The sequence below is a fragment of the Veillonella magna genome, from assembly GCF_959600285.1.
Classification (GTDB): Bacteria; Bacillota; Negativicutes; order Veillonellales; family Veillonellaceae; genus Veillonella_A; species Veillonella_A magna.
Genome location: NZ_CAUGKU010000001.1, coordinates 173,014 through 230,684, shown reverse-complemented (window position 1 = coordinate 230,684; position 57,671 = coordinate 173,014). Strand labels below are relative to the sequence as shown.

The window sequence follows — 57,671 nt, the reverse complement described above, 5'->3', positions numbered from 1 at the left end:
CCGATGTGAAGGCAAACGGTGATGCAGCGGTGTTGGCGTACAATAAAAAATTTGACGGTTGTAATTGTAAAGACCTGCGCATCAGTGAAGCCGAGATAGAAGAGGCACTGCAGGAAGTAGGACCGGAGATGGTGGCGATTCTTCAAGAGGCAGCCGATAATATTCGCGTGTATCATGAAGAACAAATTATGAAAAGCTGGATCAAGGAATTTCGTCCCGGTGTACGCCTAGGTACACATATTACACCGATTCGCCGCGTAGGTTTATATGTACCCGGCGGCCGAGCTGCGTATCCGTCTACGGTATTGATGGATGCAGTGCCGGCAAAGGTAGCCGGTGTTCCCTCGTTAGTTATGATTAGCCCTCCGAATAAGGACGGGCGCATTAATCCATATATTTTAGCGGCTGCTCATGTAGCCGGTGTAGATGAAATGTATCGCGTTGGCGGTGCGCAGGGGATTGCTGCCTTGGCATACGGTACGGAAACGATTCGTCCGGTGTATAAAATTGTAGGGCCCGGTAATATGTATGTAGCGACGGCAAAGAAACAGGTGTTTGGCACGGTTGGCATTGATATGATTGCCGGGCCCAGTGAGGTAGGCGTTATCGCCGACAGCTCGGCTAATCCTACTTGGGTAGCGGCCGACTTGCTTGCACAAGCAGAGCATGATCCGATGGCAGCCGTCTATTTAGCAACACCGGATAAAGCAATGGCAGAGCAGGTAGTGGCGGAAGTAGAGCGACAAATGACAGGCGCGCCGCGAGAAGAAATTATGCGGTCTTCCGTGGAACGTTGGATGCGTGTCTTCGTTACCCCGGATATCGAAACAGCAGTGGCAGTTATGAATGGTATTGCACCGGAGCATTTGGAGCTTGCCTTGGATAATCCGGAGATATGGCTTCCTAAAGTAGAAAACGCCGGTGCGATTTTTATGGGGCACTATACGCCGGAACCGGTGGGGGATTATTTTGCAGGTCCCAATCACACATTGCCTACTTCGGGAACGGCTGCCTTTTCATCGCCTTTAGGCGTATATGACTACAGTAAACGAAGTAGTATTTTGTCTTATGATAAACAAGCCTTAACAGCTATTGCACATAAGGTGGAAGCATTGGCTAAGGCCGAAGGTCTTTACGGTCATGCTGCATCGGTGGCGGTGCGTCACAGTGAGGAGGTAACGAATGAAAACTGAAACAGAACATTTAGCGTGGCTCCGTCCGGAGCTGAGAGAATTGATACCCTATGCGGTTAGCCCCATCACTGTACCGGTAGCGGTCAATGCCAATGAAAGTGCGCAGTCTCTTTGGGACTTGCCTGAAATACGTCAGGCGCTGCTGGAGGAATTACAAAACACGGCACCTCAGCATTATCCAAAACCTTATGCCGATGAACTGCGCAGCTTAGTTGCCGACTACGTAGGCCGCACACAGGACGAGGTGCTCTTGGCTAATGGCGGTGACGATATTTTGGGTCTCATGGCACAGGCGTTCATTGCCCCCGGCGATACGGCATTGATCCACACGCCTACCTTTGAAATGTATCAGCTGGGTGTTACCGGTATGGGGGGACGTGTGGTGGCCGTACCGGATACGGGATTCTATGAACATGATGTAGAAGGTATGTTGGTAGCGATTGCCAAAGAGCAACCTAAGATTGTATATCTTTGCAATCCGAATAATCCTACGGGACGACCGTGGCAGCGTGAAGAGTTAGAACGACTTATCGAAGCAGCACCGGGCATTGTGCTCCTCGATGAAGCGTACATGGAGTTTGCCGCTCCTGAAGTGTCCCTTATTCCGGCGATTGATACCTATGATAATCTTTTTGTGCTTCGTACCTTGTCAAAAGCCTTCGGCCTTGCCGGCGCACGATTGGGGTATATTGTCAGTCAAAAGGAAAATATAAATTTATTGAGTCGCGTAAAGCCACCGTATAATTTGAATGCCTTTAGCCAAGCCTTGGGGCGTGTAGCTTTGCGGTACAAGGATGCGGTGTTAGCCGGAGTAAGCACAGTATGTAGCGAACGAGATCGCATGATAGCGGACATTGAGGCGTTGCCGGATATTGCCGTGGTGCCTAGCAAGACGAATTTTTTATTTGTTACTTCGCCGAAAGCAACAGCTATTTATGAAGCTTTGTTGGAAGAAGGAATCCTGGTGAAGTATTACGGTGCCGGTCATCCACTACACGGAGGTCTACGCATTACAGTAACAACCGAGTCTATTAATACGCGTATTTTAAAAACCTTGGCAAAGGTAGTGAAGCCATAGCGTTAATGACAAGAAGTCAATAGATAATGCATACTATTGGCACGGTAACAGAGATGGCAAAGCAGAGTAACAACATGGTTATGAAGAAAGAAGGGAGACCTATGGAAGATACAGCCGTACGGCAAGCATCGCTGCGGCGAACAACAAAAGAAACAGATATTGCGCTGACGCTGATACTAGATGGCGACGGAAGCTTTACAGGAACGACGGGCATTGGCTTTTTTGATCATATGCTGACCTTGTTTGCCGTACATGGCGGTTTCACCTTACAGATAGAGGCAACCGGGGACCTGGATGTTGACACGCACCATACGGTAGAGGATATCGGTATCGTGCTGGGCGAAGCATTCAAAGAAGCATTGGGCGATAAAAAAGGAATCGCACGGTACGGTCACTTCTATTGCCCTATGGACGAAACTTTGGTGCGCACGGTTATTGATTTTAGCGGGCGACCCTATACGGTGTTCGATGTGGAATTTAGCGCACCGTATTTGGGAACGATGGAAGCCGAGATGGTTCGCGAATTCGTCTATGCATTTGCCGTGCACAGCGCTTGTAATCTTCACATCAGTTGCCTTTATGGAACTAATAACCATCATAAGGCGGAAGCGGTGTTTAAAAGCTGGGCGCATGCAGTGCGCCAAGCAGTAACACGGCTTAACTCGACAGCGGTGTTATCGTCGAAAGGAGTACTGTAAGATGAAGGTAGCCATTGTAGATTATGGTGTCGGCAATGTAGCTAATGTAGGCTATGCATTGACGCGGGCCGGCTATGAACCGGTACTCACTAAGGAGGCGGCCGAAATTAAGCAAGCACCTATCGTAGTATTGCCCGGCGTCGGAGCGGCGGCACCGGCTATGGCTGCGTTGGAAGCTACCGGTCTAGTGCCGGTACTGCGTGAACGGGTAGAAGCGAAGAAGCTATTGGTCGGTATCTGTCTGGGAATGCAACTGTTATATGATATTTCCTATGAGGATGGTGCGGTTCCGTGCTTAGGCTTCTTGCCGGGACGGATTGAAAAACTAACTAATGTGCCAAAGATTCCTCATATGGGTTGGAATGAGTTGGTGTTTCGTGACGAACATCCACTGGCCGGGGATTTGCCATCGTCACCATATGTGTACTTTGTTCATTCCTATGGTAAAATACCACCGCTGTCCGATGATGTCCTGGCGTATGCGGATTATAACGGTCAGCCCATACCGGGGATTGTGACGGGCGAAGGACTCATTGGCATGCAATTTCATCCGGAAAAAAGCGGTGCCGTTGGTCATCAGCTATTGGTAAATTTGCGGCAGTGTCTATAGCCGTGATTGCGAAGCAAAGGTAGTTACCATGGTGAATCGAGAAAGAGTAGAAATGCATGTAGAGCTAGACCTGTACATGAATCCAGAAAGGCAGATAAATAATGAAGCGCATATAGATATTGGATGTAGATGTGCGCAGATAGATGTATGTGTATGAAGCGCGTAGAAAGGAAGAGCACCTATGATTGTATTTCCGGCCATAGATATACAGGGCGGACGATGTGTACGACTTAAACAAGGAGAAAAGAACAAGGCCACTGTATATGGCGATGACCCGGTGGCGATGGCACAGAAGTTAGCTGACGAAGGTGCCGCTTGGCTCCATATCGTTGATCTAGACGGAGCCTTTGCGGGGACCAGAACCAGTCGTGATTGTATAGCTCGCATTGCGAAGACCGTAACGATTCCCATTGAGGTAGGTGGCGGCATTCGCAGTGAGGAAGCAGTGGCGGATTATTTAGAAAGCGGTGTGCGTCGTGTGATTATCGGCTCTAAAGCCGTAGCCGATCCGGATTGGGTTGAAACGATAGTGCAGCGCTACGGCAGCGAAGCTATTGCCGTATCTGTAGATGCCCGTGATGGTTTTGTAGCCACACACGGTTGGGTAGCTACCAGCAAGCAACGGGCATTGGACGTTATTGGTGCTATGAAGCATCGTGGTGTAACGACCTTTATTTATACAGACATTAGTCGTGACGGTATGATGACGGGCCCTAATATACCGGCGCTTACGGCAGCACATGCATTGGGTGGTATAAACATTATCGCTTCCGGCGGTATCAGCCGTGTAGCCGATTTGGAGCAGTGTCGTGACGTAGGCCTTTACGGTGCCATTACGGGGCGGGCTCTTTACGAAGGCGCCGTAACAATGGCAGACATTCGGCAGCTACAGAATGAAAAGTAATGATTACAAAGGAGGAAGCGTATGCTGGCAAAGCGTATCGTACCTTGTCTTGATATACGCAATGGGCGCGTAGTAAAGGGACAGCAATTTAAGAATATAAAGGATGTAGCCGATCCGGTAGAACTGGGGAAACGTTACAGCGACGAAGGTGCAGATGAACTCGTTTTCTATGATATTACCGCCTCCTACGAGGGACGAAGTATTTTTCTGGATGTAGTCAGAGCGGTAGCGGAGACAATTACCATCCCCTTTACCGTCGGTGGCGGTGTAGGGTCGTTGGAAGATTTTGATGCCCTTTTAAAAGCCGGTGCCGATAAAGTATCTGTTAATTCCGCAGCCGTACGAAGACCGGCATTGATTCGTGAAGCGGCTGAAGTATATGGCAGCCAATGTGTGGTACTATCCATTGATGCGAAGCGTTATGGCGACAGCTGGCATGTATATGTGAAGGGCGGCCGAGAAGATACGGGCCTCGATGCCATTGCCTGGGCCAAGCAAGGCGAAGCATTGGGGGCCGGAGAGATATGCATTAATGCCATGGACCAGGATGGTGAAACGGAGGGCTTTGCCATTGAGCTGTGCAGGCGACTTACGAAGGAATTGCATATACCCGTTATTGCCTCCGGAGGGGCCGGTAAAGCAGAAGATTTTGTAGACGTATTTACACAGGCACAGGTTGACGCTGCCTTGGCTGCGTCGATTTTTCATTTTAGACGCGTTGCCATCAGTGATATTAAACGATTGTTGAAGAGTAAGGGTATACCGGTACGGCTATAAATTGATGACAGTGTCTCGGACATAGACGGGCATAGATTTTCGAAGAGAGAAGAGGGCGATAGATATGACAAGTGAGGAGATAACGGCAATTGTACGGCGATTGACTTATAACGAACAAGGATTGATTCCGACAGTCGTACAAGAGGAGCGCACCGATAAGGTGCTTATGGTGGCATACATGAATGAAGAGTCCTTGCGTCGAACCTTAACGGATGGTGAAACGTGGTTCTATAGTCGCAGTCGTCAAGAACTGTGGCATAAGGGCGGTACGTCGGGACATACGCAGCAGGTTGTATCCATTGCCACTGATTGTGATGCGGATACACTGTTGGTGCGAGTGAAAGCGGCCGGACCGGCATGTCATACCGGAGCGGAATCGTGCTTTTACGATACATTGCTTCCCGCAGACGGCGAAGCGGAAGGGCCTCATGTTTTAGCCGACCTGGCGCGGCGTATTGAAGCGATCAGGCATACACATAGTGAAACATCATATACGGAATATTTATTGCGTACCGGCATCGATAAAATAGGAAAAAAGATTGGCGAAGAAAGTGCAGAGGTAATTATTGCGGCAAAAAATGGCAATAAACAAGAAATCATTGCAGAATCTGCAGATTTGTTGTACCATTTGGCTGTATTATGGGAAGACCGTGGCATTACGTTACAAGCTGTGATGGCGGAATTAAGCCGACGCAGCCACAAACAAGGTAATAAGAAAGAAGTGGGTCACCTCGATAAAACTTTTTGATACAACAGGAGGCAATAAGATATATATGAACTATGCGTTGTTTGATGTGGATGGTGTACTGCTCAGTGAGGAGCGTTGCTTTGACGTATCGGCGTTAACCGTATGGGAATGGTATAAAAGTCCGGCCTATTTAGGTCGTCTTAATGAATCCATTGATATGAATCCGCCGGAGGAAACGGTGCGGCACTTGCGAACGTATTACTGGGACAATGATCGTCTGTTGGCATGGCTTAAACAATTCGGAATTAATTCGAATTGGGATATGAATCACGCACACATTGTAGCTACCATGGCGATGATGACCGAGGAAAAGCGAAAAGCTATGCCGGAAGCTGCACTTCCCTGTGACGGCGTACGTGTCATTACCGATGCGGTAGTATGCCGTTGGCGGGACTATTTTGCTACCAGTCGGCGACCGGAGCCACAGGAAGTCTTGCAATGGTTACAGTCACACATCCCTGCTGATACGGATAAGGATGGCGTATTTACCTCCTTGGCGCAGTTGGCGGAAGAACGCATGGGTGGCCAAGGCTGGGCCGATTTGGGCGGAGCCTTATGGGATATGCATGTTCGCCTGTTTCAGAATTGGTATCTCGGAGATGAAGCGACGGGGAAGCCGGGTTTTTTACATCGAGAAACACCCTTAGCCGATGTACCTACGCTGCGAGCAGCCTTAGAAGAATTGAAGCAGGCAGGTGTCGTTATCGGGATTGGTACGGGGCGGACGCTGCATGAAGCAAAAACGCCGCTTACGGATCTTGGCCTGTGGACACTCTTTGCAAAAAATCACGTAGGAACTAAGGATGATGCCACAATGGTAGAAACACAATTGGGCTATGGCCGGTGGGACAAGCCAAATCCTTTTACCTATCAAGCAGCTTGGTGGGGCAATGCGCCGGCAAACTATGTATCCTACGCGACGGAACCGGAGCGGTGGTACCGTAAAGAGGACACCGTGTATATTATCGGTGACAGTGTAGCTGATATATTGGCGGCCAAAGAAATAGATGCCATCAGCGTGGCTACTTTGACCGGTCTTACCGGTGAAGCGGCACGGGATGAGCTTAAAGTCGCCGGTGCTGATTATATTGTGGCGGATGTATTGGAAGCCATTGCCAAGGTACGTGAACTTATAGGATGAATAGGTGGCTGACTATACACTCCGATGCGGAATTACATGGACAGTTAAATGTAAAGTAAGATAGTAGTTATGATGACGGCAGTCATTGTGATGACAGGGACGATGATGAAAAGTGTTCCTGTCATCACAAGGCTGCCGTTTCTTACTTTACAGCTATGCTATAATAAGGATAGAAATATATTGTACACAATGGAGGTTATCATAGATGAAAATTATTGATGCCCATCTTCATTTTGAGCAAGGGGGCTATTGGGATGTGATTGCCGAAGAGGCAGGTCATGTAAATACAGCGGCACATTTGGCCGATACCTATAAAGAACATAATGTAGTACACGGGATTGTAATGGGGAATAAGCCGATTACGGAGACGAACTGTGAGTATCCACAGCACTTGAGCTACTGTGTAGGCATTGGCCATCAAACCTTTGATTTTAATCGTATTGAAGAGCAGATGCCGCTATTGGAAGAACACCTTAGACGTGATACCTGTGTGGGAATTAAATTTTATCCCGGCTACAGCTATTTTTATATTTATGAGTCCCGATTTGATCCGATTTATGAATTGGCAGAGAAGTATAATAAACCTGTAGCAGTCCATACCGGTCTTACGGCAACGGATACGGCACTATTAAAATACAGTCACCCCATGGTATTGGATGATGCGGCGGTACGTCATCCTCATGTACAATTTGTCATGTGCCACATGGGTGAGCCGTGGTTTATGGATGCTGTAGCAGTTATGATGAAAAATCAAAACGTAGCTGCCGACTTATCCGGAATTTTGGCCGGTAAGCTTCCCGATGAGGAAGCATTCTATCGTAAGAATGCGTATTTTGTAGAGCAACTGAAAGGTCAGCTGACAATTTTGCAAGATTATTCGCGTTTTATGTTCGGGACGGATTGGCCGCTGGCAAATTATGGGGATTACATTAACTTTACAAAGCATATTGTGCCGGAAGAAGCGTGGGAGGCTGTATTCTATGAAAATGCAAAGCGAATCTATCGACCAAAGGAGCTTTTGTAAATTAAAAAATCTATATGTTATTGGCTGTGATAGAACACGCAAGACCGTTCACCACTGGTTTCGTTCAGATGAAGAGCGCATTACCTGTAGATATTATGTAGACCTGTATACTCAGGAGGCTATGACAGTTTGGTTGCGTATGATTTACGATACCTTGGCGAGAGCGCTCTTGGAAACGTATGGTGAAAGTATATTGCCGATTGTTATTGAAAGCGGTACCGTGTGCATGACGGGAAAGACCTATGACAAAGATATGTTGGATGAGTATGTAAATAAGTATGCAGCTTGGAAGAGTCATGATTGCTCACATAGCGGGGCTACTCTGGATGATCTTCATCTGTGGCGCCTCAAGGACTATTGCGGATGGCCTTTTGCGGTAGCGTCGAAGGTACAAGCCGCTTATGCACCGGAGGGGTTATGTCCGGGGGATTGGCCGGAGGATATGCGCTATTACGAGCAAGATACCTCATCGTATCGGGTGCCACCGAAGGAAGCACCTATTGATACGCAGGAAGACTATATGAATGAGTATGAAGATACACTGAGAAATTATAAAAAGTGATTGCCCTATATCTTAGCGGTCAGGTCTTACGAATGACGCGCTTGCAATATAGGGCAATCACTTTTTATAACAGTATTTATTTTTCTAGCGTATCCAAGAATACTTTAATTCGCCGCAATGCTTCTTTTACATTTTCCAACGAGTTAGCATAGGCGATACGAACAAAGCCTTCACCGCAATCGCCGAAGGCATTGCCCGGTATTACGGCGACGTGTTGTGAATACAATAATTTTTCACAGAACTCTTCCGAGGTTAGACCGGTACTGCGAATGTCAGGGAACACATAGAAGGCCCCTTCCGGTTCGAAGCAGGTTAATCCCAGTTGATTCAGTGTGTCTACTAAAAGGCGACGACGCAAATCATATTGATCGCGCATGTAGACGATATCCTTGTCGCCGTTGCGCAAAGCTTCGACGGCAGCATATTGTGCCATGGTAGGTGCGCTCATAATAGCGTACTGATGAACCTTGGTCATGTGTGTAATAATTGGTTCCGGTCCTACGGCAAAACCAAGGCGCCAACCCGTCATGGCATAGGCTTTGGAGAAACCGTTAATGACGATGGTGCGTTCCTTCATGCCCGGCAAAGAAGCGATGGTGGTATGCGGTTCATCACCATAGGTGAGCTCACTGTATAGTTCATCGGAAAGAACCATGAGATTATGCTCTTTAACAACGGCAGCAATTTCTTCTAAATGTTCGCGGCGCATAACGGCACCGGTAGGATTGTTCGGAAAGGGAAACACCAGTACCTTGCTTTTCGGCGTAATGTGACGGCGAAGATTTTCGGCAGTGAGTCGGAAATTATCTTCTGCCGTGGTTTGTACCGGCACGGGGATGCCCATAGCCAGTTCGGTCATAGGTATGTAGCATACAAAGCTGGGGACGACAATGAGTACTTCATCGCCGGGATTGACTAAGGTGCGCAGACATAAATCAATAGCTTCCGATCCGCCGACGGATACGAGTACTTCCGTAGACGGGTCGTAGTCTACCTGATATTTGCGAGAGAACCAGTGACTGATTTCATTGCGCAGTTCCATAAAGCCGCGGTTAGGGGAGTACCAAGTTTTCCCTTGCTCTAACGCATCGATACCGGCTTCACGGATATGGTATGGTGTAGAAAAATCAGGTTCTCCGATGCTAAGAGAAATCACATCGTCCATTTCGCTGGCAATATCAAAGAAACGGCGAATGCCGGAAGGCTTGATAGCAGCCACTTCTTTATTTAAAAAGTCGGAATAATTAATCATCGAATACATAGCTCCTTGTTTCGCGAACAGCCTCATCATGATAGATTACATTTCTATCTTTATAGCGGCTCAAAATAAAGTGGGTCATTGTAGCGCGGACGCCATCGAGAGTGGATAGGCGACGAGCTACGAAAAGGGCGATGTCACGCATGCTTTCACCTTGCACGACAACGGTTAAGTCGTAGCCGCCTGACATGAGGTATACCCCTTCTACTTGGTCGAGCTGCATGATGCGGTGTGCTAATTTATCGAAGCCTTGTTCCGGTTCGGGCACTACCTGTAATTGAATGAGTGCCATGGATTTATTAGCATCGACGCGTTCCCAGTCTACAATCGCCTGATAGCCACGGATGATACCGTCCGCTTCAAATTCGGCAATGCGTGCCGCGACGGCTTCCTCCGTAGTATTGAGCATGGCCGCCAGTTGTGCGGCAGTAAGTTTGGCGTCATCCGCCAAAAGGTCGAGAAGCTTTCTGTCTGAAGCTGTTACATTGGACGTAGTCATTGTGTCAAATCTCCTTTCTTGTAGATCCGGAAACGATATTCCGAATACATAGCAATGGAATAAGTACCTGTAAATAGGTACTCTTTATTGTATCACGTTATTCTCGTTAGAAAAGACATGAGTTATATAAATTTGTCATGCATCCCTAATGAAGTAAAGTGGATGGTGAAAAAATTCAATAAAAAAAGAGGCTACCTTATTGAAAAGTAGCCTCTTTTATGGTGTCACGCATTACCGGTACAGGTTTGTAGTCGCCTGTAATGTGTGTAAGGTGAACGATTTATATTTTTTTGTTTGCCAATCAGTCAAAAGAAAATTCTTTGTAACCAGCCGAGAGAAAACTCTTAGAGGCTGAATGTTTTAATTTCCGTAGCGTTAATGGAGGCAACGATGTCGTCAGCTAATTTTTCAAACAGCGGACGCTGTGACGGATGAAGAGCACCGCGGATGTCGAGCGGTGTACCGACAATTTCCATATCCTTGAATTCGTTGGTGAAGTAATCTACCATGCGCTTCATGGCTGCGGAGGCCCAAGAGTGATTACCGACGATGGATACCTTATGATTGTGGAAGTTCAATGCCTTCAATTCATAAAGAAGGTTTTCCATGGTCAAGTACAGAGCGAGGTTATAGGTCGGTGCCATACAAACGAGATGACTGTATTTCCAAGCATCGGCAATGATGTAGGATGCGTTGGTTTTGGATACGTCATAAATTTTAATGTCCGTAATGCCGCGTAAGGATAATAGCTTGGCAAGCTGCTGTGCCATTTCGGCGGTGTTGCCGTACATGGAACCAAAAGCGATAACAACGCCTTTCTTTTCGGCGGAGTACGTGCTCCAGTGCATGTATTTTTGAATCATGTAGTTGATGCTTTCCGGTGTACGCCAAATCGGGCCGTGAAGCGGAGCAATCATTTTAATGCCCAACGGCAACGCTTTTTTTATCGCGTTTTGTACCTGAACACCGTATTTACCTACGATATTGGTGTAGTAGCGACGTGCTTCGTCTTCGTATACGCGTTCAAAATCAAGCTGATCCGCAAAGATGTTGCCGTTAATCGTACCGAAAGTACCGAAGGCATCGGCGGAGAAAAGAATACCTGTAGTGGATTCAAAGGTACAGGTTACTTCCGGCCAATGTACCATCGGCATTGTGTAGGAATGCAAGGTGTGTTTGCCGAGCTCGATGGTGGAGCCTTCTTTTACTTCATAGTAGTTATCCGGGCACGGACGACCGTAGAACTGTTCAAACAGGCGGAAGGTAGTACGGTTACCTACCATTTTTACGTTCGGGTAGCGGTCGATGAGTTCCACCAAGGTGGAGCAATGGTCCGGTTCCATGTGGTTTACGATAAGGTAGTCCAACTGACGACCGTTCAGTAAATGTTCTACATTGTCAAAGAATTCTTGACGAATGCTGTCGTCAACGGAATCGACGATACAAGTTTTTTCATCGTCGATAAAATAGGAGTTATAGCTAACGCCTAAGGGAATGGGAAATAAATTTTCAAAACGTTCGGTGTCCCAATCGTTACTGCCGATCCAATAGATATTATCTGTCAATTTTTGTGCGCAATGCATGGTATACATCCTTTCATGAGAATAAGAAGAGCTTGTTATGCCCCTAAAATTATTCGCTATCCACTATGATACCCGTATTTTTCGGGATAATCAATATTTACGGCAACAAATCTCATAATTTTCTTATTAAGTAGTATATAAATTATGCGTAACCTTCATGCATTAGAGGCAATCAGAAGAAAACACGGTTACCGATAGGGAAACCGTGTTTTGCATCGCTGTGGTTGTGCTGCATAGAGAGCATATAGGTGTCTACACACATGCTTATATGCAGAGCGTTAACTTCAGAAGTAATTAACTTTTGAAGTATTTAGCCTTTGAAGTAATTAGGCTTTGAAGTAATTGACGCCGGAGGTAAAGATAGGCATTACCTTTTCACCGGGGATATTTTTAGCTACGCCGTAGCCAACGCGTTCTACATGAGCCATTTTGCCGAAGACACGACCATCGGGACTGAAAAGACCTTCGATGGCAGCCACGGATTGATTAGGATTAAAGCGTGCATCATAAGAAGCAATACCTTCCATGTCTACGTACTGCGTAGCAATTTGACCGGTGCGATTAAACTCTACTACCTGTGCCGGTGAAGCAATAAATCGACCTTCACCGTGAGAAATCGGCACGGTGTAAATATCGCCGGCTTTGGCTTCACACATCCATGGGGAATGCGTGGAGATAACCTTAGTGCGAACCATACCGGATAGATGGCGGCCGATAGTGTTATAGGTTAGCGTAGGACTGTCGGCGGTAAGTGGAGCTACATGGCCGTATGGCAAAAGGCCGAGCTTAATGAGTGCTTGGAAGCCGTTGCAAATGCCGAGAGCCAAACCGTCACGTTTATATAATAAATTTTCCAATGCTTCCGTCAGATATGGATTGCGGAAAAGGGTAGCCATGAATTTACCGGAACCGTCCGGTTCATCGCCGGCACTGAAGCCACCCGGGAAGAAGAGAATTTGGGCGTTGTCGATTTTTTCCTTCATTACTTGAATGGAGTCGGCTAACTGTTGTGCGGTACGATTGCGAATGACTACAATATCGGCAATCCCACCGGCTCGTTCAAAGGCACGAGCGGAGTCAAATTCGCAGTTTGTACCAGGGAAGACCGGTATTACAATGCGTGGTGAGGCACCGAGAGCGGTGCTGCGCGGCTGCGGTCGACGATCATAAATATAGGCAACGGCTTCACCCTGACCGGACGGCGCATGTTGCGGGAAAATAGGATCTAAAGTAGCGTCATAGGCGCGTTCCAGTTCGTCAAGCGAGACGGTTTCGTTGCCCAGGGTCATAGCAGCGGCATAGGTAACGGTACCGATGCGAATGGTGTGAGCGTCTTCTGTTAGTTCATCGGCAGTAGGCACATTGACTTCAAGCAGCCAAGAACCGTAGTGCGGTGCGAAGAGATCGCTTGGGCTAAGGGACGGATCAAAAGATACACCGCGGCGATTACCGAAGGCCATTTTGGCTGTGGCAGCAGCGATACCGCCATCTTCGATGACATAGGCAGCGCTGATGCGGCGGTCGGCGTTGAGGCGAGCAATCGTATCACAATGGGCTTTAAATACATCCCAGTCCGGGGTTTCATCGGCTTGGCGGGGTACTCGCAGCATAACAAGAGCATGACCGGCCTCTTTTAAATCAGGTGTGAGAATATCGTCTACGTGAGCCGTCGTTACCGCAAAGGATACTAAGGTAGGCGGTACGGTTAAGTCCATAAAGGTACCGGACATGGAGTCCTTGCCGCCGATGGCGCCAATACCTAATTCCTTTTGAGCTTGGTAGGCACCGAGTAACGCCGCTGTTGGTTTGCCCCATGCGGTTTTGTCAGCACCAAGGCGTTCAAAATATTCTTGTAAGGTAAGGTAAGCCGTTTCACGTTTGCCACCTAAGGCAACGAGTTTGGCCACAGATAAGAGAATGGCGTACTGCGCTCCGTGGAAAGGACTCCAGGCGGACAGGTACGGTTGGAAGCCGTGAGTCATAAGGCTGGCCGTCGTAGTTTCTCCGTTTAGTACCGGTAACTTGGCAGCCATACCCTGTACCGGTGTCTTTTGATAAAGACCGCTGAATGGCATAAGCACTGTGCCGGCGCCGATGGTGCTATCGAAGCATTCGCTCAATCCTTGTTGCGAGGCGATGGAAAGGTCGGCCATGGTTGTTTTCCAGGCAGTGCCTAATTCATCGACATTGCCATGCACACCGGTAGGGTCAGCAAAGAAGGAACCGGAAGGAGCTGTAATGTGAGCCGATTGCTTTTGGCTGGCACCATTGGTATTTAAAAAGTCGCGGCTAATATCTACGATGGTATCCCCTTGCCATGTCATGGTGAGGCGATTGTGATCGGTTACATCGGCAACGATAGTAGCGTCAACGTTTTCTTCGTCGCAGTAGGACTTAAAGGTGCTCCATGAAGCGGCTTCAATGACGCAAGCCATGCGTTCTTGCGATTCGGAGATGGCAAGCTCCGTGCCGTCCAAGCCTTCATATTTTTTAGGTACGGCATCAAGATTGATGCGAAGACCGTCAGTGAGTTCGCCGATGGCTACGGATACACCGCCGGCACCGAAGTCGTTGCAACGTTTGATGAGGGTCGTTACTTCCGGTCGACGGAATAAGCGTTGAGTCTTGCGCTCCGTTAAGGGGTTACCTTTTTGAACTTCCGCTCCGCACGTGCTGAGGGAGGTTGCGTCATGGGCTTTGGAGGAGCCGGTAGCACCACCGCAGCCGTCACGCCCGGTTTGACCGCCTAAGAGAACGACGATATCACCGGGCTGCGGTGCTTCGCGGCGCACGGCATGACGAGGAGCGGCACCGACAACGGCACCGATTTCCATGCGCTTGGCTACATAACCGGGATGATAGTATTCACGCACTTCACCGGTAGCGAGACCGATTTGGTTGCCGTAAGAGCTATAGCCTTTGGCAGCGCCGGTGGTAATTTTATACTGTGGTAATTTGCCGGCCGGCGTAGCCGCAAGCGGTGTGCGCGGATCGCCGGAGCCGGTAACGCGCATCGCTTGGTATACATAGGCACGACCGCTCAAAGGATCGCGAATACAACCGCCGAGACAGGTAGCGGCACCGCCATACGGTTCGATTTCCGTCGGATGATTGTGGGTTTCGTTTTTAAAGAGCAACAGCCATTCCTCTTCGTGATCGTCAACAGTGACCGGTACGATAATAGTGCAGGCATTGATTTCGTCGGATGCATCAAGATTGGTAAGACCGCCTTGGGCGCGAAGTTCTTTGACGGCAAGAGTTGCCATATCCATTAGCGTTCGTGCTTTGTGGCGCGATTGGTATATGGCGGTACGACCGTCGGTGTATTCGGCAAGGGCCGCTTTAATGGGATCTGTCAGCGGAGCGTCTTCAATGGTGATATCCGTCAGTTCCGTCATAAAAGTGGTATGACGGCAGTGATCGGACCAATAGGTATCCAATACGCGGATTTCCGTTAAGCTTGGTTCGCGATGCTCTTCGTTGGCAAAGTAGCTTTGAATCAACTGCAAGTCGGCCAAGGTCATAGCAAGTCCTAAGTCATCAATGTAGCTTTGCAGTCCGGCGGTATCAGCGGCACAAAAACCGGTAAGACGGGCTACCGGTTTTGCCGGTTCTATGGCCAGTTGTAAGGATGGCGGTAATTCTTTAGTACCTTCGCGAGAATCCACCGGATTTATATAATATGATTTAATAGCATCAAAATCAGCATCGCTGATAGTGCCTTGAATAGCATAGACACGTGCTACGCGAACAGTGGCACCGGCTTCGAGTGTCAACATGGCCAGACATTGTTCGGCAGAATCGGCACGCTGATCGTATTGACCGGGCACATACTCGGTGATGAGCAAATGTGTGGATGCTTCTTCCGGAAGCTCGGTGAAGACTTCATCTACCGGTGGTTCGGAGAAAATAAGGCGCTGTGCATTAGCCAGTGCGTCCGGCGAAATGCCTTCGATATCATAGCGTTCATAAATTGTAACAGCCGTAGCCGGAACGGCTAGCTCGGTTTGAATGGTACGAAGCACACGAGCCGCTTCCTGGGCAAAGGCGGAACGTTTACGGACATAAAGACGGTAAATTGACATGATGACCTCCTCGTATGAGAGCAACACAAGAATAAACCTATTAGCATTTTAAATAAAATTTAAGTAGGTGTATTGACAATATTAGTATATACGGTTTAGACTTATAAGTAAAGATAATCTTAAAATATAATAATTAAGGAATGGTAATCAAAATGAGCATATCTACAGATTTATACCGCACATTTTTTGGAGTGGGTCTCCACTTGTCATTTTCTAAGGCCGCTAAGGACATCGGCGTATCGCAGTCGGCGATCAGTCAGAGCATTAAGCAGCTGGAAAAGGAATTAAAAATTACATTATTTGAGCGTACCACCAAGTCGGTTGCTTTTACACCGGAAGGGAAGGAATTATTTGATACTGTAGCAAAAGCGTTTTCTATTTTAGACAATGGTGTCACACAGCTACAGGAACGGGTTACGCATGAACAGGAAAGCCTGAAGCTGGCTGCTACGGATACATTATGCCGTCACTTCTTGTTGCCGTATTTCAAAGAATGGCAGGAGCAAGAAAAGGAAACGGGGTTGCAGATTACAAATCGTCCGTCGCCGCAGTGCGTGCAAATGGTGTTGGATCGCGAAGCACAATTAGCAGTAGTTAATAACTATGACGAATTGATGGCGGATCCGCAGTTAGAGGTTATTGAGCTGGCACCGATGCGCGATGTCTTTGTAGGCGGTCCGGCGTATGCCAATGCGGGCGAATTTGACGAAGAACGTTTATTACAGGAACCACTGCTTCTTTTATCGCAGGGCGCAGCCAGTCGCACCTTCTTCGATGAAATTACGAATCATCGTTGTAAAAAGCCGGCCTTCGAATTGGGAAGCCTTGATGTATTGCTGGATTTGGTGGAAATCAACATGGGAATTTCTTTAGTACCGGATATGCTTCTCAAGAATCGCTTGAAGGAAGGCAAGGTCGTAGAAATTAAAACAAATATTGTAGTACCGGAGAGAAAGACCGTCTTGGTTCGTTCGCGTTTGACTCCGATTTCACGGGCAGCGTCGAAATTTATTGACCTCTTGGTAAAATAGTGATACATTAATAAGACAAGCATAGGGAGGTTATAAGCAACATGGATATATTAAAGCAGCGAATCAACGAAGAAGGGATTGTACTCAACAATCGCGTATTGAAAGTAGATAGCTTTTTAAATCATCAAATTGATCCTAAGCTGTTTGTTGCTATCGGTAAGGAAATTGCCGCTCGTTTTAAGGATGCCGGCATAGAACGCATTGTAACTATCGAAGCATCAGGGATTGCCATTGCCTTGCAGGCAGCTATTGAAATGGATGTGCCCCTTGTATTTGCTCGCAAGAAAAAATCAATTCTTATGACGGATGATGTGTATCATTCCGTAGTATATTCCTATACAAAGGAAGAAAATTATGATGTGACCATTTCCAAACGGTTCTTGCCGGCCGGCGAAAAAGTCTTAATTATCGACGATTTCTTGGCCAGTGGTGAAGCAGCGATGGGATTGGCTAAACTGGTAGAAAGTGCCGGCGATACGGTAGAAGGGATTGCTATCGTTATTGAAAAATCTTTCCAGCCCGGTCGTGAACGGTTGGAACGCGCCGGTTATAACGTACAGTCCTTAGTGCGCATTAAGGCATTCGAAGATAACCATTGCGTATTTATGGAAGACTAGTACTTGCACTACGTTGTGCATGTGTAATAGGGTAGATATGACAATGCCGTGTGGTGTGTTATATCTGTAGCCGACAATGTCGGTGGAGAGGTAAGGTGTGTATAATGAACGAGAAAGCAAAAAAATTTGATGCCTTTTTGGAAGAACGTAATTTACAGTGGTTCACTAAAGAGGAAATGACGGATGAATTTAATTCCGTTGTGTATCGAGGTTTCCTGGAAGCAGCTTCGCAGCGTTTCCCTCTCTTTATCGTATTGGACGATACGGTATTCACCATGGCACGGATGATTGCTGTGTCCGCTGCCGTACCGGCTGAACGCCGCGGTCAAGTTGCTGAATATCTTAGCGAGTTGAATGGCAAATTTAAAATCTTTAAATATTATATTGCCGAAGACGGTGGCGTATACATGGATATCAGTATCCCGTCCTTGGTGGAAGAGTTCAATCCGGAATTGGTATTGTACTTAATCGGCCAGATTTTGTTGCCGCATGTGGAAGAATATTATCCTCAGTTGATGGAAAAAGTATGGGGCCGCAAGGAAGAAGAAGGTACTGTTAATTAAGTAGCACATAGCGATACTGAGATTGCATTATTATATAATGTGCGATTCTATCGTAATATAGCGTGTGGTTGTACCGTGATACAATGAATCATAAATAGTAGTGAAGCATAGTTACTAATCGAACTATGGCTAGGAGTATAGCTTCATCAGCGGCTATAGCTCCCAATAATAAAAAAGATAGGTCATGAAAATAATTTCGTGACCTATCTTTTTTATTATAATTTGATTCATTGGATAGTTAGTTCACATGTAGTACATGCTGACATACAAAAGCTAGATACATATGATGTAGATGCACAGTAGTCTGTGTGATTCAAATATAATTTATCAAGTAGTATGCGTAGATTTTTTAGATATGTTTTGTCGGCGGTGGTGCTAAAGGAAGGGTGAAGCCTTGTCCCACTACTTCCGACGCATCGCTGATTGTCATAAAGGCCTGAGGATCTACACGGTTGATGATTGCCTTTACCTTGGCTACTTCGGTTAACTTAATTACGCTGTAGATGACTTGCTTTTCCTGACTGGTATATGCGCCTTCGCCGTGAAAGAAGGTAACGCCGCGTCCGACATAGTGAATGAGGAGCTGTGCAATTTTTTCCGGCTTACTGGAAATGATAATGATAGCTTTACGTTGTTTCATACCTAAGACTACTTTATTGGTAATGACAGCAGTAATATAAATGGACACAAAGGTAAGAATGGCTTTTTCCAGGGAGAATAAATAGGCTGCCCAGAAAAGGATAACCGTGTTGATAATCATGACGGCCGTTCCCATTTCTAAGGAATAGAATTTTTTGACAATAGCCCCTACCACGTCGAGACCGCCGCTGTTGCCATCGTACTTGTAAATAATTCCAAAGCCAATACCGGAAAGTAAACCGCCGGTAATACAGGAAGTCATGGCATCATGGATGAGATGCCACTCGGATAAAAAGGCGGTGGCATCAACGAGTACGGATAAGATGCCGGTGCCGACGATACTTACGATGGTATAGCTACGTCCCATAAATTTGTAGCAAGCAATCATGATTGGGATATTGAGAAGAAAGATAGCCATGCCGATAGGCATATTGAAAATATAATAAATGATAATAGCTACCCCACTGATGCCACTGCTTAAGAGTTGGAATGGAACAAAAAAGGCGTTTACTGCAATAGCAACCAGTAAACAACCGACAAAAGTGGCCACATAAGGAATCAGAAAATCCTTCACTGTGGTGCGAGTTAACGTATTCATGATATACATCCTTTCTAACAATGGTTACGCTTACGTACTATCATATCACGGATGGATAACAAAAGATATATGAAGAGCGTATTTATATTTTGTCAGCGTAGATACACTTTTTTGCGTAATCGGTAAGGTTGTGTGATTTATAGGAAAGTATAATAAATGCTAAGCTCTTATTTGAATTTCAAAATTGTGATTACTTGGAGTATCGGTTATTATGATAATACAAGCTAATAAACAATTAAGCATAGGTAGGAGGAGATAGGATGCATTTATTATCGGGATTGTTGTTTGGTGTATTGTTCGGATACTTCTTAAAACGCAGTCGATTTTGTGCTACAGGAATTACACGCGATATTGTGATGGAAGGACGGACGTATAATTTTATCTATATTCCGGCTATCATTTTTACAGAAGCGTTTTTGTATTTCTTACTAGTAGGCAATGAAGCAGTACCGGTACCGGCATTGGCACCATTTTCGCTATTTCGAATTGCTTTGGGGAGTCTGATGTTTGGTATCGGTGCGGTGCTTTGCAATGGTTGTATCGCTTCCTCACTGATAAAGTGCGGCGATGGCCGATTGATTGGCTGGTTGTCGGTAGCAGTGTTTACCGTTAGCGCTTATATTGTTAAAGTGGGAGCACTTAAATCAATTACGGGACAGCTTAACACGATTGCTGTTGTACCGGATACCGTAGTTACACAGTTACCTATTTCTCCAATACTCTTAGCTGCGGTGGCAATGTTTCTGCTTTATATTGGTTTGCACAGAGTGTACCGGCACACTCGACTTCGCTTTACTATTCCCGGTCGGTATACGGGGTTGCGACATATACTCTTTGAAAAGGTATGGCCTAAGGAGATTACCGTTGTTTTAATCGGAATTATTATGGCATTAGGTTTTTATTTTTCTAATTTGGCCGGTCGTAACGGTGGTTTCGGTATTACAACACCGCTTATCAGCTGGTTGCAGTTTGTGGGATTTGGTAAAAGTATCGGATGGGCATCGACCTTTGTAGTGGGCATTATTTTAGGATCCTTTGCTACAACGATACTAGGTGGTGAATTTGCTATTGTGCGTCCCAAAGCAAAGCCTGTACTATTAACCGTTATCGGTAGTATATTGATGGGCATAGGTGCTGTATGGGCATCGGGCTGTTTTGTGGGGAATGTTATGGTTGGTACATCGCAATTTTCAATGAAAGCTTGGTACTCGTTGATATTCATATATCTTGGTGTTTGGACGGCTACAAGGTTGTATTTGATGCGTAATCGTGACAAGGTTTAGTGATTTGACAGCGGTGATGTTACATGTAAGCATATGCAGTAAATAAAAATTTGAGATAACAAGCAATACAAACAACTGACACAAATAAGTAATGAAATAGGTGTATAACAAGGAGGTTATAACAATGGCTCAAGTGATTACAATTGATACAAAAGGCTTGGATTGTCCCATTCCGTTAATGAAAATGAAAGAGGCATTGGAACCGCTACAGGCGGGAGATATTGTAGAAGTAGAATTCACTTGTCCCGAAGCTACGGTGAATTTACCAAACTATTGTCAGGAGCACGGGCATGATGTAGTCAGTTTTGAAAAGCTGAAGACAGGATGGAAAATTGTTGTGAAAAAATAAAAGCATGTGTAGATAAAACAGCGCGTAAATATTTTGGTACATAGTTATAAAAAGATAGCCTATCAACTGAGAGATCGTGGTTTTGTGAAGAGTATTCCTCAGATTGATAGGCTACTGTTTTTTGTGATTTTAATATATGCGCAGCGCTTTTAGGAGCAGGGATGCTATTTTTCTTTATAGAAAAAATAGAAAAGTGGGAAAAATTAAGTACTAAAGTGTAGAACATATAGATACAACAAAAGACCTCGAGCGTGGAGGCCCGAGGTCTTTTGTTTGTAAAGAAGATGGAGTATGTATAGAGTGGTAGTCTATACGATATATAAAAATGCACAACAACGCGTGTGGTTATAACGTTGCGGCAATTTTACCGAAGTGAAACGGAGCCGTTGTCTACTGTGACATAGAGCATACGCAAGCCCGACTCTTCCAAATGGAGATAGGCCGGAGAACTTTGCCGCGTGAAATGATATAGTGTGTCACCTTGTAGTCGTTCGTGCTCCAAATACGATCCCCGCAGAGGGGAAGGCTGAAGGCTTGGCACATAGATAAAGCTATGTGCTGCAGGTTTGAGATAGGTAGATGTTGTGAGGACATCTGCCGCTGCCTTCAAGCCTTTGCGGACCATCACATTAAAGTCGGTGGCCCGTCCCACGCAATGCGTATGGTGAGCCCCATCAAAGAAAGCCAAATCCAATGGCTGTAGGTGATAGGTGTCCGCTGTCTCTTGAAAGGAAAGGTACAATTGATTGGTTAGCGGAGTAATTATGCGATCATATCCGGAAAGTACGGTAAATTCTGATTCATTAAGGTCTACTGTAGCCGAGCTTATCCGTATGTCAAAGTCTCTTTTTTGATAAGAGCTTTGGTGAGGAGAGATAAAGAACTCGGTGGTAGTGCCACCGGACCAAGTTGAGGAAAACGCCCGTTGACGGGGAATGACAGTAATTTCCATGAAGCCCTCCCGAATATAATTATCAGCAAACTTATCTCGCTGACTACACTATAAAACCCGTACGTCTGAAATGGGTCAAAAAATTAAATCAATATTCAAAATTGTGATAGACGTTTTTTAGTCGATATTTGATGTAACATTAGACGTAACAAAGAACATACGGTATGATATACGGTATGAAGAATCATTTGAACCTGTATAAAAGACTGGAGGATGTAGTATTATGGCAAAGCTAGTTGAATTTGTCCCGAATTTCAGTGAAGGCCGCGACAAGGCTAAGGTGGAAAAAATCGTTGACGAAGCACGCAAAATTAAAAATCTTCGTATTTTGGATTATTCCAGCGATGCTGACCATAACCGTTCGGTAGTGACTATTATTGGTTCGCCGGAAGCTGTTACGGAAGCAGCTATTAACATGGCCAAGGTAGCTATTGAACTCATCGACATGCGCACTCATGAAGGGGCCCATCCGCGTTTTGGTGCCGTTGACGTTGTACCGTTTACACCGGTATCCGAAGTGACCATGGAAGAATGTGTGGCTATTGCCAATACGGTAGGTAAAGCGTATGGTGATATGGGCATTCCCGTATACTTGTATGAAGATGCTTGCACGAAAGAAGCTCGCCGTAACTTAGCTTCCGTACGTAAAGGCCAGTATGAAGGCTTCTTTGAAAAAATTAAGGATCCCGAATGGGTACCGGACTATGGACCGGCAGAAATGAATGAAAAATCCGGCTGCTCCGCTGTGGGGGCGCGCGCTGCATTGGTTGCATTTAATGTAAATCTTAACACCAGCGACCTATCGATTGCCGATGCCATTGCTAAGAAGGTGCGTCACATCGGCGGCGGCTTGCGCTATGTGAAAGCCATGGGAGTTATGCTGGAAGAACGCAACCAAGTACAGGTATCAATGAACCTTGTTAATTATGAAAAATCCGCTGTATACCAAGCCTTTGAAATGATTAAGATGGAAGCTCGTCGTTATGGCGTCAGCGTAGTGGGCAGTGAAATTATCGGCACCGTACCGATGAAATCCCTATTGATGGCAGCTGAGTATTACCTACAGATTGAAAACTTTGATATTAATCAGATTTTAGAAAAACAGCTACTTGATTAATCGTGTTAATTAGTAATACAATGTTGTATATGTGACAGTAAATACTCAGATTGAGAAGATTATGGGAGGTGCTCGCATGTTAAGCGATATTGAAATTGCGCAACAGAACGTAATGGAGCCGATAACAACCATTGCCGACAACTGCGGAATTAAACCGGAAGAGCTGGAACAGTACGGTCATTATAAGGCAAAAGTATCCTTGGATATTTTTAATCGTCTTAAGGATCGACCGGATGGTAAATTGGTGTTGGTAACGGCTATTACGCCTACACCGGCCGGCGAAGGTAAATCGACGACTAGCATTGGTCTCGGTCAGGCGCTGAATAAAATAGGTAAGAACGCAATTATCGCTTTACGCGAACCATCGCTGGGACCGGTGTTCGGTATTAAAGGAGGCGCTGCCGGCGGTGGCTATGCTCAAGTAGTACCAATGGAAGATATTAACCTTCATTTTACCGGTGATATGCATGCAATTACAGCGGCTAATAATTTATTGGCAGCCATGATAGATAATCATGTACACCAGGGTAATGAATTGCGTATCGATGTGCGTCAAGTTTCTTGGCGTCGTGTAATGGATATGAATGATCGGGCGCTTCGTCATGTAACGGTGGGATTAGGCGGTAAGGTATGTGGTTTCCCCAGAGAAGACGGTTTTATGATTACCGTTGCCTCGGAAATTATGGCTATCCTTTGCTTGGCGACGAGCTTGGAAGATTTGAAGCGCCGCTTCGGTAACATTGTTATTGGTTGCAATCTTGATGGTGATCCTGTCTATGTACATCAACTGGGTTGTGAAGGGGCGATGGCAATGCTCATGAAGGATGCTATCAAACCTAATTTGGTGCAGACCTTGGAACATACGCCGGCCATCGTCCATGGTGGTCCGTTTGCCAATATTGCTCATGGTTGTAACTCTATTTTGGCGACTAAATTAGCCTTGAAGTTAGGCGATATTGTTATTACGGAAGCCGGCTTCGGTGCGGATTTAGGGGCTGAAAAATTCCTGGATATTAAATGTCATTACGGTGATATTTATCCGGATGCGGTCGTTTTGGTTGCTACGATTCGGGCATTGAAGATGCATGGTGGCGTAGCAAAGAAGGACCTCGGTATTGAAAATCCGAAAGCTGTTGGCGAAGGCTTTGTAAACTTAGCAAAACAGGTAGAAAATATGCGTGCTTTTGGGTTACCGGTTTTGGTAGCTATCAATAAATTTGCTACGGATACACCGGCAGAAATCGATATGCTACTTCAAAAATGTGACAGCTATGGCGTAGACGTTACCCTCAACGAATGCTGGGAAAAAGGCGGTGCCGGCGGTATCGACATGGCTAAACAGGTGGCAGCTATGGTAGAGGGTACGGATATTAAACCGGTTATGATGTACGATGTTAATGAGCCCATTCCGACAAAAATCGAAAAAGTAGTACAACGTATTTACGGTGGTAATGGTGTTGAATTTACGCCAAATGCAAAGAAGCAAATTCAACAGTTGGAAACATGGGGCTTAGATAAACTGCCTGTTTGTATGGCTAAAACACAGTATTCCTTAAGCGATGATCCTACTTTATTGGGGGCACCAAAGGATTTTACCATTACCGTACAGGATGTGCGCGTAGCTAATGGGGCAGGTTTTATCGTTTGCCAAACCAGTAATATTATGGTTATGCCGGGGTTACCAAAGAAGCCGGCGGCTTTGGCTATGGATGTAACTGAAGATGGCAAGATTACCGGACTTTTCTAATATATAAACAATGGGAGAATATTCATGGAATTAAAAGGATTATCCGTAGAAGCATTTATTAACGAAACCGGTTCCAGTTCACCGGCTCCGGGCGGCGGTAGTATTGCGGCACTTAATGCGGCATCGGCAGCAGCATTAGTAGAAATGGTAGCATCTCTTACTATCGGGAAAGAAAAGTATGCTGCGGTGGAAGCCGATATGAAAGCTGTACAGGCAGAGGCAAGCGAATTAAAAACAAAGTTCGTTAATTTTATTGACGAAGACAGTAATGCTTTTAATAAGATTATGGCAGCTTTTAAATTGCCGAAGGGAACGGATGAAGAAAAGGCGGTTCGTTCCGAAGCTATTCAAACGGCAACCAAGGAAGCGGCACTTGTGCCGTTCCATGTAGGTGAGGCGGCAAATGAATTGTTTGCCTTAGCAGAGGAAGTCATTACTAAAGGCAATCAAAATGCGGTAACCGATGGTGCCGTGGCTGCAATGAATGCGCGGGTCGCCGTAAAAGGTGCGTTCCTTAATGTAAAAATTAATTTGGGATCCATTAAGGATGAAGCCTTTGTAGCTGAGCTTAATGCTAAGATGGAAGCCATCGAAAGCGAAGTGAATGCAAAGGAAACGACCTTGCTTTCAAAAGTCGTATTGTAAAATATATAAAGCCGGCTATCCATGTCTCAGCAGTCAGGTCTTACGAATGACATGCTTACGACATAGATAGCCGGCTTTTTTTGCATACGACGTTTTTAAGCCCGGTCGTCAGAAGGAAAGAGAAAGGCTATCAAGGGAGGTCTTTTTATATCCTCGACTTTGAGAAGTCAGGTCATTAAAGAGGGAGTGACATAGATAGCCGGCTTTTTTTGCATACGACGTTTTTAAGCCCGGTCGTCAGAAGGAAAGAGAAAGGCTATCAAGGGAGGTCTTTTTATATCCTCGACTTTTGCTAGTCAGGTCATTAAAGAGGGAGTGACATAGATAGTCGGCTTTTTTGCATACGACGTTTTTAAGCCCAGTCGTTAGGACAAAAGCCCATATATCGAAGCAGGTTATTTTACTAATCGGTCTGCTAAGATATATGGGCTTTATTATACATAGGATTTATTTTTACTGTATTAGCGCTTGATGTCGATTATGTCACCAATAATTTGATAATGTGGTTGCCAACCACCGTTGAAGTCTGGGTAAGTTTGGGGTGCAGCTGCATAGTAGTCTTGGATATCCTTGGCTAAGTCTTCACGACTGAATTGATGCATGTACAGCTTGCGACATAGGAAAGTGACCTTTGCTTCTTCGTAAGTAACACCGTTACCAAAAGCGATAGGAGTTAACCCGGCTCCTTTAGTTTTATCTTCGTTGCGACCGGAATGAGATCCCATGTAAGCAAGTGCTTTTTTATACTCCGGAGCATAGAAGCTCAACGTAAAGAACTCGTTGTTTTTCAAAAACTCACTGGTATAACGGGCCGGATGCACATAAATTGTAGCAGCCGGATGGGCTTGACCGGGACCGTTCCAAATGGAGCCTAAAGCACCCCAACTTAACGTGCAACTATTATAGTTATCCATGGAACCGGCGGTAACCAAAGCCCAGCCGTTATCGAATAGCTGGAAAATTTTATAATCCTCTTCTTTGAAATCTACCATGATAAACCGTCCTCTCTTTACGTCAAACAAACTCTTTTTTTCAATACGAGATACCATATAAGAAAAGTAACTCACTTTTATATTGTATAGTTACATTTATAATAAATCAATACATTAGATTTAAATAGTTATATTTTCCCTGAGACGTAGAAAGGGACATCCACTCAAGATTGCGTAAGTCATAACAGAAAAAAGAGGGATACCTCCATTGTGGGCACGTCATTCGCAAGACCTGACAGCTTGTCCTAACCCGCAGAAAGGGACATCCAGTCAAGATTGCGTAAGTCATAACAGAAAAAGAGGGATACCTCCATTGTAGGCACGTCATTCGTAAGACCTGACAGCTTGTCCTAACCCGCAGAAAGGGACATCCACTCAAAATTGCGAATGACGTTAGCGATCAGAAAAAGAATATTATGGTTATGAATGCAAAAAGACCAACCGTGATAGCTATGAAGAATGCCCTTCGTAAGACCGGGCTTCAAAGAGCTATCACGGTTGGTCTTACTTTATAAAAAATATTTTTCTAATCACTAATGCCTACGCTTCGTTGAGTGGTGGAGTTTCAAGGAACGTTATGTCCGGATTACGTTCCACAACCCAACCCATTTGCCATTCGTTACTGATAAGGATAACAGTTCGGCCGCGGTTATCGGTAACGGCCATAGCGCTGTCGAGACCTTTCAGCTTACTGATTTCCACATCGCCTTTCACCCAACGGGCAACGCTGTACGGCAAGTTGTTCATTACTAAATCAACACCGTACTCATTTTTGAGACGATACTGCAATACTTCAAACTGAAGCATACCAACAGCTCCGACGATGAAGGAGTCCATTGCGTGAGGCTGTTCAAAAATCTGTACGGCCCCTTCTTGGGCGAGCTGCGTCATGCCCTTTAAGAACTGTTTGCGCTTCATGGTGTCCTTTGGAGTAACGCGAGCAAAGAATTCCGGCGGGAATACAGGAAAGTCGCCAAAGGTTACTTTGTGATTGGACGCACAAAGCGTATCGCCTACACCCATCGTACCGGGATCAAAGACGCCGATGATATCCCCCGGATAGGCTTCATCGATAATGGTACGTTCCGTAGCGAGAAATTGCTGCGGCTGTGACAGGCGTACGGTTTTATCGGACTGACGATGAAGAACAGACATGCCTTTTTCAAACTTGCCGGAACAAATGCGCATGAACACGATGCGGTCATGGTGATTCGGATTCATGTTAGCCTGGATTTTAAAGACGAATGCAGAAAAATCTTCAGAGGATGCGGACACGGTTTCCTCCAAGGCTTTACGGTCTGCCGGAGCCGGAGCCAATTCTAGGAATTTTTCGAGGAACGGCTTAACGCCGAAGTTAGTCATAGCAGAGCCGAAGAACATTGGCGTTAATTCACCGGCGCGGACACGATCAAAGTCGAAGGCATCGCCGGCAATATCGAGAAGCTCAATATCATCGATAAGAGATTGATGCACCTCTTCTCCTAACAACTCGCGGAAGGCAGGATCGTCTACAGATTCTTTCGTGGAAGCCAATTTTTTTTGACCATGCGTTTCATCTTTGGCGAATAGGTCAACCGTGTGAGTTGCGCGGTCATAAATACCTTGGTATTCACCGTTAATGCCTACCGGCCAATTCATCGGTACCGCCCGAATGCCTAAGGAATTTTCGATATCCTCCATCAAGTCAAACGGATTACGTCCGTAGTGGTCGATTTTGTTGACAAAGGTAAAGATAGGAATGCCTCGTTCTTTACAAACAGCAAAGAGTTTTTTCGTTTGTGCTTCTACGCCTTTAGCTACGTCGATGAGCATGACAGCACTGTCGGCAGCCATAAGGGTACGGTAGGTATCTTCGGAGAAATCCTGATGACCCGGCGTATCAAGAATATTGACGCGGCAGCCGTCATAATCAAATTGCAGAACGGAACTGGTTACGGAAATGCCGCGTTGCTTTTCGATTTCCATCCAGTCGGACACAGCATATTTTTGTGTCTTACGGGATTTAACGGAACCGGCTAAGTGGATGGCACCGCCGTATAGGAGCAGTTTTTCCGTCAACGTCGTTTTACCGGCGTCAGGGTGCGAGATAATGGCGAAGGTACGACGACGCTTCACTTCTTCTAAAAATGTCATTGTGTGTCACCTCATGAAAGTTGTCTATGAAATAGAAATGAGCGGTTACTCGGTAACGACGCATCATTCCTTGTAATTAAACTAGCATTACGATTATATACTACCCATGCGGTATTTGTCATCTTTATATACAAAATGAGAACATATGGTGTAGAATATAAAAGATAAATATATAGGTAAAAGGAGAGGTCATGCGACTGTTTATAGCGGAAAAACCGAGTGTAGGGAGAGAAATCAGTAAATATTTAGGGGGAACGCCAAAGCGTGGCGACGGCTTTATCGATCACGGCAATGATGTGGTGACGTGGGCCTTCGGTCATGTGTTGGAACAAGCTGAGCCGGGGGATTATGATGAACGGTATCAACGGTGGCGTGCCGAAGATTTGCCAATCGTGCCGACGGCGTGGAAGCTTTTGGTTACTAAAAGCAGTGCCAAACAGTTTCGGATAATTACGGGGCTGATGAAAAAGGCCGATGTCATTGTCAACGCCGGTGACCCGGACAGGGAAGGGCAACTATTGATTGACGAAATTTTAGAATACACCGGTAATACGAAGCCGGTGCAGCGCATCTTACTCAATGCCTTGGATGAAAAGTCGGTGCGTGCGGCATTAAGTGATTTACGAGATAACAAGGACTTTTTCAATTTGAAGCAATCCGCCTTGGCGCGGTCGCGGGCAGACTGGCTTATCGGTATGAATTTATCCAGAGCGTATACTTTGGCGCAGCGACGTAAGGGGAATAAGGTAACCTTTCCCATAGGTCGTGTAAAGACGCCGACGTTGGCCTTAGTTGTACGGCGTGAACGGGAGCTGGAGAATTTTAAGCCTGTAGATTATTACCTGTTAAAGGTACTGTATGCGCATCCGAAGGGATCGTTCTGGGCTACTTGGAAACCGAAGGATGAACAGGTCGGCATTGATGCGGATGGTCATGTCATCAAACAAGAGGTGGCGTTGGAACTAGCCAAACGGGTGGCAGCGGATACGACAGGTGTTATCAGTAGCTGCAGTCGCAGCAAAAAGAAGGAAGCCCCTCGTCTGCCTTTGTCGTTATCGGCCTTGCAGGTGGCAGCCGGTAAAGCATACGGCTATGATCCGCAGCAGGTACTCGACACGGCGCAAAAGCTATACGAAAAGAAACTCACTACCTATCCTCGTTCGGATTGTGATTATTTACCGGAAAATCAGTATGGAGACCGCACGGCTATTTTACATCATTTGGCCGCTTACGGTGATGCTATGCTCAGTGCATGGGTGCAGGGAGCCAATCCATCCATTAAGACGCGGGCATGGAATGATAAAAAAATTACCGCCCATCATGCGATTATTCCGACAACGGTAAAAGCAAATAAGGATAGTTTGACGGCGATGGAACGAAACATTTATTTCCTCATTGCCCGTTCGTATATTGCGCAGTTCTACGGTGATCACATATACGAGCAAACTAAAATAACTGTTACGCAAGTGGGCGAAGAATTTGTGGCGTCCGGTCATGTGGTGCTCGACATGGGATGGAAGGCACTCTTTCAGCGTACGACAAAGAAGACCGCCAAGTCGGGAGAAAAAGAGACTGCCGGCGATCAAGATACCGGTGACGGTCGTAGTGATGACGATGATACTCATGAAGGTCACGGTGAAAGTCATGAACTGCCGCGTGTGAAAAAAGGCGATACGGTAACGGTAGAGAACACGGCTATCGATAAGAAACAGACGAAACCGCCTACACGTTTTACATCGTCCACTTTGCTACAAGCGATGAAGGAAATTCACAAATATGTGCGCAACGACGAACTGAAAAAGCAGCTTAAAGCGGTATCCGGCATTGGTACGGAAGCAACGAGGGCCACTATTATCGGTGAGCTTATCAGCCGTAAGTTCATGCGGGAAAGCGGCAAGAAAAAAGTATTGCAGCCGACAGAGCTGGGCTATATGTTGGTAGATGCATTACCGGATGAAATGTTGTACCCCGATGAAACCGCGATATGGGAAGAACGTTTGGCAGATATGAGTGATGGCAAGGGGACATTAGATGCGTTTTTGCGCGATCAAGTGCAATTTTTAACGAGGCTTATCAACAAAGCAAATGAGGGAATCAATGTAGCAGGATCGACTATGCCCGGCGGCTATGGGGTGCCCATGGAAACTACCACCCGCACGATTGAAAGAAATACGATGACTACTGACAGACAGGGCAGTCATCGTGAGGAACAGCCCCATTCGGATATCCCCTGTCCACGCTGCGGTACAGGTCATTTAGTACGGCGACAAGGTAAGTTCGGCACCTTCTTTGGGTGCAGTGATTTTCCAAAATGTCGGTATACGGCAGGTGTCGGTGATGACGGAATGCCTCGCGACAATGACGGTACGGGAGGAGCGAACACCACATTTGATTGGCAACCGAATGATGCACAGCTGGTCGATGCCAAGGCGAAGGGCTATGTATGTCCGCGGTGTAAGACAGGATATTTTGTGGCTGCCGGAGAAGGAACGCGTAAACGTTGGATTTGCAGCAATACCGAACAGTGTCGTACAAGCTGCGCCGATGTGGATGGTCAGCCTAGCGTGTATGTCGGAAAGAAATGAAAAAAGAAGTTGACAATCGTAATGACTCGGTGTAAGATAGAGCACAAGAATTCTTACATGTATTATAGGAATTAAAATTGCATAGGATTTCATCAAGAGTAGTGGAGGGAACGGCCCGTAGAAGCTACAGCAACCGGCGATGAGTATATTCATTGAAGCGGTGCTACATCCGGCAGAGTTTTCTGAAAGATGAGTGAGGTGAGAGACACCCGTCTGAGGAAGGCGGGTGTTTTCTTTATGTATATTCTTAGCAAAAATGTACCGTAATACATGGGATGGTCCCTTGGGGGAGGGACCGCCAAAAGACCGTACCGGTCATCGCGTAGTACTCCGCATAAAGGTAGTATTGAGAAAAAAGAGAGGTTTGCATATGGAAAGAAAATATCGTTGGCACAAAAAGGAAGACAGTTGGGCCATTGTTATTGGCTTGGGGTTCATTGCCCTATTAACACTTTTGTTTTACGGCGGACTGGGAGATATAACGTCCTGGATTCGTTTTAAGGTAACGCCATGGCAAAGCTGGGAACAGCTGGGGCAAATTATACAAAATGGTTGGGCATCCATTCTGCGGTTATATATAGTATTGGCTGCCGTAATTACGGTGGGGGCGTACTATCTTGGCTTTGGCAGCCGGCGTTTTATCGGCAGCTTTACGGCATTATATGTACTGGCGGTCGTCGTTACGGTATTGGCATCTCATACTTGGATAAAGGCCGCACAACTGGAAGGACCTTTATTAGCACTTGTGGTCGGACTTATTCTCAGTAATCTGGTGCGATTACCGGCATGGCTCAGCGATGCACTGCGCACCGAGTATTATGTAAAAACCGGCATTGTACTCATGGGTGCGACCTTGCCCTTTACAATTATATTGCAAGCCGGTCCGGCCGCTATGGGACAAGCACTTATTGTTTCGGTTGTTACCTTTGGAAGTATTTATTTAGCAGCAACGAAGCTGTTTGGCTTGGATAAACGGTTTGCAGCGTGCCTTGGTGCCGGCGGATCTATATGCGGCGTATCCGGCTCCATTGCTATCGGCGGTGCATGCCGCGCCCGACAGGAACATGTATCGGTAGCAATTTCCTTAGTTATTGTATGGGCCGTCGTTATGATCTTTGCTCTTCCGGCAGCAGCAAAAGCATTGGGGCTTCATCCCGGTGTAGCCGGTGCTTGGATCGGTACGTCGGAATTTGCTGATGCTGCCGGCTTTGCAGCGGCTGAGACAATCGGTCATGAAGCTGCGGTGCGGGCATTTACCTTGATGAAGGTGGTGGGCCGCGATATGTTTGTCGGCGTATGGGCCTTCTTGGTGGCCATTCTTTCCGTAACATTGTGGGAACGTAAGCAAGTAAAAGACAGTGAACACATCGACAAAAAAGAAATTTGGCGACGCTTTCCCAAATTTATTATTGGCTTTTTTGTGGCATCCATTGTTACCTCATTGGTACTAACCGGACTTGATAGCAGTACGGGGACAGCTTACAGTAAAACCGTATTGGCAGCGCTCAAGGAATTACGTGGCTGGTTCTTTGTTTTAACGTTCTTAAGCATTGGCCTTACTACACGTCTTCGCGACTTAACGAAGATAGGATATAAACCCTTGTTTGCATTTGCTATCGGTGTGGCCATCAATGTACCGTTAGGCTATCTGTTATCGACACAAGTTTTTCAGAATTTTTGGCTACAGCTGTAATATATTGCGATACTGCGTACGTGTGAACTATGAATGTATTGGTTACTATGAGGAGGTGCGCATATGACTTCATTGATTGCTATAAAAATTACATTAACACCGGCAGCTACCGCTTCTTCGGTTGTGCGGGAACGCCTGCGTCACTTTGCCAAGCAACATCGGTTTGTTATAGCTGATGCGGAAAGCTCTTGGCATGCTGTTATCTATGATGGTGAAGGAGAAGATGTGAAAGATCGTTTACGACAACAAGGGTTCACGGATACGGAGTTTTCATTGAATGTAGAATACCAACGGCGATGGGGATTTTTGTAAAGGAAAACTAATTCTGTGGTTGGCTTGGTTGGGAATCTTTGCGCAACGAAAAAAGAAGGCGCAAAGCTTGATCGATGCGAGTGCCTACCGGCGCTTTTCTCCAGGTCATTTGGTTCAGGGCGATGGGATCTGTCGGGCTTGCAGTGACAATATCATCGTGCGTTAGATATTCAAAATAATCTTTATTGGAAATATAACGGAAGAAAAATGGTGAAGGAGATAGAAATCTTTCACCATTTTTATATTGTATAGCTGTTACAGATAATGTGGCACAATATATAAGGTTAGGCTTTTGGTTTTTAATGGTGAACGAAGAAACCAGAGATTTATCAAGTAGTCTAAATTGTGCGACAATATCATTGGCAGATAAACTGTCGGGCTGGGATGATTCATAGGAGTCTAATAACAACACATTAGGATTGTTGTGATCTATGACACTGCCTATGATTTCATTGACTTCGGGTATACTCTCGGAAACGGGCGGAAGTGGTGTTGCCGGAATCATATGAAATGTATGTATGGCTTCTTCGTACGTATAATTAGTGGTTTGACTCTCTGTAGCAGATGTGGTTTCTGTAGTTAATGAAATAGTATTGCTGGTAGTGCTGGAAGCGACAGTAGATGCAGAAAATGTACTAAAGAGCAGTGTAGCTCCGAGAATCGTAGAACATAGGCGTATAGATTTCATAATACTCTCCCTTTCAAATAAATCATTGGCAATTTTTTATAACAGCTACTAACTTCTTAATATAGTTTGAGTGTAGCATAGAATGAAAGTAGTGTTAAGAACCTGTGGTCAAGTAAGATAAGAAAAAGAGGGAAAGGTCATGAATGGCCTTTATTTGACAGGGTACCTATTTCCTTGGTATACTTCTATGGTAGATATGCGCCTATAGCTCAGGGGATAGAGCACCGGTCTCCGGAACCGGGTGCGCAGGTTCGAATCCTGCTAGGCGCACCATAGCGAATACAAATATGATAAAGGGGCTGTAATGAAATTGAGTTTTTACTCATATTTCATTACAGCTCCTTTGTCTTATATGGATATAAGAAGTGGTTCGGAGATGTTTTAGATCTTCAGGCCATTTTTTATTTTTATGATATTTTGTCGCGGCTTTGCTACATCTTTCTAGTTGTTTTGATGCCGGTGATGGGAGTAAATGTTCGATAGTATATATTCACTTTGCTTGTATATATCCATCGCTTGAAGAGGTACAAATAGATTTTTTGTAATTTTTATTTTTGGATAAAAGAAGCGTTCGATGCAGATGTATGCTGGCTTGTTAGATTTGATGCAAAATTAAAATGACAGCATGATAAAAAAGTATGGGGAATTATGTTTAAAAAAGGGGTCGTTTTTGCCTGTTATAAGTGAGGGGGTAACTTTCCCCGATAGGTTTTAGGGAGGTACGACTCATGAATTACATCGAAGAAATGAACGCATTTAATGTTTGGATTACATTGCATCCGGAGGTACCTTCATCGGCGCAATTACTCTGGTATGTGTTGATGCATTATAACAATACATGTTCTTGGAAAAAACAATTTTCCGTTCCCATGTCGATGCTGATGACAAGTACGCGATTGAGCGAGTTATCAGTGAAGCGAGCAAGGCTTGCTTTACAGAAAGCGGGACGCATTCGATACTGTGTACGTCCGGGCAAGAAGGCGACAGTCTATGAAATGATTTCTATGAAAGAGGAAGGGATTGTTACCAGCTTTTTATCAGGCAATAGTACTGCGATTGCTATGGACATGAGTGATAGCGAAGATCAAAGTATTTCGCAAAATGAGGGGCAAAGTATTCCGAAAAACGGAGATAAAAAAGATTGCTTAGGCGAACTTTTACCTGAACGTCTACCCGAACGCCTAGCCGAACGCCTACCCGAACGCCTACCCGAACGCATACTTAAACTAAACGAAACTAGACTAAACATCTCTAAAGAAAGTACAAAGAAAGGTAGCGAAGCTATCCTTGTAGAGCCCCAAGACAATACATTAAAAAATGCAGAAGAGGACATGTCGAATGTAACATTGCAATCGAAATCTGTGTCTACGATTGAATTACAATCCAATGCTACGATTACACCGAAAGAAACATCCAAATCTACATCGAAGTCTGCATCGAAGTCTGTACCGAAGTCTGCATCGAAGTCTAACATTGATGACCAAGAGTTACCGTTTGTTCCGCCAACGCTGGAGATGGTGCAGGCGTATTGCTGGGAGACGGGCTACCACATTGATCCGGAAGCGCTCATGGCCTACCACATTAATCTGGAAGCGTTCATGGCGTACTACGATGCAGTAGGTTGGTCTGTGGGCAAGAAGATGATGAAGAGCTGGAAACCACGTGGTAGGAGGTGGTTCATTACCAGTGACGAGGCGGGTTAACAATAGTGACAAGGAAAAAGGCACTGCGTCTCACCTTTACCTATCACCGAGCAAGAGGCGATGACTAATGGTAGGGATGAGAATAATATTGACACACTCCCTCGCAGAGAGTACAATATAACAAGAAACAACAGGGGCGGTACGAGAGACCGTTCGTTTCATGAGAAATACCTTTTAAGTTAGTCCTGTGAGGCTAGTAAGGGAACAATAGTTAGGCTATCCGTATATATGGATGCACCTTTACGTCTACTATAAGACCTCTTGCCTCAAAGCAAGGGGTCTTTTTTGCTACAGGGCCATGAAACTCATCAAGGAGGACAGAAATGGGACAGGTAAGTTTGAAGGGCAAGCATTTGTTAGGTCTGCAGCATGCCACTAAGGAAGAGATTGAATTAATCTTACGCGTGGCGAAGAAGATGAAGAAAATCGTGCTGTCGGACAATAAGAAGCATCCATTGTTAAAAGGCAAGTCGATTATTAATTTATTCATGGAACCGAGTACGAGAACGCGTAGTTCTTTCGAGTTGGCCGGCAAGTACTTGGGGGCCGATGTAATCAACATCTCCAAGAGCGGCAGCTCCATGGTAAAAGGGGAAAGCTTCCGCGATACATTGCTTACGATGTCGTACATGGGCACCGATGCTATCGTTATGCGACACAGTGCGGAAGGGGCGCCGCTGTATGCCACGAAATGCGTGGACCCGATTATCATCAATGCCGGTGACGGAGCGCATGAACATCCGACGCAGGCACTGCTTGATATGTACTCCATATTAGAAAAGAAAGAATCGCTAGAAGGACTTAAAGTAGTTATTGCCGGTGACATCATGCACAGTCGTGTAGCACGGTCGAATATTTACGGACTCAAGACCATGGGTGCCGATGTACACCTCGTAGGTCCGCGCACGCTGGTATATCCGGAAATGGCCAAGATGGGTGTGACGGTACATTATGATTTGAAGGAAGCCCTTGAAGGTGCGGACGTAGTCAATGTACTTCGCATTCAGTTGGAACGAATTAACTCGGCGTTATATCCGACAAATCGTGAATATGCACGCATCTTCGGCATCAACCGCGATGTATTGAAATATGCAAAAGACGATGTAATGGTTATGCATCCGGGACCGATGAACCGCGGTCTTGAAATTGCACCGGATGTAGCCTACGGCGATGAATCGGTGATTCAGGAACAGGTTCGCAACGGCGTTGCGATTCGCATGGCAGTATTGTACTTGACGATTATCGGAGGTGACGGCAGTGAACTTGCTGATTAAAGGTGGTACGGTAGTAAATCCGGCCAAGAAACAACATGAAGTAGCCGACGTATTGGTGAAGGACGGCAAGATTGCCGCTATCGGTCAGAATTTAAGCGCTGACGGTGCTGACGTATATGATGCTACCGGGTTGGTAGTAGCACCGGGACTCATTGATATGCATACGCATTTGCGCGAACCGGGACAAGAAGCGAAGGAAGATTTTTACAGCGGTACACAGGCAGCCGCTGCCGGTGGCTTCACTCGCGTAGCAACGATGGCAAATACCACACCGGTTGTAGACAATGCGGCTTTGGTACGCGGTCTTCGCAAACAGGCGGAATTGACGGGCGTAGTTAAGGTTGAATTTATGGGGGCTGTAAGTAAAGGCCTTAAAGGTAAAGAGTTGGCGGAAATGGGCGATATGGCCGAAGCCGGTGTAGTAGGCTTCTCCGATGACGGACATTATGTAGAAAGCGCTGCTTTTATGCGCCGCGCTTTGGAATACTCCAGCATGTTTAACAAGCCGGTTATCGACCATGCCGAAGAAGTGACATTGACCTGTGAAGGGCACATGCACGAAGGTTTTGTAGCCTATGAAATGGGCGTGAAAGGACGTCCGGCGGTAGCGGAAGATATGGCCGTAGCCCGTGACCTTCTCCTCGCCGAAATGACGGGCGGTCACATTCACATTGCCCATGTAAGCTCGAAGGATACGGTGGATCAAATTCGCAGAGCTAAGGCAAAGGGCATCAAGGTAACCTGCGAAGTAACGGCACAGCACTTGGCCTTTACCGATGAATACTTGCGCGAATACAATCCGGCGTTTAAAATGGCACCGCCGATTCGTTCCGAAGAACATCGTCAGGCATTGCTAGCCGGTGTGAAGGACGGCACTATCGACGCGATTATTACGGACCACGCACCGCATGCGGAAGAAGAAAAAGATCAGGAATTCTGCTGTGCACCGAATGGCTTCAGCGGTCTCGAAACCTCGTTGGCAGCAGTGCTTACCCACACATATAAAACGGGAATTTTGACCCTGGATGAAATCGTATCTCTCATGAGTACGCGTCCGGCACAGCTGCTCGGTGTAGAAGGTGGCGTACTGGAAGTAGGTAAGGCAGCGGACATTACGGTGTTCAGTACCGATGAAGCATGGACGGTTGATCGCAACCGATTCTATACGAAAGGAAAAACAAGCCCGTTTGACGGGATGACGTTAACCGGTCGTGCTAAGTTGACCGTAGTTGACGGAGATGTTGTTATGAAGGAGGGAGTTGTTACCCGGTGAAAGGCAAATTAGTTTTACAAGATGGCGCTGTATTTGAAGGGGAGCTTTTAGGCGGCGCTCCTATATTGGGGGAAGTAGTATTTAATACAGGCATGACCGGGTATCAGGAAATCGTAACGGATCCGTCCTATGCAGACCAGATTATTACGTTGACCTATCCTCTTATCGGGAATTACGGTGTATTCCGGGATATTGTACAGGCACCGAAGCCGTACTGTCGCGGGATGATTGTAGGGGAGTTGTGTACCTTCCCCAGTAACTGGCAAAACGAAGGACGTTTTGAAGAGTTTCTCCGCGCTTACGGAGTACCTTGTTTATATAATGTGGATACGCGCGCGATTACGCGCCGTATCCGTAACCATGGCGTAATGAAAGGCGTAATTTGCCCGGCAGACACGGACGAAGCGCGTATTGAAGCACTATTGGCACAGGAGCTGCCTACGGATCAGGTGGCGCGGGTGACAACGACCTGGGAAGGTCGTCGCGGCGCTGACAATGCAGACTTTCATGTAGCTGTGTACGATTTTGGTGTAAAAGAAAATATATTGCAATCCTTGGAACGCTGCGGTTGTCGCTTGACGATTTATCCGGCAGCAACCAAAGCCGAAACCGTTCTGGCCGCTAATCCGGACGGGATTTTCCTGTCTAATGGACCGGGGGATCCGAAGTCTCTTGACTATGCCGTGGAAGAAGTAAAAAAGTTAATGGGCAAGAAGCCGATTTTTGGGATTTGCATGGGGCATCAGGTATTGGCGCTGGCTTATGGCGGCGATACGTATAAAATGCGCTTTGGTCATCGCGGATCGAACCATCCGGTAAAGGATTTAGAGACGGGACGCATTTATATTACCTCTCAGAATCATGGCTATGCCGTATCGGAAGAAAGCCTTAACGGCGCCGATGTGACCATTACGCATCGCAGTGTGAACGATGGCAGCGTAGAAGGTATGCGTCACAATACGATGCCGATTATGTCGGTGCAGTATCATCCGGAAGCATCTCCCGGACCGACGGATAACCTGTATCTATTCGAACAGTTTAAGGAATTAATGAGAAAGGGTTAACAGTGACTAGAGAAGCAAAAAAAGTACTCGTTATCGGCTCCGGCCCGATTATTATCGGCCAGGCCGCAGAATTTGACTATGCCGGTACACAGGCATGTCGCTCCTTACGTGAAGAAGGTTATGAAGTCGTATTGGTTAACTCGAATCCGGCGACAATCATGACGGACAGCGATATTGCGGAACGCGTATATATCGAACCGATTAGTTTGGAATTTGTTACCGAAGTCATTCGTAAGGAACGCCCGTACGGTCTTTTGGCGACTCTGGGAGGCCAGGTTGGTCTTAACATGGCGGTGGAATTGTCCGAAGCCGGCGTTTTGGAAAAATATAATGTACGCTTGTTGGGAACGACGCTGGCGGCCATTAAACAGGCGGAAGACCGCGAACTCTTTAAGGAAGCCATGAAGCGTATTAATCAACCGGTACCGGAAAGTGATATCTTCAGCGATGTGGAAGAAGCAGTGGCCTTTGCGAACCGCATCGGCTATCCGATTATTATCCGTCCGGCCTATACATTGGGCGGCACCGGCGGCGGTATTGCGCAGAACGAAGAAGAAATGTACATGATTGCCTTACGCGGCATTAAACTGAGCCCGATTCACCAAATCTTGGTAGAACGCTCCGTAGCCGGTTGGAAGGAAATCGAATACGAAGTTATGCGCGACAGTGCGGATAACTGTATCATCGTATGTAACATGGAAAATATAGATCCGGTAGGTGTACATACCGGGGACTCGGTTGTTGTGGCACCGAGTCAGACCTTGAACGACATTCAATACCAGATGCTTCGCACGGCATCGATCGACATCATTCGTTACCTGGAAATCGAAGGGGGCTGTAACGTACAGTATGCCCTCGATCCGCACAGCAACAACTACTACGTTATTGAAGTAAATCCGCGCGTATCACGTTCGTCGGCATTGGCCTCAAAGGCAACGGGCTATCCGATTGCCAAGGTAGCCGCCAAGGTTGCGTTAGGTATGACCTTAGATGAAATTACCAATGCCGTAACCGGTGAAACCAAGGCGTGCTTCGAACCATCCTTGGACTATGTAGTAACGAAGTTCCCGCGCTGGCCGTTTGAAAAATTCAGCATGGCCGATCGCACCTTGGGGACGCAGATGAAGGCTACCGGTGAAGTTATGGCTATTGACCGCACCTTAGAAGGGTCTTTATTGAAAGCCATTCGTTCCTTGGAAATCGGCCTTGACCATATTGCGTTGCCGAAGCTGGCGCACGAATCGATGGAACAGCTCATTGAACGCCTTCACAAGGTGGACGACGAACGACTGTATACGGTAGCGGAAGCACTGCGCCGTGGTATCAGCGTGGAAAAGATTGCCTATATCACGAAGATTGATACCTTCTTTATCAATAAGATTAAAAATATCATCACCGTTGAACAGCGCTTGGCGGCTGAAGGCGAAAACCTTACGGAAGATACGCTGCGTTTGGCAAAGCGCTACAGCATGCCGGATGGCGTTGTTGCGCGCTATGCAGGTGTAGGTACTGATGTAGTGACGAAAAAGAGAGAAGAACTTGCTATATATCCAACATACAAATACGTAGATACCTGTGCTGCTGAATTTGAAGCGCACACACCGTACTACTACAGTGCCTACGCTACGGAAGACGAAGTAGTGCCGCAAGGCGATAAGAGCGTCATCGTTCTCGGATCCGGACCGATTCGTATCGGACAGGGCGTAGAATTTGACTACTGCTCCGTACATTCCTCATGGGCGTTGCGCGAAGCCGGTATGAAGTCCATCATCATCAATAACAATCCGGAAACGGTAAGTACCGACTTTGATACATCGGACAGCCTTTACTTTGAACCGTTAACAGTAGAAGATGTCATGGAAGTCATTCGCAAGGAAAATCCGGTAGGCGTTATTGCACAGTTTGGTGGTCAGACGGCTATCAATCTTGCCGGGCCGTTGGCACAGCGCGGAGTAAAAATTCTCGGAACCTCGGTGGACAGCATCGACATGGCGGAAGATCGTGAACGCTTTGATGACCTTTTGAATACCTTGGGTATTCCCCGTCCGGTAGGGGCGTTGGTAACATCCCATGAAGAAGCGTTGGCAGCGGCAGCACGCCTCGGGTATCCGCTGATCGTGCGTCCGTCCTATGTCCTCGGCGGTCGTGCAATGGAAATCGTATACAACGATGACGAACTTGATGTATATATGAAAGAAGCTGTTGTGGCTTCGAAGGATCACCCGGTACTCATCGACCGGTACATGGTAGGTATGGAAGTGGAAGTAGACGCTATTTCCGACGGCGAAGATGTATGTATCCCGGGGATTATGGAACAAATCGAACGAGCCGGCGTACACTCCGGTGACTCCATGGCCGTGTATCCGGCACAGCATGTATCGCCGGAAATGACAGAGCAGATTGTAGATTACACACGCCGTATTGCTCGCGGTCTTAATGTTAAAGGGATTGTAAATATCCAGTACATTATTGCGGATAATACACTACATGTTATCGAAGTAAATCCTCGCTCCAGTCGTACGGTGCCGTTTATCAGTAAGGTAACGGGCATCAACATGATTGCCTACGCAACGCGCATTGCTTTAGGCGAAACATTGAAGGGCATGGGCTTGCCTACGGGCTTGGTACCGCCTAAACCGTATGTAGCCGTAAAGGCACCGGTATTCTCCTTTGCAAAGATGGGTCTCGTTGAAATTGCTTTGGGACCGGAAATGAAATCAACCGGTGAAGTTATGGGCATCGGCCGTACGTATTCGGAGGCTCTCTTCAAAGCTATTCATGGAGCGCGCATGCGCATTCCGGAAGCCGGTCATATTCTGATTACCGTAGCGGATCGCGACAAGGAAGAAGCCGCGCAGCTTGCCAAGGGATTTACAGAGCTGGGCTACCACATTATGGCAACGGATGGCACCGGCCAATACTTCAAAGACCACGGCGTGGATTGTGTATTGGTCAATAAAATTCATCAAGGCGGTTCTACCTGTGCGGACCTCATTCGTCAAGGTAAGGTAGACCTTATGGTGAACACGTTGACCTATGGAAAGCGTCCGGAACGTGAAGGATTCCGATTGCGCCGTTTGGCTGTAGAAATGGGGACCCCTTGCTTGACCTCTCTCGACACGGCACGCGAAGTATTGCGTGTTGTAGTCGGCCGGGCCAAGAAGGAAGTTACCATTGATGTAGAAGCGTTACAGGATTACGAGATGGAGTGATACAGCATGAGCGGTTATGTAGAAGCGGCTCGAGTTCTCAGCAATGAGCAAATCGGCGCCGACGTATGGATAATGGAACTGTATGCGCCGAAGCAAGCCAAAGAGGCTCAGGTGGGACAGTTCTGTAATGTGCGCGTCACGGATGGAACAGCGCCGCTCTTGCGGCGTCCCATCAGTTACGCCGGTTTTGACAGCGAAAAGGGAACCATAACTCTTCTCTATCGCGTGGTCGGTCGTGGTACGGAATTGATGACACGCCTCGAAAAAGATGATACATTGGATTGTCTCGGACCTTTGGGAAGTCGCTTTGAAACATCGCGGCACATGCTTTTAGTCGGTGGCGGCGTAGGGATTGCGCCTATGCTGTGCATCGCATCAAAGTTAAAGGACGGCGAAGAAGCGCAGGTACTCCTGGGCTTCCGTAGTAAGAGCGAATCCTTTTGGGCCGACTTGTTCAAGCCGTATCCGGTGAAGGTGCATATCACTACGGATGACGGAAGTCTTGGAACGAAAGGGTTTCCTACGGCGCTTATGCCGACCCTGGCAGCAGACAATGACTTTTCGGCGGTATTGACCTGTGGGCCGACGCCGATGATGAAAGGGGTAGCTGCCGAAGCGGCTACTCTTGGCATTCCGTGCCAAGTATCCTTGGAAGAACGGATGGGCTGCGGTACCGGCGGTTGTCTCGGCTGTGGCTGTGACGGTGCCGGCGGTAAGCGGTATAAGGTATGTCAGGACGGGCCGGTCTTCCCGGCAGAGGAGGTGTTCTTCTAATGGTAACACCGGATAAAGATATGAATAATACAAGCAAAGCCTATCCGAAGCTGGCCGTAGAATTTTGTGGTATTCCGATGAAAAATCCTATCGTAGCCGCATCCGGGACCTTTGGCTTTGGCTTAGAATATGCAGGCTATCTTGATCTCAGTCACGATGTAGGGGCCATCTCCGTAAAGGGGCTGACACCGGAACCGCGTCACGGTAATAAAGGGACGCGCATTGCGGAAACCGCGTCAGGTGTACTTAACTGTATCGGTCTTGAAAATCCCGGAGCGGAAACCTTCGTACGGGATACATTGCCGGTACTTAAAACGTATGATGTACCGATTTTGGCTAATATTTCCTCCGCTGATGTGGACGGCTATGGCTATATGGCGGAAACGCTGTCCGTAGATGGTATTGCCGGTTTTGAAGTTAATATTAGCTGTCCGAACGTAAAAAACGGTGGTATGGCTTTTGGCGTACAGGCGGAAAGTGCTGCCGAAGTGTGCCGCATGGTAAAGGCGCACACGGATTTGCCGGTGATTATGAAGCTGTCACCTAATGTAACGAACATTGTAGAAATTGCGAAAGCGGTGGAAGATGCCGGTGCAGACGGCATTAGCATGATTAATACATTGCTGGGGATGGCTATCGATGTCCGTACACGCCGACCGATATTAGGTAATTTGTACGGTGGCTTATCCGGTCCGGCAGTAAAACCGGTGGCACTGCGTTTAGTGCATCAAGTAGCACAGGCCGTATCGATTCCGATTATGGGGATGGGTGGCATTATGACAGGTACGGATGCCGTCGAATTTATGCTGGCCGGTGCGGATATCGTATCGGTAGGTACCGCAACAATGGTTGACCCTACAGCGATTGCTCGGATTGCCAAAGAAATGAATGATTACGCAGAAGCGGAGAAGCTGACACATATCAGCGACATCGTTGGCGGATTGCGTATATAAAATATAAAAGAAAGAGACTATCAGAGGCGAAAGCTTGGTCTATGGAAGAGGGTTCTTAAAAATAAAGCGATGCTCATATATCTTAAAGGTCATGTCTTGCGAATGACACCCTTGCGATATATGGGCATCGCTTTTTCTTTTGGACTTTTTTTATTCGGCGCGCTGTAAATGCATCATAAGGTACGCCAATACTTCACCTTCGCTTTTTGCCGATAGGCTCTGGTTCAAAGCGTGATAGGATGACGTCATTTCAGAAAGCTGATCGGCAGTTTTGTCATACACAAAAAGAGAAATAGAGGCATTGATTTCGGTGTAGAGCTCGCCGTTGCCATAGCGATCCATACGAGGACGAATCGTGCGGAAGGTCCAATTTTTGATAGCCGGCATAACAACGATGTCAGCGTCGTTGTCGTTAGCTAATTTTGCTAAGGTTACTTGTGTCGGATACAGGTTCGTATTTGTTTCTCGTGTGCCGTATGCCGGATAGGGGAAGAGTGCTTTGGTGCGTGTTACAAAATCGGTAAGGATCGTTTTATCGAGACCTAATTGACGATTGGAATTAGGTATGGCGATAAGAACACGCTGCGTACTTACCGGATCTTGAGCAGCTGAGGTTGCATTGCCGTTAGTTGTTTCATTAGTCACAGCAGCCGTAGTGTCCGTAGTCGCTGCAGTTCCCGTAGCGTCCGGTGTGGCAGCCGTAGCTTCGTTGGTTGCCACCGGTTGTGATGCTGTGTCAGCAGCTACCACCGGAGTGACTACTGTTATGAGTGCAGCGGCGCAAAGCGCAGCAGAAAATTCTTTCAACATATATATACCCTCCTTGTAAGCAAGAACTCTATACTAGAACTCTATACTATTAGTATATCATTATATGAGTGAATGGTAAAAGCGTAGCTACAGTTATTGACGGCATACTAAGTGGGTAGCGTATAATAATGACTGCGGTGCGGTAACGAATTATACCGTGCAATACAATGAAGTGCTAGTTGTGAGGAGTGTATATGGCGATTAAGTTATCAGAACATTTTACATACGGAAAATTGGTTCGGTATGTCATACCATCCATTTGGATGATGATTATCATGTCTATCTATTATGTAGTGGACGGTTACTTTGTTTCAAACTATGTGGGAAAGATTGCTTTTGCTGCGGTAAATGTATTGACACCGGCGATTGTCATTCCTTCGTCGGTAGCCTTTATGCTTTCCGCCGGCGGAGCAGCCGTTGTGGCAACAACCATGGGAGAGGGGCGCAGGGATGATGCCAATCGGTATTTCTCCATGCTCCTTTATGTGGTGATTGGTTTCGGAGCGGTGATGACGCTGCTCAGCGAATGGATCTTGCCGTACTTTTTACATTTTATGGAAGCCGATGGTGATCTGTTTACAGCCGGTATGGAATACGGATGGATTTGTCTGCTCGGCTTAATTCCTTTCATGTTGCAGGTTATGCTGCAAGCATTGTGGTCAACGGCAGAAAAGCCGCAATATGGGTTATACATGACGGTCGCTGCCGGAGTGACCAATCTGGTGCTGGATTATGTGTTTATCGTTCTATGGGGATGGGGAATTACCGGGGCAGCCGTAGCCAGCGTGCTCAGCCAAGTCTTGGGCGGTCTGTTGCCGCTGGTATATTTTTATTTGCCCAACAGCAGTGCCTTGCGATTAGTGACGACTGCTATAGAGTGGCCGATTATTATGAAAGCAGCCACTAACGGGTTTTCGGAAATGTTAACCAGTATTTCCGCCTCTATTTTGGGCATTCTGTATAACCTGCAGCTGATGAGTTACATCGGGGCGGACGGTGTGGCCGCCTATGGTGTGATGCTCTATGCGAACGGAACCTTTGAAAGTATTTACTTTGGTTACGGCATGGGAGCTTCGGCGATTATCAGCTATCACTTTGGAGCGCGGAATACATCGGAGCTTCACAATGTACTGATGAAAAGCTTGGTTCTCGTCGGCGGTGGCAGCTTGGTGATGACCGCTATTGCGTATACCGGTGCCGGTTGGCTTACCTATTATTTTGTAGGTTACGATGCAGCCTTGTGGCAGATGACGAAGGAGGCCTTTCGGATTTATTGTCTTTCCTTTATCTTGGCCGGTATGAATGGATTTGCATCGGCTTTCTTTACGGCACTTAACAACGGTCGGATTTCGGCGGTGATTTCCATGAGTCGCATACTCATCTTCCAAGTCGGATCTGTATTGGTATTACCAATGCTTATCGGGATGGACGGCATTTGGTGGTCCGTAGTTATTGCCGAGGTAGCTACCTTCTTCGTAGCGGCGTGGTATGGGAAAGCAAATCGATTACGTTACGGCTATTAATAGGGCAAACGCCCCCGTACATAGTGTGACGGATACTTGACGTGTATCTGCCACTGCTATGACGAGGGCGTTTTTATAGTATATATCATGACCTGTGCAGAACAAAATCATCGCTTACGGTCCACCGTTACTCTTATTGAATCAACGGATACTCTATGATGAAATCGGTTTAGTGAACGATGGCATAGTAAATCACATATACCCAGCCGAGAATCCCGTGGAAAATAGCCCAAGGAATTGAATGCCAGTTGGCATAGCTAATGACTAATGCCAAGGCAGTACCGAAGGAAATCCCATTTTTTACAATGCTGTTCATACTACTACCTCCTATACAGATGATGTACTTAGTTTTATCTTTCATTTATATATTTCGACAGACGGAGATGAAAGTCCTTTTATTTAAGGACGTGTTAGGGATGGTAATAGCATTTAATGGAAGTCCAAAAGCAAAAGGCAATACATATCATGCAATTCGCATGGTAGCGGATGAAGCAGTTTTGTGAGTCACATCATACAAGACGGCTGTTAGTAAAAAAGTCCCGACCTAATTTAGGCGGGACTTTTTTAGTTACTGACCGATAGGTGTTGGCTATCTAGTAATAGTTATTAGCAATATATTTTATGTATTATAATTCTCCTTCGGCGATAGCATCAAGCACGTCTCGCGAAGGAATAAAGAAGAGGGCACCGGTAACGGGCGTGCTGTAATCCAAAAGTTTATCGTTTTGCGTAAACATGTTGGTCAGCATTTGTTTAGTTACATCCCAGTAGCGGGCGTAGCCGATGAAGTAGGTACCGGTTTCATTCTGTCCGGGACTAGAGAACGGCACGTTCATGCGCACAATTTTATGTTCTTTACCATCGCGATTATCTTGGGCGATGATGTTGTGAGCATGTGGATCTTTTTCGTCATCGTCCAGTTCGATGTCGCTGAACTTGCGGCGACCGATGACTTTCTCTTGCATGTCCGTCGGTAAGGATTTCCACGCATCCATATCGTGGATATATTTTTGCGCGAACGCATAAGAGCCGCCGGCAAAGTTGGGATCTTCATCGCCGATGATACCCCATTCGGCTGCTTCATCACCTACCGGATTTTCGGTGCCATCAATGAAACCGATAATAGCCCGGCCTTCAAAATAGCGGAAACCATGTGTTTCGTCGACTACATTGGTTACAGGGCGAAGAAAATCCATAATCTGGTCGCACACTTCGTATACGACAGCTTCGTCGGTAGCGCGAAGATGGAGGAACAAGTCCGCCGGGGTAGATACGGCCGTGTGGCGATCGCCTTTAATTTCTTGGAAGGTTTCTAATTCTTTTGGCTTCTTGGCACCGGGGAAGAGATACTCCCATGCATCATTACTGAAGCCAAAGGCGATTTTTAAATTTGCATGTTCTGCGCGAATGTTCATGGAACGCTGAATCGCCTGAATGCGATCGGCCATATCGGCGATAACCTCTTTTTCCGCCGGCTGGTCCTTACGATGTAATTTGAGCATTAGAAAAATCACGCTGCTCCCTGCGTCTTTGTACACGTCTTGTGAATTATGCAATGCCACTCCCATTGCTAATCCCTCCTTTTCTGTTATCGTTTCTTTGTTTTACTATTAGATAGATGAATTGAGTTTTGTTATCAATATATCCTATAAGTTAATTATAATACGGGATAAAGGGAAGTCAAGGGAGTAACGAGTGTAAGTAAATATTTTTGTAGAATATAAATTTATGTATGGTGTATATTATATAGAGGAGAGTGATTCGCAAAAATAAAAAGATACCAACCGCGCCCCATCCTTCCCTTACGGCAAAACAATTTGACAAAATTTTTCAAATACAGTATCATGTAGAAACAGTGATACATCGTTGTATTACCAACTACATACAGATCATCAAGAGCAGTGGAGGGAATGGCCCTGTGAAGCTGCGGCAACCTGCCTGAGTCGGGCAAGGTGCCAATTCCAGTAGGCTTTGACCTAGCAGATGATGGCTATCAGACGTTATCTGCGAGGATAACGCTTTTTTTATATCTGTCGTTGGACGGCAGTACCCCTTTGTAATTTGGTGGACAATACTTGTATTGGAATGCAAGGTAGGTAAGGTATCCTACGTTCTCTAAGTGCTAATACCTTATATGTATTGAGGCATAAGGGAATATGAGAAGCGTGTTATTGTAGCCGTTGGAATAGGAGCACAGGGGGCACTGGTTGGCTAACCAAGGTGATTTGCCAAGTAGAGAGAAAAGAGACCGAATGTATAAGGTAGCACAGGACTACCGGTAAAGGAGAGATGACAATGAGTACAGCTATTGAAAAAGGACCGTTCCGTTATGATATTGTAGGCAGCTTTTTGCGTACGCCGGAAATTAAAGAAGCCCGTCAGGCTTTTGAAGCCGGTACACTCGATAAAGCCGGCCTTCGCAAGGTAGAAAACGAAGAAATTGCTAAGTTGGTCGATAAAGAATTGGCCGTAGGCCTCAAGGCTGTTACGGATGGTGAATATCGTCGTAGCTTCTGGCATCTTGATTTCCTTGAAAATCTCAAGGGGATTACTCATGTAAAGGCCGATGCATGGTCGGTAAAATTTAAATCTCATCAGCCGAAGGCGGTAACCATCGAGATTACCGATACGATCGATTTCGAAGATCATCCGTTTGTGGAGGATTTCAAAGAGTTCAATGCTATCGTGAATAACCGCGCCGTAGCTAAAATGACAATTCCTTCACCGTCCATGTTACATTTGATTTGTTGTGTGCGAAACGAACATTTTACATTGCCGGCTTGCTACAACAGCGAAGATGAAATTTTTGAAGATATTGCCAAGGCATATAAAAAAGCATTACATGCATTCTATGACGCAGGCTGCCGTTATTTACAGCTAGATGACACGTCATGGGGCGAATTCTGTGATACGGAAAAACGTAAGGCCTATGCAGCACGCGGCATTGATGTAGATAAAGTAGGTCAGAAGTACGTGGAAGTAATCAATAAAGTATTGGAAGATAAGCCGGCTGATTTGACGGTGACCATGCATATTTGTCGCGGTAATTTCCGCTCTACTTGGTTCTCCTCCGGCGGCTATGATCCAATCGCGCCGATTCTCTTTGCTCATTGCAAGGTAGACGGTTTCTTCCTCGAATACGATTCCGACCGTGCCGGTGGCTTCACGCCGTTACGTCATATTAAAGACCAGAAGGTCGTATTAGGTTTGGTTACTTCTAAGTTTGCAGATCTTGAAAAAGAAGAAGATATTATTGAAAGAATTAACGAAGCAACGCTGTATGTTCCTAAAGAACAGCTTTGTATCAGCCCACAGTGCGGCTTTGCTTCCACCGAAGAGGGCAATGCAATTACCGATGAAGATCAGTGGAAAAAACTGAGTCTTCTCAAATCCATTGCGGAAAAAGTTTGGTAAAGAGAAGCGCTTTTAGTTACGCGTTTCCGTTAACAGTTCCAATTTGTGCGGGGTTCCTGTTCCTGGGCATATCCTACGGGCTCTATGCAACGGGACAGGGACTTCCTGCGTTTTTGCCGGTTTTGATGAGTGCTACCATCTTTGCAGGGTCCATGGAATTCGTAACGGTGGCGTTGCTGACAGCGCCATTCGATCCGTTAGGTGCATTCCTACTGACCCTATTGGTGAATGCACGTCATATTTTTTACGGCTTATCCATGGTAACGGCCTATCGCGGTACAGGGTGGAAGAAGATTCCCCTCATTTACGGTATGTGCGATGAAAGCTTTGCCATCAATGCAACGACAAAGATCCCCGATACGATAGATAAAGGCTGGTTTTATCTGCATGTGACATGGCTCAATTATTTGTATTGGGTTGGCGGTGTTGCGTTAGGCAGCTTTGGCGGCAAGCTGATTACGATTAGCCTGAAAGGTATTGAGTTTGTATTGACGGCATTGTTCGCCGTATTGTTCTTGGAGCTGCTGCTCACGGCGGGGAAGCGCCTGTATTGCTATTTAGGCTTTGGCATTACGGCGGCTTGGCTGCTCGCGGTCGGACCGGAACGATTTATGATTCCCGCCATGATTACTATCGTCGTGGTTTTTCTAAGTATGCGGCGCTATAAAAGAAGCGCAAGTCATGATAGTCAACCGAAGATTGATGCAAAGGAGGATCCGCAGGTATGATACAACACTTGGATTGGCATGTGTATGTTACGATTGCCGTTGTTGTGCTCGGCACCATACTAACGCGGGTGATTTCCTTTGTGCTCTTTGCCAATCGAGCTAAGCCACCGGCGGTGGTGCAATATTTAGGTGATGTATTGCCGGGAGCCGTTATGGGTCTGTTGGTGGTGTATTCGTTAAAAGACTTAACGATAACAAGCTATCCCTACGGCATTCCGGAAGCCATCGCATTAGCCGTGCTGGTCATTCTTCATGTGTATAAACGAAATTTGCTCCTTAGTATTGCGGTAGGGACGATTCTTTATATGGTGTTGGTGCAAACCGTGTTTGCTTAAGTGCTTTTATAAAATGACCTAACACATACGAATACAAATAAAAGGCTGTATGCCTCATGGTACTTGTTACTTTGAACGAGAACGTAACAAAAAGAGATACCACTGGGCATACAGCCTTTTATTATTTTTATTCTTGCGCGTTTATATAGTTATGTCGGTAGTTATTTAGTTGTATAGATAGTTAATTAGTTACGCATAGGTATGCTTACATACCTGTAGACCTTGTTATTTATCGATCTCTACCGGGTGAGTTACCGTGTACGCGGTGCTTGAAATTCCTGCGGATGATAGCGATACACCGTAGGCTGATTAGGGATAGGCAGCTGCGCCTTTTCAATCATGACGGCGGCAATTTGTTTACCGTCGGACGGTTGAAAGCGTGAGAAGCGACGACCGAAGGTACGATCGAACAGCCATGCAGCACTACGTTCTACTGAGCGAGAGTCACCGCGTTCGCCAATGATGAGGAAGGGGTGAGCAATCTGCAGGCTATCATAATAGAGAGCGGTAATGGCTGCTTCCGTATCACCTTTAGCTTTGAAATAGCGCAGCGGCGAATGAGGATCGGCGCCGATAGCAGAGACTAATACAAAGCGTTTAACTCCGGCGCGACGCCCCCAACGGGCAACGGCAAATGAATTAAAAATAATGAGTTAAAAGTTATTAATTAAAATGAGAAAGGATGTCAACAGTGAAAACATATGATAAACTATATATTAACGGTACATGGTAAGAAGGACATAGTCAGTATACCTTAACGAATACAAATCCGTTGTCCGATTTCGTGTACTTCACCGGTTCCACCGGAGTAGCTCGTCAAATTCATACGGGTATGAGCCATGTGAACAGCCCGTCCGTACAAGACGAAGCACATGTTATGTTCGGCGGCATGAAGCAGTCCGGCTTAGGTCGTACCAATGGCGAATGGGTAATTGAAAAATTTACGGAAGAACGTTGGATCAGTGTGAACCGGTAGGGGCAGATGTGATATAGGAAAGGAGTTTTACTATGAATTTTGATTTTACATATTATACACCGACAAAAATTTATTTTGGACGCAATGCATTATTAAACCTGCGGACGGAACTACCAAAGTACGGTCCGACAGTGCTCATGGTGTACGGTCGCAATTCCATTAAGAAGAACGGCTTGTATGATGCTGTCATGGAATATATGAAGGAAGCCGGTAAAACGGTGGTTGAATTGTCCGGTGTTATGTCCAATCCGACGGCGGACAAGCTTCGAGAAGGTGTAGAGCTGGCACGCAAGCACAAGGTAGACTTAGTGCTTGCCGTAGGCGGTGGCTCCGTTGTGGACTGCTCCAAAGGCATTGCTGCCAGTGCTAAGGCAGAAGGCGATGTGTTTACGCGTTTTTGGGTAAACCAAGAGGAAGTGACCAATGATACCTTGCCGGTAGCGGCCGTGTTGACGATGGCCGGTACAGGATCGGAAATGAACACCGGTTCCGTTATTACCGAAACGGCGACCAAACAGAAAATCGGTCGACTGTTTGATGAACGGTTGGCACCGCGCTTTTCCATTCTTAATCCGGAATACACGATGACCTTGCCGGAGTACCAACTGAAGAGCGGTATTTTCGATACCTTCTCCCATTTGATGGAACAGTACTTCTCCGATACGGAAGTGACTACCAGTGACTATTTAAACGAAGGTTTAATGCGCGGTCTTATCGCCAATGCTCGTAAAGCGGTGGCAAATCCGACGGATTATGAAGCACGCAGTAACTTGATGTGGGCTGCTACGGTAGCTTTGAACGGGCTTATGGGCCTTGGCAAGAGTCAGGATTGGAATGTTCACGGTATCGAGCATCAAATCGGAGCCTATACGGATTGTGCTCATGGCATGGGTTTAGCGGCGATTTCTCCGACCTATTATCGCCATATTTATAAAAACGGTTTGTCGCGCTTCGTTGCCTTTGCACGCAATGTGTGGGACATTTGCGATGACAGCCTTAGCGATGAAGAAGTAGCACTGACCGGTATTGATGCACTGGAAAACTTTATGCGCGAATGCGGTATGTATCCGACCTTGACTGAGCTAGGTGTTACTGAAGACATGATCGACGATATTGCTAAGACGGCTACGATTTACGGCGGCTATAAAAAAGTAAGTTCTGCAGAGGTAGCAGACATTTTGCGAGAAGCTATGTAAGCCGGGGACTCATTATGATAAGCCATCGTTCTATTGATAGTATAAAAAGAATAGAAAGAATACATACGAAGTAAATAAGAAAGTAAATAAGAAATAGATAAAAGTAAATAGAAGTAAATAGAAGTAAATAGAAGTAAATAAAAAAGCTATATCATCAAGGAGACCTGATGGTATAGCTTTTTTCATATACTGTTTATCTAGTTAATGAATCGTTACATCTATGTTGGCTTTATTGCCTCTTCGGTAGCCGGTGAATATACCGGTGCCTAGCTGATGGTTGTATTAACGGTCGCCGTTGAAGATAGAGTTCTTAACGATAACGTAATCAACTTTGCGGATGGCATTTAAGTTGGTGCCGCCGGCATAGGAGATAGAGGACTGCAAATCCTGTTCCATTTCCGTTAAGGTGTCGAATAAGCTGCCTTTGGAAGGAATGTACATTTTTTTGCCTTCCACGTTTTTGCGTTCGCCCTTCTGATGTTCGGAAGCACTGCCGAAGTATTCCTTGTACGGCTTGCCGTCGATTTCAACGGTTTTACCCGGCGATTCTACATGACCGGCAAAGAGGGAACCGATCATAACGAGGGTAGCACCGAAGCGAATGGATTTGGCAATGTCACCGTGATCGCGGATACCGCCGTCGGCAATAATCGGTTTGGTTGCTGCTTTGGCACACCAACGAACAGCGGACAACTGCCAACCACCGGTACCAAAACCGGTTTTTAATTTGGTAATGCACACTTTACCCGGTCCAATACCAACCTTAGTAGCATCCGCACCGGCATTTTCCAATTCGCGAACGGCTTCCGGTGTACCTACATTACCGGCAATTACAAAGCTACCCGGTAATTGTTCTTTGATGTGGCGAATCATGTCGATGACACGGTTGGAATGGCCATGCGCAATATCAATGGTAATATATTCCGGCGTGAGACCGGCATCCTTTAACTCTTGTACGAACTTGAATTCATCCGGTTTAACCCCGATGCTGATGGAGGCAAACAAACCGGCTTCCTTCATGCGTTTTACAAAGGCTAAACGGGTATGGGGCTGGAAGCGGTGCATAATGTAGAAGTAGTTACCGCGCGCTAATTTTTCAGCCAAGTCTTCGTCGATAATGGTCTGCATGTTTGCCGGCACAACCGGTAAGCGGAATGTGCGATCGCCCAACGTAATGCTGGTGTCGCACTGGCTACGGCTGTCAACAATACATTTATTAGGAATCAGTTGTATATCTTCATAGTCAAAAATATTAGTTGTATTAATCATTGGTTGCCTCCTTGTAATAACAAAACAATCCATTAAGCATTATACAGAAGAAGACCCACTTTGACAAGAGTAAAACCCGAACATTTTAAAATATTTTAATAATAATATTAGGATAATGACGAATGATGATGTGCTATGACAAAAATTCACTTTTACTATTCAAGACAATAGCGTATAATGTGAGTAATCTTTTAGTTGGCTTAGTAGTTGGGAGGCGCATACTATGACTACGGCAAATATGGTGAAAACACCAAACACGGTAAGCAAAGCAAATACACGGATGTTGGTTGAGGCAGGACTGGCGATTGCTATTGCCTATGTATTACATTTTGTGGTGCTCTTTCAGATGCCGCAAGGTGGATCGGTAAATGCAGCTAACATGGTACCGTTATTTATTTTCGCTTTGCGATGGGGCGGTAAGGCCGGAATGCTCACTGGGGCTGTATACGGTTTGGTAGCGTTTCTCTTAGGATTTAAGTTTAGCTTGCATCCGCTTAGCATTATTTTGGATTATATCGTTGGCTTTGGTGCCTTAGGGGTTGCCGGTTTCTTCGGTGACAGTCGCCCGGCAGCCATTATCGGTTCCTTTACGGGCTGCACGTTGCGGTGGTTGTCGTCGGTAATCAGCGGAGCCGTTGTGTTTGCTTCCTATGCACCGGCCGGACAAAATCCGTGGGTGTACTCGATTGTGTATAATGCAACCTATATGATTCCGGAAATGCTCATCAACGGATTGGTTATTGTTTTATTCTATACACAGATTATGAAAGGTATTAACAGTGTGACCAAACGATAAATCTAATGGGCATGATACGTTAATGATTTAATGAACAGGATAAGTTAATTATCTAACGGACACGATAAGCTAATTATCTAACGGACACGATAAGCTAATGATCTAATGAATAATCGTAAAGGATTTTCACGTTAACTTTAATTATGTTGAAAGGAGCCTACCACCATGACGGGATTAGGATATATGATGGTGGCCGGTGGCATGAGTACACGGATGGGGCGCGACAAGGCGTCGCTACCGTGGATGGATGGGACCTTACTGTCTTCACTTGCGTTGAGGGCGGTAAGGTCATATTCATTTACGCACCTATGTGTAGTCATCAATCGACCGCTGGTAAAAACAGAATGGCCGGGAAGAGTTTGGCCCGTAACAAAAAGCGGAGGACCGTTACAAGGCGATGCCTATATCGTGCCCACTACAGAAGGGATGATGTATCGGTGGCAACCGCCGGACAGTGAACGCATTATTTCTATGTTGGTCGTAAGCGATCGCTTCAAAGAATGCGGTCCCTTAGCCGGTGTAGAGGCAGGGCTGAGGGCCATTACGGCTATAGCCGATGCAGGCGACACGGCACTGCCGGAGTATTATTTGACGGTGTCGGTGGATATGCCGTTTTACGAACCGGATCCCATCGTGTTGACAAAGTGGCAAAAGACTGTGTTAAAACCGGACACAACTAATATATCCAACGCAGCTAACATAGCCAACACATCTAGCGCATCTAATACATCCAACGCAGCTAATACATCCAACGCAGCTAACGCATCTAATATAACTGATACATCTAATGTATGTGACACACCATATAGTTTTATGCCTCGACAAGAGGATGGACGTCTGCAACCGTTGGCTGCCATCTATCATCGGCGATGCGGGGATATAGCAAAAGAGCTATTAGAAAAAGGTGAACGCCGGATGCAATCGTTAGTAGCTGCTGTGCCGACCGTCTATGTGCCGATTAGTAGTGATAATAGGCGCTACCGCAATGTGAATACACCGCTGGCATATAAGGAAGCCTTGGCATACGCAATTAATAGATCGCGCACAGTACCTATTGTGACCGTTACCGCCAATCGTTCAAAAACAGGAAAGACGCGCGTGGCTACCGAATTAATTCGCCGGCTGACAAATCGAGGCATAGCGGTGGGTCTGGTGAAAAGTGACGGTCATGGATTTACTATGGATTATGCCGATACGGATACGGGAAAAGCAACGGCGGCAGGCGCGGCAGCGGTGGCCATTAGCGGACCGAACGGTTACGCCTTGTTGCATCATACGCCGTCGGAGGATAGCTTGCTTACACTCGCCCAAAGCATGAAGGTGGACGTGGCGTTAGTGGAAAGCCGTCGTCACGGATCCTTTCCGAAGATTGTCGTTCTTCGGAAAGATCATATGGAGGAATTGCCTTGCGAACCGCAAGAGGTATTGGCCATTGTCAGTGACGGACCGCGCCCACTGCCGGAGACGGAATGCCGGTATTTTTCCTTTGATGAAGGGGATGCTCTGGCAACGTGGTTACTGGAACAAGATATTTTTGGACGAAGACAGTAGAGTCATTGCATGTACCGAAGAGAAAATGAGGTATGCATACCGAGCAGAAAATGAGTTATGCATACAAATCAGAAAACGAGTTATACATACCGGATAAAGACAATAGGTAGTCATCATCATATCGAAAAGTCATAGGAGAGCAGTTACTTATCTATGATAATTAAGAATATATAAGTTGCGCAGAATAGTTGCAAAAATAGAAATATAGATATACAATAAACGCATGTAATAATTTATGTTTATATATTTATTAATTGTTTATAACAATCTAAGCCATTAATTAGAAAATAGATAATTGTAAATCATAAACATAAGGTACATGCGTTTTTATTATCTATACAATCAGCACGACCGGTAGAAGCAGCACGATAGCAAGGGCAGTGCAATCAATAAGACCGGCAAGATGGGCAGGACCGGCACAATCAGTATGTTCGGTAGGCCTGTACGATGAGTAGGAACGCAGTCGTGTATGATGGATTCAAGTGAAAAGAGGTAAGGGATATGGAACAGGGCTACAAGACAGTGCGAACGGTGTGTCCTTATTGCGGTGCGGGCTGTCACATTGCATTAACCGTAGATACGGTACATAATCGCATCGTGAAAGCTACCGGTGCGAATGGACGGACGAATGAAGGTCGCTTGTGTTTAAAGGGATATTACGGCTGGGATTACTTGACCGATCCGCAGCTGTTAACGAAGCGGTTGCGGTATCCTAT

49 protein-coding genes, 1 tRNA gene, 1 pseudogene and 2 riboswitches (2 of these 53 only partly in view) are annotated in these 57,671 nt (G+C 46.2%); of the genes and pseudogenes, 38 read left to right on the top strand and 13 right to left on the bottom strand.

Translation table 11 applies throughout. The annotated features are described in order from the left end of the window. From hisD to Q5873_RS00960, 10 genes are all read left to right on the top strand, one after another. Positions 1-1,193, top strand: the 3' portion of a protein-coding gene (gene hisD / locus Q5873_RS01005; RefSeq protein ID WP_303058962.1) for a histidinol dehydrogenase. Its footprint begins 112 nt before the window's first position; 1,193 of the gene's 1,305 nt are visible here — the last part of the coding sequence; its start codon lies beyond the left edge, outside the window; it ends in the stop codon at positions 1,191-1,193. Then, positions 1,183-2,271, top strand: a complete 1,089-nt coding sequence (hisC, locus tag Q5873_RS01000) for a histidinol-phosphate transaminase (RefSeq protein ID WP_303058961.1) — start codon at positions 1,183-1,185, stop codon at positions 2,269-2,271. The genes hisD and hisC overlap by 11 nt, the downstream gene beginning before the upstream one ends. 26 nt (positions 2,272-2,297) lie before the next feature. Beyond that, positions 2,298-2,969, top strand: coding sequence for an imidazoleglycerol-phosphate dehydratase HisB (gene hisB, locus Q5873_RS00995; protein ID WP_303058960.1), 672 nt, complete (start codon positions 2,298-2,300; stop codon positions 2,967-2,969). Position 2,970: 1 nt separating this feature from the next. Beyond that, the gene (gene hisH / locus Q5873_RS00990) at positions 2,971-3,579 is read left to right on the top strand and encodes an imidazole glycerol phosphate synthase subunit HisH (protein WP_303058959.1); all 609 of its coding nucleotides are present in this window, start codon (positions 2,971-2,973) and stop codon (positions 3,577-3,579) included. A gap of 181 nt (positions 3,580-3,760) precedes the next feature. Further along, positions 3,761-4,483, top strand: a complete 723-nt coding sequence (gene hisA / locus Q5873_RS00985; RefSeq protein ID WP_288191188.1) for a 1-(5-phosphoribosyl)-5-[(5-phosphoribosylamino)methylideneamino]imidazole-4-carboxamide isomerase — start codon at positions 3,761-3,763, stop codon at positions 4,481-4,483. 21 nt (positions 4,484-4,504) lie between these two features. Then, positions 4,505-5,260, top strand: coding sequence for an imidazole glycerol phosphate synthase subunit HisF (hisF, locus tag Q5873_RS00980; protein WP_288191187.1), 756 nt, complete (start codon positions 4,505-4,507; stop codon positions 5,258-5,260). Between the two features lie 64 nt (positions 5,261-5,324). Then, positions 5,325-6,008, top strand: coding sequence for a bifunctional phosphoribosyl-AMP cyclohydrolase/phosphoribosyl-ATP diphosphatase HisIE (gene hisIE, locus Q5873_RS00975; protein ID WP_303058958.1), 684 nt, complete (start codon positions 5,325-5,327; stop codon positions 6,006-6,008). Between the two features lie 25 nt (positions 6,009-6,033). Continuing rightward, positions 6,034-7,149, top strand: a complete 1,116-nt coding sequence (locus Q5873_RS00970; protein ID WP_303058957.1) for an HAD family hydrolase — start codon at positions 6,034-6,036, stop codon at positions 7,147-7,149. A 205-nt stretch (positions 7,150-7,354) separates the two neighbouring features. Next, entirely contained in the window at positions 7,355-8,173 is an 819-nt protein-coding gene (locus tag Q5873_RS00965) for an amidohydrolase family protein (RefSeq protein ID WP_303058956.1), read from the top strand. Between the two features lie 121 nt (positions 8,174-8,294). Beyond that, positions 8,295-8,735 carry a hypothetical protein gene (locus Q5873_RS00960; protein WP_303058955.1) on the top strand — a complete coding sequence of 147 codons (441 nt, stop codon included), beginning with the start codon at positions 8,295-8,297 and terminating at the stop codon, positions 8,733-8,735. 76 nt (positions 8,736-8,811) lie between these two features. Here the strand turns inward: Q5873_RS00960 and Q5873_RS00955 are convergent, their stop codons facing one another. The 4 genes from Q5873_RS00955 to Q5873_RS00940 form a co-directional block, all read right to left on the bottom strand. Further along, positions 8,812-9,987, bottom strand: coding sequence for an aminotransferase class I/II-fold pyridoxal phosphate-dependent enzyme (locus Q5873_RS00955; RefSeq protein WP_028254540.1), 1,176 nt, complete (start codon positions 9,985-9,987; stop codon positions 8,812-8,814). Further along, complete coding sequence (locus Q5873_RS00950; RefSeq protein ID WP_028254539.1) at positions 9,980-10,492, bottom strand: Lrp/AsnC family transcriptional regulator; 513 nt, start codon at positions 10,490-10,492, stop codon at positions 9,980-9,982. Before Q5873_RS00950 ends, Q5873_RS00955 begins: the two co-directional genes overlap by 8 nt. A gap of 344 nt (positions 10,493-10,836) precedes the next feature. Further along, positions 10,837-12,075, bottom strand: a complete 1,239-nt coding sequence (locus Q5873_RS00945) for an FprA family A-type flavoprotein (RefSeq protein WP_288301258.1) — start codon at positions 12,073-12,075, stop codon at positions 10,837-10,839. Between the two features lie 326 nt (positions 12,076-12,401). Beyond that, a complete protein-coding gene (locus tag Q5873_RS00940; RefSeq protein WP_303058954.1) occupies positions 12,402-16,160 on the bottom strand; it encodes a phosphoribosylformylglycinamidine synthase in 3,759 nt (1,252 codons plus the stop codon). Between the two features lie 140 nt (positions 16,161-16,300). Here Q5873_RS00940 and Q5873_RS00935 point away from each other — a divergent pair, with 140 nt between their 5' ends. The 3 genes from Q5873_RS00935 to Q5873_RS00925 all read left to right on the top strand — a co-directional run bounded on the left by Q5873_RS00935 (position 16,301) and on the right by Q5873_RS00925 (position 18,371). Continuing rightward, positions 16,301-17,191: a LysR family transcriptional regulator gene (locus Q5873_RS00935; protein ID WP_308525904.1), complete on the top strand. Its 891-nt coding sequence runs from the start codon at positions 16,301-16,303 to the stop codon at positions 17,189-17,191. A 41-nt stretch (positions 17,192-17,232) separates the two neighbouring features. Next, positions 17,233-17,808: a xanthine phosphoribosyltransferase gene (locus Q5873_RS00930; protein WP_028254535.1), complete on the top strand. Its 576-nt coding sequence runs from the start codon at positions 17,233-17,235 to the stop codon at positions 17,806-17,808. A gap of 104 nt (positions 17,809-17,912) precedes the next feature. After that, positions 17,913-18,371 carry a type III secretion system chaperone family protein gene (locus Q5873_RS00925; protein ID WP_028254534.1) on the top strand — a complete coding sequence of 153 codons (459 nt, stop codon included), beginning with the start codon at positions 17,913-17,915 and terminating at the stop codon, positions 18,369-18,371. Between the two features lie 349 nt (positions 18,372-18,720). On the opposite strand, the gene Q5873_RS00920 is transcribed toward Q5873_RS00925, so the two are convergent. Beyond that, positions 18,721-19,608, bottom strand: coding sequence for a YitT family protein (locus Q5873_RS00920; protein ID WP_051245635.1), 888 nt, complete (start codon positions 19,606-19,608; stop codon positions 18,721-18,723). Positions 19,609-19,868: 260 nt separating this feature from the next. Here Q5873_RS00920 and Q5873_RS00915 point away from each other — a divergent pair, with 260 nt between their 5' ends. Together Q5873_RS00915 and Q5873_RS00910 are read left to right on the top strand one after the other, a co-directional pair. After that, positions 19,869-20,891, top strand: coding sequence for a YeeE/YedE family protein (locus Q5873_RS00915; protein ID WP_303058953.1), 1,023 nt, complete (start codon positions 19,869-19,871; stop codon positions 20,889-20,891). 124 nt (positions 20,892-21,015) lie between these two features. Then, the gene (locus tag Q5873_RS00910; RefSeq protein WP_303058952.1) at positions 21,016-21,240 is read left to right on the top strand and encodes a sulfurtransferase TusA family protein; all 225 of its coding nucleotides are present in this window, start codon (positions 21,016-21,018) and stop codon (positions 21,238-21,240) included. A 364-nt stretch (positions 21,241-21,604) separates the two neighbouring features. Here Q5873_RS00910 and Q5873_RS00905 read toward each other — a convergent pair whose 3' ends face one another. Continuing rightward, positions 21,605-22,192 (bottom strand): HutD family protein, encoded by a 588-nt coding sequence (locus Q5873_RS00905; RefSeq protein WP_303058951.1) that lies wholly within the window; start codon positions 22,190-22,192, stop codon positions 21,605-21,607. A 223-nt stretch (positions 22,193-22,415) separates the two neighbouring features. Here Q5873_RS00905 and ftcD point away from each other — a divergent pair, with 223 nt between their 5' ends. From ftcD to Q5873_RS00890, 3 genes are all read left to right on the top strand, one after another. Next, on the top strand, positions 22,416-23,309 hold the full coding sequence (ftcD, locus tag Q5873_RS00900; protein ID WP_028254530.1) for a glutamate formimidoyltransferase: 894 nt from the start codon (positions 22,416-22,418) through the stop codon (positions 23,307-23,309). Positions 23,310-23,385: 76 nt separating this feature from the next. Then, entirely contained in the window at positions 23,386-25,056 is a 1,671-nt protein-coding gene (locus tag Q5873_RS00895; protein WP_303058950.1) for a formate--tetrahydrofolate ligase, read from the top strand. 24 nt (positions 25,057-25,080) lie between these two features. Further along, the gene (locus Q5873_RS00890) at positions 25,081-25,701 is read left to right on the top strand and encodes a cyclodeaminase/cyclohydrolase family protein (protein ID WP_303058949.1); all 621 of its coding nucleotides are present in this window, start codon (positions 25,081-25,083) and stop codon (positions 25,699-25,701) included. 461 nt (positions 25,702-26,162) lie between these two features. Here Q5873_RS00890 and Q5873_RS00885 read toward each other — a convergent pair whose 3' ends face one another. Next, on the bottom strand, positions 26,163-26,693 hold the full coding sequence (locus Q5873_RS00885; RefSeq protein WP_303058948.1) for a flavin reductase: 531 nt from the start codon (positions 26,691-26,693) through the stop codon (positions 26,163-26,165). 540 nt (positions 26,694-27,233) lie between these two features. Beyond that, positions 27,234-28,826: a peptide chain release factor 3 gene (locus tag Q5873_RS00880; protein ID WP_303058947.1), complete on the bottom strand. Its 1,593-nt coding sequence runs from the start codon at positions 28,824-28,826 to the stop codon at positions 27,234-27,236. Positions 28,827-29,017: 191 nt separating this feature from the next. Here Q5873_RS00880 and Q5873_RS00875 point away from each other — a divergent pair, with 191 nt between their 5' ends. The 3 genes from Q5873_RS00875 to Q5873_RS00865 all read left to right on the top strand — a co-directional run bounded on the left by Q5873_RS00875 (position 29,018) and on the right by Q5873_RS00865 (position 33,416). Continuing rightward, positions 29,018-31,411, top strand: a complete 2,394-nt coding sequence (locus Q5873_RS00875) for a DNA topoisomerase 3 (RefSeq protein WP_303058946.1) — start codon at positions 29,018-29,020, stop codon at positions 31,409-31,411. An 86-nt stretch (positions 31,412-31,497) separates the two neighbouring features. Further along, a riboswitch (SAM riboswitch) is annotated at positions 31,498-31,607 on the top strand. Between the two features lie 174 nt (positions 31,608-31,781). Then, complete coding sequence (locus Q5873_RS00870) at positions 31,782-33,104, top strand: YeiH family protein (RefSeq protein ID WP_303058945.1); 1,323 nt, start codon at positions 31,782-31,784, stop codon at positions 33,102-33,104. 63 nt (positions 33,105-33,167) lie between these two features. After that, a complete protein-coding gene (locus Q5873_RS00865) occupies positions 33,168-33,416 on the top strand; it encodes a hypothetical protein (RefSeq protein WP_303058944.1) in 249 nt (82 codons plus the stop codon). Between the two features lie 7 nt (positions 33,417-33,423). Here the strand turns inward: Q5873_RS00865 and Q5873_RS00860 are convergent, their stop codons facing one another. Continuing rightward, positions 33,424-34,104, bottom strand: a complete 681-nt coding sequence (locus tag Q5873_RS00860) for a hypothetical protein (protein WP_303058943.1) — start codon at positions 34,102-34,104, stop codon at positions 33,424-33,426. A 198-nt stretch (positions 34,105-34,302) separates the two neighbouring features. On the opposite strand from Q5873_RS00860, the gene Q5873_RS00855 reads away from it, so the two are divergent. The 8 genes from Q5873_RS00855 to Q5873_RS00820 all read left to right on the top strand — a co-directional run bounded on the left by Q5873_RS00855 (position 34,303) and on the right by Q5873_RS00820 (position 44,357). Continuing rightward, a tRNA-Arg gene (locus Q5873_RS00855) sits at positions 34,303-34,377 on the top strand. 455 nt (positions 34,378-34,832) lie between these two features. Further along, complete coding sequence (locus Q5873_RS00850; protein ID WP_303058942.1) at positions 34,833-35,807, top strand: hypothetical protein; 975 nt, start codon at positions 34,833-34,835, stop codon at positions 35,805-35,807. 323 nt (positions 35,808-36,130) lie between these two features. Continuing rightward, entirely contained in the window at positions 36,131-37,081 is a 951-nt protein-coding gene (locus Q5873_RS00845) for an aspartate carbamoyltransferase catalytic subunit (RefSeq protein ID WP_028255417.1), read from the top strand. Continuing rightward, positions 37,065-38,354 (top strand): dihydroorotase, encoded by a 1,290-nt coding sequence (locus Q5873_RS00840; RefSeq protein WP_028255416.1) that lies wholly within the window; start codon positions 37,065-37,067, stop codon positions 38,352-38,354. Before Q5873_RS00845 ends, Q5873_RS00840 begins: the two co-directional genes overlap by 17 nt. Then, positions 38,351-39,418, top strand: coding sequence for a glutamine-hydrolyzing carbamoyl-phosphate synthase small subunit (gene carA, locus Q5873_RS00835; protein WP_303058939.1), 1,068 nt, complete (start codon positions 38,351-38,353; stop codon positions 39,416-39,418). Before Q5873_RS00840 ends, carA begins: the two co-directional genes overlap by 4 nt. A gap of 2 nt (positions 39,419-39,420) precedes the next feature. Next, positions 39,421-42,630 carry a carbamoyl-phosphate synthase large subunit gene (gene carB / locus Q5873_RS00830; RefSeq protein ID WP_303058938.1) on the top strand — a complete coding sequence of 1,070 codons (3,210 nt, stop codon included), beginning with the start codon at positions 39,421-39,423 and terminating at the stop codon, positions 42,628-42,630. A 6-nt stretch (positions 42,631-42,636) separates the two neighbouring features. Further along, complete coding sequence (locus Q5873_RS00825; protein WP_303058936.1) at positions 42,637-43,404, top strand: dihydroorotate dehydrogenase electron transfer subunit; 768 nt, start codon at positions 42,637-42,639, stop codon at positions 43,402-43,404. Beyond that, entirely contained in the window at positions 43,404-44,357 is a 954-nt protein-coding gene (locus Q5873_RS00820; RefSeq protein ID WP_303058935.1) for a dihydroorotate dehydrogenase, read from the top strand. Before Q5873_RS00825 ends, Q5873_RS00820 begins: the two co-directional genes overlap by 1 nt. Positions 44,358-44,507: 150 nt before the next feature. Here the strand turns inward: Q5873_RS00820 and Q5873_RS00815 are convergent, their stop codons facing one another. After that, positions 44,508-45,167, bottom strand: a complete 660-nt coding sequence (locus tag Q5873_RS00815; RefSeq protein WP_303058933.1) for a hypothetical protein — start codon at positions 45,165-45,167, stop codon at positions 44,508-44,510. A gap of 194 nt (positions 45,168-45,361) precedes the next feature. On the opposite strand from Q5873_RS00815, the gene Q5873_RS00810 reads away from it, so the two are divergent. Continuing rightward, positions 45,362-46,690 (top strand): MATE family efflux transporter, encoded by a 1,329-nt coding sequence (locus tag Q5873_RS00810; protein ID WP_303058931.1) that lies wholly within the window; start codon positions 45,362-45,364, stop codon positions 46,688-46,690. A 169-nt stretch (positions 46,691-46,859) separates the two neighbouring features. Here the strand turns inward: Q5873_RS00810 and Q5873_RS00805 are convergent, their stop codons facing one another. Together Q5873_RS00805 and Q5873_RS00800 are read right to left on the bottom strand one after the other, a co-directional pair. Further along, entirely contained in the window at positions 46,860-47,006 is a 147-nt protein-coding gene (locus tag Q5873_RS00805) for a hypothetical protein (protein ID WP_169718813.1), read from the bottom strand. A 310-nt stretch (positions 47,007-47,316) separates the two neighbouring features. Continuing rightward, positions 47,317-48,258, bottom strand: a complete 942-nt coding sequence (locus Q5873_RS00800; protein ID WP_303058929.1) for a Dyp-type peroxidase — start codon at positions 48,256-48,258, stop codon at positions 47,317-47,319. A gap of 318 nt (positions 48,259-48,576) precedes the next feature. After that, a riboswitch (SAM riboswitch) is annotated at positions 48,577-48,680 on the top strand. Positions 48,681-48,985: 305 nt separating this feature from the next. On the opposite strand from Q5873_RS00800, the gene Q5873_RS00795 reads away from it, so the two are divergent. The 5 genes from Q5873_RS00795 (at position 48,986) to Q5873_RS00775 (ending at position 53,339) form a co-directional block, all read left to right on the top strand. Further along, a complete protein-coding gene (locus Q5873_RS00795; RefSeq protein ID WP_288301225.1) occupies positions 48,986-50,104 on the top strand; it encodes a 5-methyltetrahydropteroyltriglutamate--homocysteine S-methyltransferase in 1,119 nt (372 codons plus the stop codon). After that, positions 50,056-50,832 carry an AzlC family ABC transporter permease gene (locus tag Q5873_RS00790; RefSeq protein WP_303058926.1) on the top strand — a complete coding sequence of 259 codons (777 nt, stop codon included), beginning with the start codon at positions 50,056-50,058 and terminating at the stop codon, positions 50,830-50,832. The genes Q5873_RS00795 and Q5873_RS00790 overlap by 49 nt, the downstream gene beginning before the upstream one ends. Next, positions 50,829-51,167, top strand: coding sequence for a branched-chain amino acid transporter permease (locus Q5873_RS00785; RefSeq protein ID WP_028255407.1), 339 nt, complete (start codon positions 50,829-50,831; stop codon positions 51,165-51,167). Before Q5873_RS00790 ends, Q5873_RS00785 begins: the two co-directional genes overlap by 4 nt. Positions 51,168-51,939: 772 nt before the next feature. Continuing rightward, positions 51,940-52,143: an aldehyde dehydrogenase family protein gene (locus tag Q5873_RS00780; RefSeq protein ID WP_303058924.1), complete on the top strand. Its 204-nt coding sequence runs from the start codon at positions 51,940-51,942 to the stop codon at positions 52,141-52,143. Positions 52,144-52,175: 32 nt separating this feature from the next. Beyond that, complete coding sequence (locus Q5873_RS00775; RefSeq protein WP_303058922.1) at positions 52,176-53,339, top strand: iron-containing alcohol dehydrogenase; 1,164 nt, start codon at positions 52,176-52,178, stop codon at positions 53,337-53,339. Between the two features lie 282 nt (positions 53,340-53,621). On the opposite strand, the gene guaC is transcribed toward Q5873_RS00775, so the two are convergent. After that, a complete protein-coding gene (gene guaC / locus Q5873_RS00770) occupies positions 53,622-54,608 on the bottom strand; it encodes a GMP reductase (protein ID WP_205088319.1) in 987 nt (328 codons plus the stop codon). Between the two features lie 223 nt (positions 54,609-54,831). Between guaC and thiT the strand changes: the two genes are divergently transcribed. The 3 genes and pseudogenes from thiT to fdhF form a co-directional block, all read left to right on the top strand. After that, a complete protein-coding gene (thiT, locus tag Q5873_RS00765; RefSeq protein WP_244869500.1) occupies positions 54,832-55,404 on the top strand; it encodes an energy-coupled thiamine transporter ThiT in 573 nt (190 codons plus the stop codon). 165 nt (positions 55,405-55,569) lie between these two features. Beyond that, positions 55,570-56,955, top strand: a complete 1,386-nt coding sequence (gene mobB / locus Q5873_RS00760; RefSeq protein WP_303058918.1) for a molybdopterin-guanine dinucleotide biosynthesis protein B — start codon at positions 55,570-55,572, stop codon at positions 56,953-56,955. Between the two features lie 501 nt (positions 56,956-57,456). Then, a pseudogene (gene fdhF, locus Q5873_RS00755) lies at positions 57,457-57,671 on the top strand (formate dehydrogenase subunit alpha); its annotated part runs 1,948 nt beyond the window's last position; the annotation flags it as partial.

Excerpts from the sequence above, each read along its gene's own strand:
- hisC (WP_303058961.1), top strand. The coding sequence starts at position 1,183 with ATGAAAACTGAAACAGAACATTTAGCGTGGCTCCGTCCGGAGCTGAGA.
- hisB (WP_303058960.1), top strand. The coding sequence starts at position 2,298 with ATGCATACTATTGGCACGGTAACAGAGATGGCAAAGCAGAGTAACAAC.
- hisH (WP_303058959.1), top strand. The coding sequence starts at position 2,971 with ATGAAGGTAGCCATTGTAGATTATGGTGTCGGCAATGTAGCTAATGTA.
- hisA (WP_288191188.1), top strand. The coding sequence starts at position 3,761 with ATGATTGTATTTCCGGCCATAGATATACAGGGCGGACGATGTGTACGA.
- hisF (WP_288191187.1), top strand. The coding sequence starts at position 4,505 with ATGCTGGCAAAGCGTATCGTACCTTGTCTTGATATACGCAATGGGCGC.
- hisIE (WP_303058958.1), top strand. The coding sequence starts at position 5,325 with ATGACAAGTGAGGAGATAACGGCAATTGTACGGCGATTGACTTATAAC.
- Q5873_RS00970 (WP_303058957.1), top strand. The coding sequence starts at position 6,034 with ATGAACTATGCGTTGTTTGATGTGGATGGTGTACTGCTCAGTGAGGAG.
- Q5873_RS00965 (WP_303058956.1), top strand. The coding sequence starts at position 7,355 with ATGAAAATTATTGATGCCCATCTTCATTTTGAGCAAGGGGGCTATTGG.
- Q5873_RS00960 (WP_303058955.1), top strand. The coding sequence starts at position 8,295 with ATGACAGTTTGGTTGCGTATGATTTACGATACCTTGGCGAGAGCGCTC.
- Q5873_RS00955 (WP_028254540.1), bottom strand. The coding sequence starts at position 9,987 with ATGATTAATTATTCCGACTTTTTAAATAAAGAAGTGGCTGCTATCAAG.
- Q5873_RS00950 (WP_028254539.1), bottom strand. The coding sequence starts at position 10,492 with ATGACTACGTCCAATGTAACAGCTTCAGACAGAAAGCTTCTCGACCTT.
- Q5873_RS00945 (WP_288301258.1), bottom strand. The coding sequence starts at position 12,075 with ATGCATTGCGCACAAAAATTGACAGATAATATCTATTGGATCGGCAGT.
- Q5873_RS00940 (WP_303058954.1), bottom strand. The coding sequence starts at position 16,160 with ATGTCAATTTACCGTCTTTATGTCCGTAAACGTTCCGCCTTTGCCCAG.
- Q5873_RS00935 (WP_308525904.1), top strand. The coding sequence starts at position 16,301 with ATGGTAATCAAAATGAGCATATCTACAGATTTATACCGCACATTTTTT.
- Q5873_RS00930 (WP_028254535.1), top strand. The coding sequence starts at position 17,233 with ATGGATATATTAAAGCAGCGAATCAACGAAGAAGGGATTGTACTCAAC.
- Q5873_RS00925 (WP_028254534.1), top strand. The coding sequence starts at position 17,913 with ATGAACGAGAAAGCAAAAAAATTTGATGCCTTTTTGGAAGAACGTAAT.
- Q5873_RS00920 (WP_051245635.1), bottom strand. The coding sequence starts at position 19,608 with ATGAATACGTTAACTCGCACCACAGTGAAGGATTTTCTGATTCCTTAT.
- Q5873_RS00915 (WP_303058953.1), top strand. The coding sequence starts at position 19,869 with ATGCATTTATTATCGGGATTGTTGTTTGGTGTATTGTTCGGATACTTC.
- Q5873_RS00910 (WP_303058952.1), top strand. The coding sequence starts at position 21,016 with ATGGCTCAAGTGATTACAATTGATACAAAAGGCTTGGATTGTCCCATT.
- Q5873_RS00905 (WP_303058951.1), bottom strand. The coding sequence starts at position 22,192 with ATGGAAATTACTGTCATTCCCCGTCAACGGGCGTTTTCCTCAACTTGG.
- ftcD (WP_028254530.1), top strand. The coding sequence starts at position 22,416 with ATGGCAAAGCTAGTTGAATTTGTCCCGAATTTCAGTGAAGGCCGCGAC.
- Q5873_RS00895 (WP_303058950.1), top strand. The coding sequence starts at position 23,386 with ATGTTAAGCGATATTGAAATTGCGCAACAGAACGTAATGGAGCCGATA.
- Q5873_RS00890 (WP_303058949.1), top strand. The coding sequence starts at position 25,081 with ATGGAATTAAAAGGATTATCCGTAGAAGCATTTATTAACGAAACCGGT.
- Q5873_RS00885 (WP_303058948.1), bottom strand. The coding sequence starts at position 26,693 with ATGGTAGATTTCAAAGAAGAGGATTATAAAATTTTCCAGCTATTCGAT.
- Q5873_RS00880 (WP_303058947.1), bottom strand. The coding sequence starts at position 28,826 with ATGACATTTTTAGAAGAAGTGAAGCGTCGTCGTACCTTCGCCATTATC.
- Q5873_RS00875 (WP_303058946.1), top strand. The coding sequence starts at position 29,018 with ATGCGACTGTTTATAGCGGAAAAACCGAGTGTAGGGAGAGAAATCAGT.
- Q5873_RS00870 (WP_303058945.1), top strand. The coding sequence starts at position 31,782 with ATGGAAAGAAAATATCGTTGGCACAAAAAGGAAGACAGTTGGGCCATT.
- Q5873_RS00865 (WP_303058944.1), top strand. The coding sequence starts at position 33,168 with ATGACTTCATTGATTGCTATAAAAATTACATTAACACCGGCAGCTACC.
- Q5873_RS00860 (WP_303058943.1), bottom strand. The coding sequence starts at position 34,104 with ATGAAATCTATACGCCTATGTTCTACGATTCTCGGAGCTACACTGCTC.
- Q5873_RS00850 (WP_303058942.1), top strand. The coding sequence starts at position 34,833 with ATGAATTACATCGAAGAAATGAACGCATTTAATGTTTGGATTACATTG.
- Q5873_RS00845 (WP_028255417.1), top strand. The coding sequence starts at position 36,131 with ATGGGACAGGTAAGTTTGAAGGGCAAGCATTTGTTAGGTCTGCAGCAT.
- Q5873_RS00825 (WP_303058936.1), top strand. The coding sequence starts at position 42,637 with ATGAGCGGTTATGTAGAAGCGGCTCGAGTTCTCAGCAATGAGCAAATC.
- Q5873_RS00820 (WP_303058935.1), top strand. The coding sequence starts at position 43,404 with ATGGTAACACCGGATAAAGATATGAATAATACAAGCAAAGCCTATCCG.
- Q5873_RS00815 (WP_303058933.1), bottom strand. The coding sequence starts at position 45,167 with ATGTTGAAAGAATTTTCTGCTGCGCTTTGCGCCGCTGCACTCATAACA.
- Q5873_RS00810 (WP_303058931.1), top strand. The coding sequence starts at position 45,362 with ATGGCGATTAAGTTATCAGAACATTTTACATACGGAAAATTGGTTCGG.
- Q5873_RS00805 (WP_169718813.1), bottom strand. The coding sequence starts at position 47,006 with ATGAACAGCATTGTAAAAAATGGGATTTCCTTCGGTACTGCCTTGGCA.
- Q5873_RS00800 (WP_303058929.1), bottom strand. The coding sequence starts at position 48,258 with ATGGGAGTGGCATTGCATAATTCACAAGACGTGTACAAAGACGCAGGG.
- Q5873_RS00795 (WP_288301225.1), top strand. The coding sequence starts at position 48,986 with ATGAGTACAGCTATTGAAAAAGGACCGTTCCGTTATGATATTGTAGGC.
- Q5873_RS00785 (WP_028255407.1), top strand. The coding sequence starts at position 50,829 with ATGATACAACACTTGGATTGGCATGTGTATGTTACGATTGCCGTTGTT.
- Q5873_RS00775 (WP_303058922.1), top strand. The coding sequence starts at position 52,176 with ATGAATTTTGATTTTACATATTATACACCGACAAAAATTTATTTTGGA.
- guaC (WP_205088319.1), bottom strand. The coding sequence starts at position 54,608 with ATGATTAATACAACTAATATTTTTGACTATGAAGATATACAACTGATT.
- thiT (WP_244869500.1), top strand. The coding sequence starts at position 54,832 with ATGACTACGGCAAATATGGTGAAAACACCAAACACGGTAAGCAAAGCA.
- mobB (WP_303058918.1), top strand. The coding sequence starts at position 55,570 with ATGACGGGATTAGGATATATGATGGTGGCCGGTGGCATGAGTACACGG.